Here is a 56,698-nt window from a genome sequence, read left to right as displayed (position 1 = left end):
CAGACCGATCAGCTCCAGCAGCGAAGTCCGGGTGCCGAACGCCAGGTTGACCGGGTCCGCGGAGACCACCCGGCGCAGCACCGCCTCGGCGATCACCTGGGTGACCGTGCCGACGTAGGTGAAGTCGCGGCTCTGCAGCCCGTCCCCGTGCACCGTCACCGGCCGGTCGTGCAGCGCCGCGTCCAGGAACGCCGGGACGACGGCCGCGTACGCGTGCCCGGCGGGCTGCAGCGGGCCGAACACGTTGAAGAAGCGCAGCGGCAGCACGCCCAGGCCGTAGCAGTGGTGGTACGCGCCGAGGTAGGCCTCGGTGGCGAGCTTGGAGACCGCGTACGGGCTCATCGGCACCGTCCGCATCGACTCCCGCTTGGGCAGCTCCCGGTTGGCGCCGTACACCGAGGAGGAGGACGCCGCCGCCACGTACAGGCCGCCCGCGCGGCGGGCCGCCTCCAGCACCTCCAGCGTGCCGGTGGCGTTGGCGTGGTGGCTGGCCAGCGGGGCCGCCACCGAGCGCGGCACCGAGGGCAGCGCCGCCAGGTGCACCACCGCGTCCGCGCCGGTGAAGGCCGCGTCCAGCAGCGCCGGGTCGAGGATCGTGCCCTCGAACAGCGTGACGTCCACCCCCGCCAGGTTGGCCTTGCTGCCGGTCGACAGGTCGTCCACCACCCGGACCTCGTCGACCTCCGGACGGGCCGTCAACTCCCGGGCCAGGTTCGCCCCGATGAAACCGGCTCCACCGGTGATCACCACACGCATCCGTACGCACCAACCCCTCCGCCGGGCCCGGGGACTCCCCCCACCGGGCCGATGCGCCCGACTCTAGCGGCGGCCACCGGCCCGGCGGGCCGAAAACCCGCTCAATCGGGGCCGAACCGTCCCATTGGACCCACCCCGCTCCACCACCCGCCGACCCCCGCGGCGGACCCGCGCATCGACCGATCGGCGGACCCGCGGCCGGAACGGCCGAAAAAGCGGAGGGCCGGACGGATTGGCCGAAAAAGAGCGGCTCGGCAAGGTACGGCTCGGCAGGGGACGGCCCGGCGGGGACGGCTCAGCGCTTCGAGCGGCGCCCGGTCTCCTCGGCCGCGTCCAGCACCGCCGCCAGGTCGCCGCCCGCCGTCGCGGTCGCCACCGCCGCCACCGCGCCCTCCACGAACGGCGCGTCCGCGAACCGGACCGGGAACGGCAGCCCGTGCTCGTCGGCCCGGGCCAGCAGCGCCAGCACCGTCCGCACCGCGCCGTCCAGGTCGCACAGCACCGCCACCCCGTGCCCCTGGTCGACCCGGCGGGCCGCCGCGGCCACCAGCAGCGCGCTGGCGCCCGGCCCGTCGGTCGGCGCGCCGCCGGTCGCCGCCACCGGCGCCGCGTCCGCGGTGTCGGTCTCCGCCAGCGCCAGCGCCCGGGCGGCGTCCGCCAGTTCCAGGCTGTGCGAGACCAGCACCACGCCGACCCGGCCGTGCCCGGTCGGCCGGGAGGGCCGCGGCACGGCCGGCGCGGGCACCGGCACCGTGCCGGTCGCCGCGCCCACCGGCGGCGCGGACGGCGCGGTGGTGATCGGGATGACGTCGGCCCGGCTGCCGTCCCGCTGGTCCATCGGCTGCTCCCCGGTCGGTGGCTGACCGCGCGTCGGCTGATCGCGCACCACCCATCCTCGCCCCGACCGGGGCCCGGAGCGGGCCAATAGCACAGGTGTCGGCGCGGCACGGCCGGAACGGCCCATCTCCACCGCCGACGGGGCGCGCCGCGGCGGATCCGCCGGCCGGACGCCCCGCGCTGGCTAGGCTGGCGCCCGAACACCGCAGCAGGACGCGCGGCGGCACGGCTGGGAGGGCACCGGGCATGACGGCACAGGGGCAGGCGCAGGCGCAGGAACAGCAGACGCACGACCCGGCACGGGAAGGCGCCGCGGACGACCGGCGCAAGATCGAGCTGGACGTGAGCGGCGCCGAGTGGCAGTCCGCGGGCGGCGACGGCACCGGCGTCCAGATCGCCTTCGTCGACGGGTACATCGCGATGCGCAACGGCTCGGAGCCGGACGGCCCGGCGCTGATCTTCACCCCGGCCGAGTGGCGGGCGTTCGTGCTGGGCGCCCGCGACGGCGAACTCCGCGGCTGAGGCGGCCCCGCAAAGCCCGCGGCAGGCCCGCGGCAGGCCCGCGGCAGGCCCGCGGCAGGCCCGCGGCAGGTTGTCGGCGAGCCCGTGGAGGGCTCCCGGAACCCGCCGGGTCGCGAGCTGTTCACCTGGCGGACACCCGGCGGAGCCCGCCCGAGCCGCGCCCGCGCAGGTGACGGGCGGGTGGGCACCCAGGTTACGAAAGAGTTCTGATGGGCCGAAACTTGTTGACTGGTCGACAAGGGTCGCCGAGAGTATGAGCAGGCAGACGCCGTGCCAACCGCCCCCACGCGGTATTGGCACGGCGCCCGCTGTGCTGCCCGTCACCGGCGCCGATGACGGGCCCTCCCACCCCGTGCCGCACAGGGGTGCGGCAGCCGTCGCAACGGGAGCGGCCCGTACGGGAAGAGCTACTCCCCGAGTGGGCCGAACCCGGATTCCGCACGCCCCCACGCGGCGGTGATCCGGGCAAGGTCCGCGAGCGCGACGGCAAGGGCCCCGCGAACCTGGCTTCTGTGTTATGTGGCTTTCGTGGTGCTGGTCCTGATGGTGCGTCGACCGCAGCGAGGACCGGGGACACTGTCGTCCGCAGGCTCTCGGAACCGTCTGAAGAACCATTGAATCAGCAAATGGTGCTTGGAGTTCACACGACCGCGTGCGCAGTGAGGGAATGCGCGCAAGGCACGCTGCGACAAGCCGCTCCCTGTGGATCTCGCCCCGGAGCGGCCGTCGTGCTGAACCGAACGTAGCCCGGACGGTTGCTCAGAGTCAACATTGGTCCCTGAGCGTAGATCTGGGCCTGATCGCGGACCCACTCACCGGGCGCGGTCCACCGGCCACGTACGATGGGCCCATGTCATTTCTCCGCCGACGCTCCGGCCAGCCCGCCGGCCCGGACTTCGACGTACTGGCGATGGACCCGGGCGACTGGCCCGGCCTGTTCGGGGCCATGATCATGACCGGCTCCGACGGTTCCTGCCAAGGCATTTTCCTGCGCTACGACCTGCTCGGCGGCCGCGGCCCGGCCATGCTGATCGGCAACCTGCCGCAGGGCTCGCCCGCCCGCGAGAGCGAGGACGGCGTCCCCTTCGAGGTCCGCCAGCTGCTGGCGGCGCTGGAGAACGACGAGCCGGTGGAGTTCGTCTCCGCCGAGGACTTCCCGGTCATGCTCGGCGACGACCTGCTGATCGTCCGCAAGGTCAAGGTCAGCGAGGAGCGGCTGTACTGCTCCCAGTTCGGCCGCAGCGACGACGTCCAGGTCACCATCGCCTCCTGGGACCGACCGATTTCGGACGATCTCTACCAGCTCCTCAAGCCGCTCCCCGCGGAGATGTTCCAGCAGGACCAGTAGGCGCGCGATGACCCGGCCGCCGCTGCCCCGCCTGACCCGCCGCCTGCACGTCGACCTCCGGCGCACCGCCGGCGCGGCGTGTCCGGCCTTCTGAGCACCCGAAGCCCAGGACGCCCGAACACGCCCACGCCGCCCGCCCGGAGGCCACCGCCATGACCCGCACCGCCGCGCAGCCGAACCTCCCCGGACCCGGAACCGCGCCCGGAACCCCCGCCCCCGGCCCGGCCGACGAGCCCGCGGCCGCCGAGCGCGCCGCCCTGGACCGGGCGCTCGCCCGGCTGCCCCGGGTGGTCGACCTGCTCGCCGCCCGCGCCGCCGAGCACGACCGCGACGGCACCTTCCCCTACCAGGGCGTCGAGACCGTCCACGAGGCCGGACTGCTCACCCTGACCGTCGGCCGCCGCTACGGCGGCCCCGGCGCCGGACTCGCCGACACCGTCCGGGTGCTGGCCCGGCTCGGCCGCGGCGACGCCTCGGTCGCGCTGCTCACCGCGCACACCCTGCTGCACCACGCCGAACAGGCCCGCGCCGCCCGCTGGCCCGCCGCGCTCTACCGGCGGCTGCTCACCGAGTCCCGCCGCGGCCCCGCCCTGGTCGGCACCCTGCCCGCTCCCGCCGGCGGCCCGCCCGCCGTCACCGCCCGCTGGCACGACGGCGCCTGGCTGCTCGACGGCCGCGCCGCGCACTGTCCCGGCGCCGAGGCCCTCGCCTGGCTCGCCGTCGAGGCCCGCACCACCGAGGCCCGGCCCCGCACCGGCCTGTTCCTGGTCCGCGCCGACAGCGCCGGACTGGAGATCGACCCGGCCGCCGACCAGCTCGGCCTGCGCGCCGCCGCCGGCCACGACGTGCTGCTCACCGCCGCCCGGGTCGGCGCCGACGCCGCCGTGCTGCCCCGCGTCCCCGGCACCCCGGACCGGGCCGAGCCGGACGGCCGCACCGCCGAGGCCTGGCGCCAACTCGCCCTCGCCGCCGTGCTGCTGGGCATCGCCCGGGCCGCCCTGGACTGGTCCGCCGGGCAGCTGCGCGGCACTACCGCGCACCGCCGCCCGCTCGGCGAGCTGGACGCCGCGCTCACCGGCGCCGAGGAGCTCGTCCACGGCCTGGCCGTCCGCACCGACGCCGACCCGGCCGCCGCCGACCGGGCGCCCGCCGTGCAACTGCTGGCTGCCCGCACCGCGAGCGACACCGTGCAGCGCGCCCTCGCCCTCACCGGCAGCGCCGGCCTGGACCGCCGCCACCCGCTGGAGCGCCACCTGCGCGACGCCCTGGCCCTGCGCACCCGGCTCCCCGCCGAGGACACCGTGCTGGACGCCCTCGGCGCGGCCCTGCTGGGCGGCTGACCCCCCGTCAGCCCGCCCGGCCGGACCGCGCCGTCGTACGCGTACCTACCCCCCGCGCCGTGCGCCCGCTCAGCGCGTCCCGACCGCCGCGCGGACCGCGCGCCGGGCCAGCGCCGCGTCGTCGTACAGCCGGCGGATCATGATCCGCTGCTCCTCGCCGGCACCCGGGACGTCGTGCAGCCGCAGCTCGCGCATCAGCACCAGCACCAGGTTCACCAGGAACGCGTCCCGGGCCAGCGTGCCGCCGGACTGGGCGAGTTGGCTGATCTGGCGGCGGGCCGCGGTGTCGCCCGACAGCACGCTCCAGAGCACCGCCAGGTCGTAGCCCGGCAGGTACCAGCCGGCCTGCTCCCAGTCCAGCAGGACCGGGCCGGACGGGGCCAGCAGGATGTTGCCGAGCAGCGCGTCGCCGTGGTTCAGCTGCCAGGACGTCGAGGACAGGCCGTGCAGCAGGCCGCGCAGGTCGCCCGCGTCCCGGTCGGTCAGCAGGCCCAGCGAGTGGAACCGGGCGATCTCGGTCTGGTAGTCCATCGGCTTGCCGAACACGTCCGTCGGCGGCCGCCACAGGTTCAGCGTGCGCACCGCGCCGAGCAGCGCGCGCACCTCGCCCGGCGTCGGCGCGTTCACCGGGTGCCGCTCGCGGGCCGCCGGCCGGCCCGGCACCCGCTCCAGCACCAGCACGCAGCGGTCGTGGTCGGCCGCCACCAGCCGGGGCAGCCGCACCGGCGGACGGTGCCGCACGAACGCCCGGTACACCGCCACCTCGTGGTGGAAGCGCTCCACCAGCTGCTCCGCCCGCTCGCTCCGCAGCGCCGCCGGGGCCAGGCACTTCGCCACCACCGGCGCCCGGCCGATGGTGCCGGCGATCAGGATGTGCCGGCTGCCCTCCCGCAGCACCTGGCGGGGGAGGAAGGCGGGACATATCCGCGCCACGTTGGCGAGCACCGCCCGGACCGCCGGGGTCTGCAGGGCCGCCGGGTCCACCCGGTCCACGAACGCCTCCGGGGCGCGGACGGTGCCGGGCCGCAGCCGGCCGCCCTGCTCCGGCATCGGACGGGTCACCAGGGTGGTGCGTCCGCGCGGGTCGCGCAGTTCCGCGGCGCGCGGGGCGGGACGGCCCGCGCCGGCGGTCGGCGGGCGCATACCGGGGCGCGACTGGCGCGCGGGCGCGCCGTCCACTCCGATCGGGGCCGACGGGCGGGTGCCTGAGCTGGCTGTGGAGTACATGAGCGGGTGAGGGTCCTTCCTGGCCGGCGGCAAAGCATCTGCGGGGCCCGGATTCGACTAGGGGGTTCGGGCCGCCGGGTGGAGTGCGGGCGCCGGGTAGGGAAGCCGACCCGCCGGAGGCGTCCGCACCCTGGGGAAGTGCGTCCGCTCCGCTGCCGCGCCCTGCCCGGCGCCCCCGCGCCACCCGTCCGCGCCACCCCCCGGACCGGTGGGCCCGGACGGGCTCCTGACGGGCCGTCGATCGAGGTCGGGGCCGGTCGGGGGCCGTCCCGGACCGAGGTCGGGGTGGCGCATACCTACCTGACACCCGACCGGCACTGGCACACCACATAGCGCGCCCTGGCGAACCCTGGCGAATGGTCGCTTGGCATGTGACAGAACGGCTAGGGTCGATCGCAGCCGAGGAACCTGGGGGCTTCAGGTGAGCAAGGGGCCGAACAGCAGGCTGGCCGACCACTTCGCCCTGACCGGATGGTCCAAGGGCGAGCTGGCCCGGCTGGTCAACCGGCGGGGTGCGGCACTGGGCGAGCAGCAGCTGTCCACCGACACCTCCCGGGTCCGGCGCTGGATCGAGCACGGCGAGATCCCGCGCGACCCGGTGCCGAGGGTGCTGGCGGCCGTGTTCACGGAGCGGCTCGGCCGTGTCGTCACCACCGAGGACCTCGGTCTCGAACGACACCGGCCCACCAGGTCCGGCAGCACGGCGGCACCGCCGAAGGACTCCTGGGAACCGGATCGGACGGCCGCGGTCCTGACCGAGTTCACGGGAATGGACCTCATGCTCAACAGACGCGGACTGGTCGGCGCCTCCGCCGCCCTCGCGGCCGGCGCGGTCATCGCCGACAACCTGCACGACTGGCTCACCGGCGGCGCGGTCGCCGCCGCGGCCGCCCGGCCCGCCCCCCGGACCCTCCCCCCGGCCGCCGCCCGCGGCGGCCCCCGCCCGCTGCTCGACGTCCACGAACCCGGCCCGGTCGGCAACGACGAGGTCACCGCGCTGGAGCACGCCGTCGACGTGTTCCGGGCCTGGGACGCCTCGCGCGGCGGCGGCCTGCAGCGCAAGGCCGTGGTCGGCCAGCTCAACGAGGTCGGCGGCCTGCTCACCCACGGACACCCGCCGCTGCTGGAGCGCCGGCTCTGGACGGTCGCCGCCAACCTCGCCGTGCTGGCCGGCTGGATGTCCCACGACGTCGGCCTGGAGTCCACCGCCCAGCGCTACTTCACCATCGCCGCGCAGTCCGCCCGGGAGGCCGGCGACCGCCCCCGGGCCGCCGAGGCGGTCTCCCGCGCCGCCCGGCAGATGCTCCACCTCGGCCGGGCCGACGACGCCCTCGAACTCATGCAGCTCGCCAACGCCGGGGCCGGCCCGGGCGACGGCGCCCAGCCCCGCACCCGCGCCATGCTGCGCACCGTCGAAGCCTGGGCGCTGGCCTCGCTCGGCCGCTCCGAGGCCACCCGCCGCGCCCTCGGCGAGGCCGAGGAGCTGTTCGTCCAGGACGCCGCCGAACCCGCCCCCAGCTGGATGCAGCTGTTCAACGAGGCCGAACTGCACGGCATGCAGGCGCTGGCCTACCGCACCCTGGCCGAGCACGACCCCGGCGCCGTCCCGCTCGCCCTCCGGCACGCCGAGCGCGCCGTCCTGCTGCGCCAGCGCACCGGCCGGGAGCGCTCCGCGCTGCTCGACCGGATCACCCTGGCCTCGATCCACTGGCTGTCCGGCGAGCCCGAGGCGGGCCGGGCCCAGACCGAACTCGCGCTCCGCTCGATCAACGACACCTCCTCCAAGCGCACCTGGGACCGGCTGCGCGAGGCACACCGCCTCTCCGCCCGCCACCGCGCGCTGCCCGCCGTCGCCGAACTCCGCGAACAGGTGCACGCCGTCCTGCCCGCCCCCCGGGCGCGCCGGTCGGCCTGACCCCCGCCCGCGCGCCGGTCGGCCCGGCCGTCCGCGCCGAACAGGACACTCGTCACATTCCGGGAAGGGACCCGCGCAGGGGTCGTAATCGGTCGATCCGGTACGTACGGACCGGTGTTCGACGTGGTCACGACCCCCAAATACGTTGCCCTGTGTGCAGATCGGCCCCCCAAGCGGTAACCTTCGGTGATTCCGGCGCCCGGGCGCCTGAGCTGTGCCAACCGACCCCGGCGACGGAAATCCCGTTGCCACGACGACCGCCGCAACGGATGCTGACCTCATGTTCGAGCCAGTGATAGCGCCCAGCGCCAGCCTCCTCGGCCTCCTGCAGCGAGGCCGCGGGGACGGGCAGCTGCATGCGTTGGCCGCAGACCGTGACGAGGCGATCGCCGCCGTCGAGAGCTGCGTGACCAACGACCCCCGCGCCGACTGGCAGGTCGAGAACCGCTCCCTGTACTACGCGCGGCTCTACATGGAGCTGGAGGCCCCCCTCACCGGCCTCGAACTCCACCTCCACGCGGCCGAGGACCTCACCGACACCGACGAGGCCCGCACCGGCCTCGCCCTCGCCGTCCTCGGCCACCTCGCCGGCTACGGCCGCCGCGACGCCCTCGACCTGCTGCGCGCCTACACCGCCGCCGGGACGAACTGGGCCTGGGCCCTCGACGAGCTCGCCCTGCGCGACACCGACGAGGCCCTGCTCGCCCTCGCACCGGACGTGCTGAGACGCTTCCCCGCAGGCCCGGAGGGCGACGCCGAGCTGCGCGCCGCCGTCCGCGCCGCCTACGAACCCCGGGTCTGGCGGCTGTGGGCCGCCCACCACCCGCGGATCGCCGCCGCCGGCGAGCAGTCCCCGTTCGACCTGTGGCAGCGCCAGCTCAACCGCCCCGGCGTCACCCCCGGCTGGTCCACCGCCGACGTGCTCGCCTGGGCCGACCAGGGCGAGGGCACCGACCCGCAGTCGCTGGCCCGCCGGGCCGCCGCCGCGGCCCGCTGCCTCACCGCCGTGGTCCGCCCGGAGGACGCGCCGCTGCTGCACGAGGCCGCCGCGCACGGCCCGGCCGGCGCCCGCTGCGCCGCGCTCCGCCACCTGGTCGAGCAGCGCGACGCGGCCGCCGCCGCGCACATCGAGGCCGCCGCGGGCGACGTCGACCACCGCGTGGTCGGCACCGCCCTGGAACTGCTCGGCCGGATGCGAGGTCCCGAGGCGCTCGCGCACGCCCGCCGCTGGGCCGACCCGGCGACCGGCGGCGCGGACAGCGCCCTCGCCCAGGCCGCCGTCCGCCTCCTCGCGGACGCCGGCGAGCCGTGCGACGCCCCGCTGGTGGTCGCCGCACTGCACCAGTGGATCTCGCTCAACGGCGTGACGGGCACCGCCCTCGGCAGCCTGGTCGACGGCGTCGGCCGGCTCCGCGCGCACAGTGGCGTACCCGCGCTGCGGCACGTCTACGGCGAGGCCGTCTCCTCCGAGCTGCGCGGCCGCGCCGCCCAGGCGCTCGCCGTCACCGACCCCTACTTCGGCGAGGGCCCCGCGGTCGAGTGCCTGTGGGACTGCGAGGAGTCCACCCGCGAGCTCGCCGCCACGCACGTCACCACCACCGGCGACGCCCGCGTGCTGGACCGGCTGCGCCGACTGGCCGCCGATCCGGCCGAGGAGGCCGAGGTGCACGCCGCCGTTCGCGGCCGGTTGACGGCCCGGGAGCGGTAGTGTTCCCCGCATGCCGCAGCGATCGCATGTCCTCCGTCAACTCCTGGTCCCCGTAGCCGCGCTGGGCCTGGCCCTGGGTGCGGCCGGCACCGCCGCCGCGCACGTCGAGGTGAACTCCTCCCGCGCGCAGGCGCTCGCGGTCGACGCCGAGGTCGGCTTCTCCGCCGAGGGCGAGTCCTCCACCGCCGGGATCACCGACGTCAAGGTCACCCTGCCCACCGGCCTGGTCCCCGGCGACATCACGCTGGTCAAGGCCCCCGACGGCTGGAAGCTCACCGCCACCGCGGACGGCTACACCGTCGCCGGGCCCGCGCTGGCGCCCGGCACGGCCGCCGAGTACACCGTGAAGGTCCGTCAGCTCCCGGCCGCCGCCACGGTGGTGTTCAAGACGCTGGTCGACTACTCCGACGGCCACACCGACCGGTGGATCGAACTCCCGCAGGGCGACAGCAAGCCCGAGCACCCGGCCCCGGTCCTCGCCCTCCGCCCCGCCGCGCCCGGCGCCACCCCGCTGCCCGCCACCGCGGTGCCCGCCCCCAAGCCGTCGGCCTCCGCCACGCCTTCTGCCGCGGTCTCCGCCGTGGCCTCCGCCCCCGAGAACCCGTCGGCGACGATCACGCTCCGGGTCGGCTCGTCGCCGAGCGCCGCCGCCGACGCGGACGGCAAGAAGGACGACGGCGGGAACACCACCGCGATCGTGCTCGGCAGCCTGGCCGGCGTCGCGGTGCTGGCCGCCCTGGTCGTGCTGGCGCTGCGTCGCAGGTCTGCGGGCGGCGGCCAGTAGCTGTCGCAGGCGGCTGCCAGGATGTCGCGCATGAGCATCGTCGGCAGCTACCTCCGCCTCTCCCCGGCGGAGTTCGCCCGGGCCCTCGAAGAGCCCGGGCGGGCACGGGAGTTCAAGCAGGAGCAGGCCGCGCTGGAACACCGGCGCGGCCCCTCCGAACTGCGCTTCCACGACACGGAGAAGGCCTGGGCCGGGCTGGCCCACCTGCTCGCCCGGCGCGGACTGCCCACCTGTGTGATCGACGGCGAGGACGAGCTCCCCGGCGACGAGGACTGGGGCTACGGCCCGCCCCGCCTGCTGGCCCCCGACCGACTGGCCGCCGCGCTGGGCGAGTTGGGCGAGCTGCCGTTCGACGCGCTGGCGGACGGCGTCACGCCCGCCGAACTGGCGGCCGCCGAGGTCTACCCCGCGCGGATGTGGGACGACCCGTTCGCCCTGGAGTACCTCGCCGCGCACTGGACGGACCTGCGGCGCTACCTGGACCGGGCCGCCCGCTACCGGCACGGCCTGCTGATCTGGTACTCCTGACGCCCGGCGCTCCTCCTGACGCCTGGTCAGGCCACGCAGAACTCGTTGCCCTCGGGGTCGCGCAGCACCCACCAGTGACCCACCGGACCCTGGTCGTGCTCCTCGACCCGGGTGGCGCCGAGGGCTTCCAGCCGCGCCACGGTCTCCTGGAGCCGCCCGTCGGAGTGGACGTCGATGTGCAGCCGGTTCTTGCCGGCCTTCGGCTCGGGGACGTCCTGGAACAGGATGCGGCGGCCCTTGCCGACGCCGCTCTGCTCGTCGTACGGGTCCTCGGGGTGGCGGACGGCCGAGTAGCCGCGGAACAGCTTGCGGCCGCCGCGCTCGACCACGGCGGCTCCGGGCAGCCGGCCCGCCGCGAGCAGCGTGTCGATCAGCGCGGTCGGGTCCTCGACCTCGTACTCGAGGGCCGCGGCCCAGAACTCGGCGAGGGCGGGGGCGTCGGCGCTGTCCACGACCAGTTTCCAGGTGAGAGTCATGCCGATGATCCAAGCAAAGATCGGATCGATCGTCAGGCGGATTCCGGCGGCCCGGCGTTCCGGCCCGGTCGGCCCGGTCGGCCCGGTCGGCCCGGTCGGCCCGGTCGGGTCGGTCGGGTCGGGAACGGCGGAGGGGCGGGCGCGCCGGGGTGTCCCGGTGCGCCCGCCCCTCCGGGGACTGCGGCGGCTCAGTGCACGGCGCCCGCGTCCGGGGCGAGGACGCCCGCGCCGACCAGGGCGATGATGGCGATGCCGAGCAGCACGCGGTAGATCACGAACGGCATGAAGCTGTGGTGCGAGATGTACTTCAGGAACCAGGCGATCGCCGCGTAGCCGACCACGAAGGCGATCACGGTGGCCAGGATCGTCGGCCCCCAGGCCGGGGCCGGGCCCTCGCCGATCTTCAGCAGTTCGAGGCCGCCGGAGGCCAGCACCGCCGGGATGGCCAGCAGGAAGGAGTACCGGGCGGCGGCCTCCCGGCTGTAGCCCAGGAACAGGCCGGCGCTGATGGTGCCGCCGGAGCGGGAGACGCCCGGGATCAGCGCGAGCGACTGGGCGGCGCCGTAGATCAGGGCGTGCGGGAAGGTCAGCGAGTCGATCTGGCGGGCGTTGCGGACCGCCCGCGAGCGGTCGGCGACGGCGAGGACCAGGCCGAACAGGATCAGCGTGGTGCCGATCAGCCGCAGGTCGCGCAGGTCGGTCTCGATGGTGTCCTGGAACAGCTTGCCGAGGATGCCGATCGGCAGGGTGCCGACGATCACGTACCAGCCGAGCTTGGCGTTCGGGTCGCTGCGCCACTCCTTGCGGAACAGCGCGAGCGTCCAGGCCTTGATGATCGCGCCGATGTCGCGCCGGAAGTAGATCAGCACGGCGGACTCGGTGCCCAGCTGGGTGACGGCGGTGAAGGCCGCGCCCGGGTCGTCCCAGCCGGCCAGCGCGGAGAAGACCCGCAGGTGGGCGCTGGAGGAGACCGGCAGGAACTCGGTCAGTCCCTGCACCAGGCCGAGCACGGCCCCGCTGAACCAGTTGATCACCGGACACCCGCCGCGGTGGTCACTCGGTCGATCGGCATGGGGTGTCCTGTTCGTTCGTGGGGTGGCCCGGCGAGGCGGGGAGGCTGTCCGGATGTGTGCCAGATGATAGAGGCTCCAGGTGTCTCTGATCCTACAAACGGTCAGTGCGGACCAATCGGGCGGATCGTGACAATCGTTCCGGCGGCCCCGGAGTGCAGTGCCAACCCCTTTGCGCGGCCCCGTTGTTCGCTGCCGTACCGTCTTCTCCGGGGGTGGGCGGGAGTGCGCCACCACGGGAACGGGGGCGGAAATGGTCTGGACAACTCGGCGGTCGACGGTGCTGCTCGGCCTGGCCGCGCTGCTGCTCACCGGCTGCACCTCGGGCGGCGGCCCGCACCCGGCGCTCGCCGTCGACGGCGCGGACGAACTCGCCGACCGGCCGGTCCACCTCCGGGTCACCGGCCTGCCGTCCGGCGGCCGGGTCACCCTCACCGCGGACGCCGCGGACCTCCGCGGGCGCGGCTGGCAGTCCACCGCGACCTTCCGGGCCGACGGCCACGGCACGGTGGACGTCGACCGGACGGCGCCGGAGAGCGGCGGCTCCTACCCCCAGGCCGACGGCATGGGCCTGTTCTGGTCGATGCTGCCCACCAACAGCGGCGGTGCCACCCTCTACGTCCCGCCCCGTCCGGCCAGCGCGGCCAGTTGGAACGGCACGGTGGGCCCGGCGGACGCTGCGGGTTCGGCGAGCCCCGCCGGTTCGACCGGTGCGGCGGGTACGGCGGGCCCGGACGGCTTCCCGGTGCGGATCACCGCGACCGTGGACGGCCGGATCGTCGCCGAGCGGACCGTCACCCGCCGGTGGACCGCCGACGGCGTCACCGCCACCCGGCTCACCCCGGGCGCCGACCGCCTGGCCGGCACCCTCTACCTGCCGTCCGCCGGGACGCCCGCCGGGCGGCCCGTCCTGCTGGTCGGCGGCTCCGAGGGCGGCGACAACCCGACCACGGCCGCCGTGCTCGCCTCGCACGGCCACCCCGCGCTCTCGCTCGGCTACTTCGGCCTCCCCGGCCTGCCCGCCACCCTGCGGGACATCCCGGTCGAGTACGCCGCCGACGCGGCCCGACTGCTCGCCGCCCGCACGGGCACCACGGCGACCGGCATCGACGTGATCGGCTACTCGCGCGGCAGCGAACTCGCCCTGCTGCTCGCCGAACAGCAACCCGACCTGGTCCGCCGGGTGGTGGTGTACTCCCCGTCCGACCGGGTCAACGGGGGTCTTCCGGACGGGGCGGCCTGGACCGAGCACGGCGCGCCCGTCCCGGCCGGGCCGATCGCACTGGACCGGATACCGGCCGCCGTCCTGGCCGTCGCGGGCGAGGCCGACACCCTCTGGCCGTCCCCCGCCTGGGCCCGGCGGATCGGCGAACCGGTGGCGAACGGGGCGCAGCGGCAGGCGCTGCTCTACCCCGGCGCGGGCCACGCGGTGGGCATCCTCCCCTACCTGCCGGCCGGCGCCACCGATCCGCACCCCGGCGGCGAGGTGCTGCACCTCGGCGGCATGCCCGCCGGCAACGAGGCGGCCCGCCTGGACGGCTGGCCGAAGGTGCTGGCCTTCCTGGACGCCTGACCGGCCGTCAGCCCTGTTGCCGGTCCCGTTGCCGGTCCTGTTGCCGGTCCCGATCGGTCCGGGGCCGGTCGACGCGGGGCCGGTCGGCGCGGGTCAGCTCGTACACCACGTCGCCGAGCTCGCTGCCCGGGATCGGGTCCGGCCAGTCCGCGAAGAAGGTCCGGACGTGGCGCAGGCCGATCCGCTCCAGCACCCGGCGCGAGGCCGTGTTGACCGTCATCGTGGTGGCCACCACCCGTTCGGCGCGCCGCCCGGCGTACCGCTCGGTGAACGCGGCGGCCAGCAGCGCGGCGGCCGCCTCGGTGGCGTAGCCCCGGCCCCAGGTGGAGGGCAGCAGCCGGTAGCCGAGCTCCAGGCCGCCGTTCGGGCCGTGCTCCAGCCCCACCGAGTCGGCCGGTCGCAGGGCGGCCCAGCCGAGGAAGCGGCTGTCAGCCTCCACCGCCCAGCGGCCGAGCCCCTCCGGCAGTTCCGCGTACTCGCGCAGCACGGCCGGCAGCACCTCGGCCGCGACCCGTTCGGCGGGGACCGGGCGGCCGTCGTCCAGGTACCGCATGACCCGCGGGTCGCCGCAGAGCGCGGTGACGGCGGGGAGGTCGGCCGGGGTGAAGCGGCGCAGGACGAGACGGGCGGTGCGCAGGCGTGGGGCGGGTTCGGGGTGCGGGGTGGGCATGGGGCGAGCAGAACATGGCGTCCGGGGGTGCGGCAAACGCTTTCCCGTTGGGTGGCGGAACAAGCACGGAGAGCATTGTGTTGGCCTGCCTAGTGCACTCTGCTGTACCTTTCGAATCGTTCCGGCCCACCTGGGGAGACGCGTCATGATCGCTCTGCTGCTGGCCCTCGGCAGTTCACTGGCCTACGGCTGCGCCGACTTCCTCGGCGGCCTGGGGTCCCGCCGCGCGCACGTGCTGCGCACCGTCCTGATCGCCGCGCCCGCCAGCCTGGCCGTCGAACTGCTGATGTGGCCGCTGCTCGGCGCGCGCTTCGAGGCGGGCGCGGTCGCCTGGGGCGCGGCCTCGGGCGTCGCCTCCGCCGGGGCCTTCGCGCTGCTGTACCGGACGCTGGCGATCGGCCCGATGAACGTGCTGTCGCCGGTGACGGCCCTGGTCTCGGCCGTGCTGCCGGTCTCCGTCGGCCTGCTGCAGGGCGAACACCTGGGCGCCGCCGCCCTGGTGGGCCTCCCGCTGGCCCTGGTCGCCGTGGTCCTGGTCAGCGCGGGCTCGGCCGACGGAACGGCCCGGGTGACCCGCCCCGCCCTGCTGCTCGCCTTCGGCGCGGGCGCCGCGATCGCCGTCCAACTGGTCTGCCTGCACCAGGCCCCGACCGGCAGCGGCATCGCCCCGCTGATCGTCGGCCGGGCCGTCACCTCCGTCCTCACCCTGGCCGCCGCCGCCCTCCGCCGCCGCCACCTCGGCCCGGAGCGCCCCGCCTACGCGCTGGCGCTGGCCGCCGGGGTGCTGGACTCCGCCGCCAGCGTCCTCTTCCTGCTGGCCGCCCGGGGCGGCGACCTCGCCGTGGTCGCCGTGATCACCGCCCTCTACCCGGCGGGCACCGTCCTGCTGGCCCGCGCCGTCCTGGCCGAACGCATCCACCGCGGCCAGCTCGCCGGCCTCGGCGCGGCGGCTGTCGCGGTGAGCCTGCTCGCCCTGGCCTGAGCTGCCTTGTGCCCGTCGCCCGCCGCCCGGCGCCGTGAGCCCGCCCTGGTTCGATCCCGATCCCGATCCCGATCCCGAGCCCGCCCAGCCCCGGCCCGAGCCCGATGCCCGTCCGTTCCCGTACCGCCGGAGTCGCCCGATGACCGCCCTCCACCTGCACCCCGCCGTCGCCGCGGCCTTCCCCGCCACCCGGATCGCCGCCGTCACCGCCCGTGGCGTGCGCGGCACCGAACCCTGGCCCGCCGTGGCCGCGGCGCTCGCCGAGCTGGAGTCCCTTGCCGCAGCCGGAAGTTGGCGGCCCGCCGACGAGCACGATCCCCGGATCGCGGCCTGGCACGCCGCCTACCGGGCCTTCGGCACCAACCCGCGCCGGGTCCGGCCCTCGGTCGACGCGCTCGGACGGCGGCTGGCCAGGCAGGGCGCGCTGCCCCGGATCAATCCGGCCGTCGACTGCTACAACGCGGTGTCCGTCCGGCACGCCCTGCCCGCCGGGGCGTTCGACCTGGCGGCGGTGGATGGCGACCTGGTGATCCGATGCGCCGACGGGACCGAGGAGTTCACCCCGCTCGGCGAGCCGGGCACCGTCGAACGCCCGAAGCCCGGCGAGGTGGTCTACACCGACGGCACCGGCGTCCTCACCCGCCACTGGAACCACCGCGACGCCCACCGCACCCGGGTCACCGAACACGCCACGGACATCGTCCTGGTCCTGGAGACCCTGCACCCCGACCCGTCCCAGCCTGCCACGGCCGCCGCCGAATTGGTGGAACTCCTCACCCCCCACTGCGCCACGGTGACCGTCCACCACCTGGACCCGGAGCACCCCCGGACGGACCTCTGACCCACCGTCGGCCCGACCGACCGCCCCCGGCCCGCCGGGCTTCGACCGCTTCCCGCACCGCCTCGGCGACGACCTCCCGGACCGGGCCGTTCCCGAGCACGTCCTTCAAGCTCCCCTCCAGTTCCACCCGGTCGAGCCAGAGCGACACCACCGCCGTCGGCCCGGCCGGCACCCGCCCCCGGAAGGCGGCATCCAGCCCGTCCCGGAGCCCGGTCAGCTGCGTACCGCCGTGCAGCGGCCGCTCGTTGGCGTACGACAGCACCCGCCCCTCGCCCGGGACGGACCAGGTGAGCGCCAGCTCCATCCGCCCCGCCGGCCGTTCGTCCGCGCGGGAGACCAGGAGGGTGTCGGCGGGATCGCCGCCGAGGTGGGCGACGTAGTCGCGCAGGCCGCCGGGGGAGTGGAAGCGCTCGGAGCGTCCGCCCTCGGTCAGGGTGAGGTCCGCCGCCCGGTGCAGGAAGGCGAGTTCGCGGAAGCGCTCGGCCAGGGCGTCGAAGGAGAGCGCGGCGTCCGGTTCGAAGAGCTCGGGGTCGGGCCGGAAGGTGAGGGTGGTCGAGATCCGGTCGGCGGGGCCGGTGACCGTCGGGGCGAGGGACCGTTCTCCCCGCACGTACTCCCGGCGGACCGTCACCCCGTTTCGTCGCTCCACCACCGTCAGCCGTGCGCTCAGGGCGTTCACCACGCCCAGCAGCGGAGTGGACCAGATGCTCTGCGGGGGGCCGGCCGGCCAGGGGGTCTGCCGGGCTCGGCCCAACTCTCTAGCCAGGTCGACCGGGTAGCCCCCGTCGTGCTCGACCCGGACGCTCCCGTCGGGGCGCAGGGCGACTTCGACCCGGCGGGCCCGCCCCTCCATCACCTCGTAGCGGGCCGGGTCGACGGCCTCGTGGACCAGGTTGTGCAGGCCGCGTTCGCCGGTCGTGCCGATGAACATGCCGGGCCGGCCGCGGATCGCGTCGATCCCCAGGAGGTCCCGGGGGCCGTACGGTTCGGGCATCGGTCGGCACCTCCGGTCAGTGGGCGCACGGCAACTCGACTGTGCACTTCGGGTGTTCGGCTGGACAGGACTCCAGGGCGGACCGCGCGGCGATCATCGAGGCGTCGTTCGCGGTCACCGGCCGGCTTCTTCCAGGTGCCGTCGGACGGCTTCGGCGACAGCGGACCGGACGGGTTCGTTGGCCAGGAAGTCCTGTCGGCAGCCGTCGAATTCGGCCCGGTCGAGTTTGACCGAGACGATCGCGGTCAGGCCCTCGTGCGGGGTGCAGGCACCGTCGAGCAGGCCCTCGACGTGGGTGCCGTGGCGGGTGGGGAAGGAGTTGACGAAGGAGCGGATGCGGCGGTCCGGCCCGTGGGTGCGGACGAACGCGACCTCCAGGGTGCCGCCCATCGCGGGGACGTCCTGCTCGAAGGCGTGGATGTTCTGGTCCTCGCCGTACAGGTGGACCAGGTAGTCGCGCAGGCCGCCGGGGGAGCGGAAGCGTTCGGAGTGTCCGCCCCCGGTCAGGGTGAGGTCCAATTCCCGGTTGAGGAAAGCAAGTTCACGCAGCCGCTCGGCCAGGGTGTCGAAGGAGAGCACGGCGCCCGGGAAGATCCCCGGGTCCGGCCGGAAGGTGAGCACCGCCCCGGTGGCCGGAGCGACCGGGGGCGCCGGGACGGAGCGGCCGAACTCGTAGGCCAGCGAGCGGAGTTCGCCGTCCTTCCGGTCCTGGACGGTGAGCCGGTCGGAGAGCGCATTGACGACGGCCAGTCCGAGGTCGAACCAGGAGACCACGCAGCGCCGGTCGTACGGCCACCAGCGCCCGGGGAGCCGCTCCAACTGGACGGCCAGCTCGGCGTCTTCGGGATCGGTCCAGCTGTCGCCGTCGTGCGCGACCCGGACGGCGCCGTCGGCCAGCAGCGTTACCTCCACGCTGCGGGCCCGGCCGGCCAGCACCTCGTTCACTGTCCGGTCAATCGCCGTCAGCACCAGGCCGTGCAGGCCGCGTTCCCCCGTGCTGCCGATGTACATCCCGGGCCGGCCGCGGACCGCGTCAAGCCCTTCCAACACCTTGATCTGCGAAGCGTCGTACGTGTGGTTCCCCTGGCTCACAGTTGTCCCCTCCGATGGAGTCCGGCAGTGCTGCCACCCTAGGGGAAATCCAAGAAAACACCAGGTCAGAGGCTATGCGGCGAGGTCGTGTACGGCCCGGCGCGAGGGGTCGCGGCGGGGGCCCGCCGCCCCACTCCGAGGGCGCCCCGGCGGGCGGGCGGGGTACCGCCGCAGGGCCGTCACGGGGCCTTCCCGGGCGCGCGCGGCGGCACGAATTCGAAGAATTTTCCAGGCCATGGCCGTGATTCCGTGAACGACCGGACAGGCCGGTGGGGACTTCTGGGCGCCCGTCGGGTTGAGATCGCCCACCGGGCGGCCGTGCGTTGCAACCGAGGTGATGTCCCGGTCGGGCGAAGTACACGACGAGCCTGGCGCCGTCGCCGCCGAAGGGCAGTTCCGCCGGGCTCCGGCCGTCGACATGGGGCCCCGTCAGCTGCAGCGGCTCTTCCGAGTACCACTGCTCGCCGACCCAGAACCAGCGCTCCAGGTGCGGGTGCGGGCCGGTCGGGTCCCGAAGCACGACCGCTCCTCGCAGGCCCGCAGGCGACGCAGCCAGGTGGACCTGGGCCAGTTCCGCCCAACTCACCCATGTCGGGCTGTGCGTATCCGGGTACGTTTCGAAGTCCGCCCGCACGGCCGCCGAGACGTCGACCGGCAGCCCGCGCCGCCCGGCGAGCGGCTCCCACCCGGATGCTTCCACGGCCGGATGACCAACTGCCTCGGGACCCTCCTCCCCGACTGGATCCGCCAGGCCGAGCAGGACGCTCCCGCGCCGATGCGCTCGTGCGCCGGCTTCCTCCGCCACGACCTCGCCGCCGGCCTCACCCTCGAATGGAGCTCCGGCAAGGTCGAAGGCAAGGTGAACCGGGGTAAAGCGCTCAAAAGGGCCATGTGCGGCCAGGCCTCGTTCCGACACCTTCGCATTCGGATCCTGACGCGGTTGTCACCAGGGCCCCGGCCGTGGTCGGCGTGGTCATCTATGGTCCGGGCCATGACCAACCCCGCAGCGTGGACCGACGACGAGATCATCGCCAAGGTCCGCGAGTTCGCCGAGGCCAACGAGCTTCCTCCGCCTGTTCCGGTCGAGGCCGCTGTCGGCCACCCCCTGCCGCGGCTGCTGGTGCATCGACCTCAGCACACCGCAGGGCGACATGTGGGGTATCGACCCGAACGGGCTCTGCGACCGCCACTTCCTGTTCCTGGAGAAGTACACCCTGGCGGAGTGGCTGACCGACTGGCTGGAAGGGAACGACACCTTCCCCGACACCCCGATGCGTGACTGCTCCCACTGCTGACCGGCAGTCGAGTACACCCTGCGAAGGTCACGGACCTCCGGTCAGAGCCGGTCTCCGGGGCGGAAACGGCGGGCGGAGGCGGTGCTGCGACCGTCCGGAAGGTCAGCTGAAGGCCTCGACGCGGACGCCCGCGGTGGCCAGCGCTCCCCGTACCCGCCAGGCGAGTTGGGCGGCTCCGGGGGTGTCGCCGTGCACGCACAGCGAGCGGGCGGCGACCGCGACCGGCTCGCCGCCGAGCGCGGTGACGGTGCCGTCGCGGGCGATCCCGACGGCCCGGGCGATCACCGCCTCGGGGTCGTGCACGACCGCCCCGGGGTCGCGGCGCGGGACGAGGGTGCCGGCCCAGGTGTAGGCGCGGTCGGCGAACGCCTCGGCGACGACGGGGAGTCCGACGCCCTCGGCGACGGTGAGCAGCCGGGAGCCGGGCAGGCCGAGCAGCGGCAGCGGGCCGTCACAGACCGCCCCGGCCCGCAGGACGCCCGAAACCACCGCCTCCGCCTGCTCGTTGTCGTGCACGACCCGGTTGTAGAGGGCGCCGTGCGGCTTCACGTAGGAGACCCGGGAGCCGGCCGCGCGGGCGAACACCTGGAGCGCGCCGATCTGGTAGGCGATCTCGTCGGCCAACTCCTCCGACGGGACGTCCATCGCGCGGCGGCCGAAGCCGGCCAGGTCGCGGTAGGACACCTGGGCGCCGATCCGCACCCCGCGCTCGGCGGCCAGCGCGCAGACCCGGCGCATCGTGGAGGGGTCGCCGGCGTGGAAGCCGCAGGCGACGTTGGCGCTGGTGACCACCGACAGCAGGGCGTCGTCGTCGGTGAGGCTCCAGCGTCCGAAGCCCTCGCCGAGGTCCGCATTGAGATCGATCACCGCTTCGGCCACTGTGCCTCGTCCGCCCTTTCGCGCGCGGAGCGCCCCGGCCGCCCGGACACCCGGATGCCGCTCCTGGGGGTGATGGTAGGGCCTGATCGTTTCGCCGTGGGCGGTGCCCGGGGGCCGGGCGACAGGTTTTACCCGGGCGGGGGAGCGGGGCGGTCGGAGCGGCGGCCCGGGACGACCGGACCGTCCGGTCGGGACGGCCGGAGCGGTGGGCGGCCGGTCGTCAGGCGCGCGGCCAGGGCCGGCCCTGGAGCCGTTCGATGTCCCGGTTGAAGCGCTCCAGGACGGCGGCGAAACCGGCCAGGTCGGCGGCCGTCCAGCCGTCGACCACCCGGGACAGGCCCGCGATCGACCAGTCGCGGTCGGCGTGCAGGCGGCGCAGGCCCTCCGCGGTGATCCGCAGCTTGCGGGCCACCCCGCCGTCCGGGTCGGGGATGCGGTCGACCAGCCCGGCGCGCAGCATCGCCGCAGTCTGCCGGTTGACGGTGGAGGTGTCCAGCCCGAACGCCTCGGCGAGCTGCCCGATGGTCAGCGGGCCCTCGGTCTCGATCCGGCTGAGCAGCGTGTAGGCGCTGCGCTCCAGGCTGTCGGGGCTGCCGGAGGTGCGGGCGGAGGCGAGGACCTGGTGGCGGCCGAGCAGCATGATCTCCCGCTCGATCAGGGCGAGTTCCCGGTCGCGCCGCATGCGTTCCGCCTCCTCCGTCCACCGCGTCGTTTTTCGGCAGCATATCGCGCCGGAGCATCATGTGTATGGTACACATTATGTGCATCATGCACATGGAGTCGGCGGCTCGGAGCCGCCCCGCGATGCGCGACCGGAGAAGACCGGAGAGACCGGATCGCTCCGGAGAGATCCGGAGCGACCGGAGCGACCGGAGCGATCCGGAGCGACCAGAAGAGATGAGAAGAACCCCCATGAGTCAGGCACGTACCGGTCCCGTCGTCGGAGTGCTCGCCGGCGCGGGCATCGTGGTCTCGCTGATGCAGACCCTGGTCGTCCCGCTGATCCCCGACCTGCCGAACCTGCTGCACACCAGCGCCGCCAACGCCTCCTGGGCGATCACCGCGACCCTGCTGGCCGGCGCGGTCGCCACCCCCGTGCTCGGCCGGCTCGGCGACATGTACGGCAAGCGCCGCGTCCTGCTGGTCAGCCTCGCCCTGCTGGTCGTCGGCTCGGTGGTCTGCGGCCTCGCCGACTCGCTCGCCCCGATGGTGGTCGGCCGCGCCCTGCAGGGCGTCGGCGCGGGCGTCATCCCGCTCGGCATCAGCATCATGCGCGACGAACTGCCCCCGCAGAAGCTCGGCTCCTCGATGGCGCTGATGAGCTCCTCGCTCGGCATCGGCGGCGCGTTCGGCCTCCCGCTGTCCGCCGTCATCGCCCAGCGCGCCAGCTGGCACGCCCTGTTCTGGATCTCCGCCGCGCTCGGCGTCCTGGTCGCCGTCGCCGTCCTGCTCCTGGTCCCGGAGTCCCCGGTGCGCTCCGGCGGCCGCTTCGACCTGGTCGGCGCGGTCGGTCTGACGATCGGACTGGTCGCCCTGCTGCTCGCCATCTCCAAGGGCAGCGACTGGGGTTGGGGTTCCGGCAGCACCCTCGGCATGCTCGCCGCCGCCGTCGTGGTGCTCCCGGTCTGGGGCTGGTGGGAGCTGCGCACCGGGCAGCCGCTGGTCGACCTGCGCACCAGCGTCCGCCGCCAGGTGCTGATGACCAACCTGGCCTCCGTGGTGATCGGCTTCGCCATGTACGCCATGAGCCTGGTCTCCCCGCAACTGCTCCAACTGCCCACCGCCACCGGCTACGGCCTGGGCCGGTCGATGGTCGAGGCGGGCCTGTGGATGGCCCCCGCCGGCCTGGTGATGATGCTGCTCTCCCCGATCTCCGCCAAGCTGTCCCGGGCCAAGGGCCCCAAGGTCTCGCTGCTGGTCGGCGCCGTGGTCATCACCGCCGGCCACCTCTCCGCCCTCGCCCTGATGGACCACCCCTGGGGCGTCCTGGTGTTCTCCTGCCTGATCAGCGGCGGCATCGCGTTCGCCTACGCGGCCATGCCCGCACTGATCATGGGCGCCGTCCCGGTCTCCGAGACCGCCGCCGCCAACGGCCTCAACACGCTGATGCGCTCCATCGGCACCTCCAGCTCCTCCGCCGTCATCGGCGTGGTGCTGGCCCACCTGACCACCGACTTCCACGGCCACGCGCTGCCGTCGGAAAGCGGTTTCCGCACCGCCTTCCTGATCGGCGCGGGCGCGGCGGTGGCCGCCGCCCTGATCACCCTCGCCATCCCGGGCGTCCGCCGGGCGGCGGGCGCCAGCGCGAACGCGAGTACGGGCACGGGCACGGGTACCGGTGGCGGGAACGTCGGCGGCCTCCGCAGCGTGCCGGGCGGCGCCCCGCAGGACGCGGCGCCGCAGGCCGCGACCGAGGGCACGGCCGCGAAATAGCCGCCTGCGCCCGGGGCGTCCGACCCAGGGGCGCCCACCCCGAACCGGCAGCCCCGAACCGGCAGCCCCGAACCGGCCGCCGCCGAAGCGTCCTGACGGGCCGTCCGCACCCCACCCGGTGCGGGCGGCCCGTCGCCCCGACGCACCGTCCCGACGTACCGCCCCGACGCGTGACCTCGGCGCGTCGCCCCGGTCCGTCGCCGGGGTCGCCGAAGTAGGGTGCGCGAATGGCGACCCATGAACGTGAGATCACCGAACCCGTCGACCTGTGCCGCCCGGACGGCACCCTCGCCCCCGACGCGGTCGGCTGGTCGCGGACCCCGCTGCACCGCGGCAACCTCCAGGGCTGGGGCCGCACCAAGCGGTGGGAGTACTGGTGCGTCAGCACGCCCTCGCACCTGGTCGCGCTCACTGTCTCCGACCTCGACTACCTCACCCTGAACGCGGTGTACTTCCTCTCCTGGGACGAGCACAGCGTGTTGGAGGACCACGAGCGCACCGCCATCGCCCCGGGCTTCCCGAACCGCCCCACCGTCCTCCCGGAGGGCATCGCCGGCTCCGGCGGCCCGCACGGCGCCGATCTCGCCGTCGGCCCGGAGCGGCCCGGCCGCCGCGACGTCCGGGTGACGATCGGTCAGGAGCCGGGCGGCACCCGGCTGCGGGCCCGCGCCCTCACCGCGGACCTGCGCCGCCTGGAGGTCGACCTGCTGGTCGCGCTGCCCGCCGGGCACGAGACGCTGAGCGTGGTCGTCCCCTGGGACGGAAAGCGCTTTCAGTACACCTCCAAGCACACCGCGCGCCCCGCCACCGGCACCGTCCGGCTGGGCGACCGCACGTACGCCTTCGACCACGACGCCTGGGGCACGCTCGACCACGGACGGGGCCGCTGGCCGCGCTCGCTCGGCTGGAACTGGGGGGCCGCGTCCGGCCGGACCGACGGCCGCACCGTCGGCCTGCAGTTCGGCGGGCAGTGGACGGTCGGCACCGGCGCCACCGAGAACGCCCTCTGCGTGGACGGCCGCCTCACCAAACTCGGCGCCGAACTCGACTGGCAGTACGACCCCGCCGCCCCGCTCGGCCCCTGGCGGATCACCACCCCGGACAACGACCAGGTCGACCTCACCTTCACCCCCTTCCACGACCGCCGCACCCGCACCGAGACCGGCCTGATCGCCAACCGCACCGACCAGTGCTTCGGCTACTACCGGGGCAGCGTCCGCACCGACGCGGGCGAACGGATCGCCGTGGACCGACTGTTGGGCTGGGCCGAGGACGTCCGGATGCGCTGGTGAACCGGGTGGCCCCGGACCGGAAGCCGCACCGCTCCCCGCACCCGAAGCCGCACCACTCCCCGCACCCGAAGCCGTGCTGCTCCTCGCATCGGACCCGCCTGCTCGTGCTCCGTCGGCCCCTGGCGGCCCGGTCCGGCCGGCATCCCCTTCCGTGAACGACCGTCCGTGCTCCGCCCACGGCCCCGGGCTCGACCCTGCCGCGCTGGTGGGGCGGCGGCTCACCGGGGTGGTCGCGTCCTGGTACGCGTACGAGGGGGAGCGGGCCCCGGAGCCCGTGGTGGTCTGGCTGCGCGACGACCGGGGCGGCTGCACCTTCGTCGGCACCGGCAGCGACTGGTGCCTGATCGTCGAGGACGGACAGCCGCACACCGACCTGGACCTGGGGGAGTGGGGCCGCCTCGACGTCCGCCCCGCCCCGACCGGGACCCCGCTCACCCCGTACCTCGGCCAACCCGTCCTCGCCGCCCGCGAGGAGCGCACCCCGGGCACCGGCCGCACCGCCCTCGAACTCGACTTCCCCACCGGGACGGTCCGCTGCGAGTCCTGGCAGGGCGACCTCCTCCTCACCACCCGCCGACCCCCGAGGTGACCCACCCGCCCCAGCCGCCCGACCCGGTCCCGCTCCGCCCCGAACGCCGGAAGGCCCGAACACCGGAGGGCCCGCACGCCGGAGGCCCGGAACACCGGAGGGCCCGCACGCCGGAGGGGCCCGGAACGCCGGAAGGCCCGGCCGACCGCGCCCCCGCAGTCCTCCGGGCCTTCCGGCGTGCCCGCCGCTCAGGGGCAGGGCATGACCCGGGCGAAGTCGTGGTGCGCGGCGAGGGCCTGCTCCCACTCCAGCCGGCGGATCTTCCGGTGCACGATCAGCAGCGGGACGACGCCGACGACGCCGAACGACATGTCGACGAATTGCCAGAACACGGGTATGCCGCGCAGCGGGCCGCAGATCAGGGCGAGCGGGATGACGCCGCCGCAGGCGATCATCGCCCAGCGGACCACCCAGATGTTGCGGACCGGGTCGCGCAGCGGGCCCCAGAAGGCGGCGGCGATCACCAGGTGGGCGAAGGCCAGCCAGTCGGTGCCGTAGGCGAGGAAGGGGTAGCTGCCGTAGCCCGCGGCGACGCCGGTGCGGACGTGGTGCACCCAGCGGTCGACGGCGGGGAGGGCGGAGTCCAGCCCGGTCGCGTCGACGATCCGGGCGAGCAGTTCGGTCTCGGTCTGCAGCGGGAACGCGGTCGCGCCGCTGAGTACCAGGCAGACGACGAACAGCCACAGCCAGCGCTTGATACTGCGCCGGACCGGCGCGAGCCCGGCGGACGGTGCGGGGCCGGGTTCGGAGACGGTGGAACCGGCCGGGGCGGTGGCGATGTCGGACATGGGGAGTCCCCTCCATGACGCGGGTGCCGGAGGCGGCACACGGTGTCGCGGAAAGGACTCTAGACCTGAATTTGAACGCGTTCAACACGCCCGGACAGCTCGCCCCAAAGGGGGTTTTTCGGACCTGTCCGCGGAAAGCCCTAATCTTGTCCCCCGTGACCGCCATCGCAGACCAGCCCACCCGGCCCGCCCCCGGCCCGGCCGCGGACGAGGGACTCGCCCGTCGGCTCAAGGCGCTGGCCTGCACCGCGCCGCTGCACGACCTGGACAGCCGCAAGGTCAACCTGGCCGGCGAGTACGCCTCGTACACCATGGCCGAGGTCGGCCTGGCCGCGATCGACCTGGTCACCCTGAACATGGACTTCGACACCGGCGCCGACCGCGACATAGTGCTGGGCCGGCTGCTGCCGCGGATCGCCGCCCAGAACCCGGGCCGCGCCGCCGCCGAGCACGAGCGGGTGGCCCGCTGGGTGCTGGAGTCGCTGATCAACGTCGGCAGTGTGGACCGCGGCTTCCGTGCCGTCTACGGCACCTTCGGCCCGGACGGCGAGTACGTCCGCCGCGACTACGACTTCAAGCTGATCGAGGAAGTCCCCGGCCAGGACGGCGGGGTGTACCTGCGCACCACCGACGAGGCCGTCAACGTGCTGGTCGGCGCGCTCGACACCGACGTGACGAGCGCCCAGATCGCCGCCGAGGTCAAGCTGGAGGTGCTGATCCGCCGCGGCCGCCTCGCCGACGCCCAACTCGCCGCCGAGCAGGCCCGCTACCGCACCGTCCAGTACGCCGAGACGCTCCGCCGCGCCCTGGAGGCGACCCGGCGCAACGTCCGCGCGGTCGACTGGATGGAGACCGTCCCCGACCTGATCGACGAGGCGCTCGACCACATCGCCGACCGGTACCGGCACGAGAACGCGATCCTCACCAACATCCGCAAGGCCCGGGACGAGAGCGTGGACGCCGAGCACAAGCGCCGCGCCGCCGAGCTGGTCGACATCGTCAAGGACTGCATCCGCCGCCACACCCAGCTCCAGACCCGGCTGCTCGAGGCGGGCCCGCTGTTCCGCGCCGAACAGGACCGGCAGGCGTTCTCCACCCCCGCCGCGCGGATCGGCATCGACCTCTACGGTCAACTCCTCGCCCCGGTCCTCACGCTCCCGCTGGCCGACGCGGTCCGCCCCACCGACGCGTTCTTCGCCCGCGGCACCGGCCTGCGCACCCCCGTCTCGGTCCGCCTCGCCGACCTGGTCGACCTGCTGTTCACCCCGCCCGTCGAACGCGAGCACCTCGGCGCCGAACTCCCCGAGCCCGACCTGGTCGCCACCCCCGACGACAGCCGCTTCTCCGAGGCCCAGCTGGAGACCGCGCTGGAACTGCTCGACCTGCCCGCCGACGCCCCCCGCCGGCTCTCCGGCCTGCTCGCCGACGCCCGCCGCCGGGCCCGCGACCTCGACGAGGAGGAGGACCGGGACGGTGAGGAACTCGCCTACCTGGTCACCCTGCTGGCCGTGCACGCGGCCAGCCCCCCGGTCGGCACCGCCTACCGGCAGGGCGAGGAACGCCTGCTGCTCGCCGTCGACGACGGCACCCGGCTGGACGACCCCGGCTTCGGCGGCGCCGACCTGATCGTCGGCAGCGCCCTGCTGGACGCCGTCGGCATGGCCGCCGACCGCAAGGACGCCGTGTGACCCGCCCCGCCGCCCGCAGCCCCCGTGAAACCGGCCCTGCCCGCACGACCCGACCCGCCCGCACCGAAGGAGCCCTCGGATGACCACCACCAGCGAGGCGTGGACACCGCCCGAGAGCGAACCGGCCGCCGCCGCCCCCGCGCCGATCAGCCCGGCGGACGTCGCCGAGGCCGCCCGGCTGGTCTCCTTCGGCCTGCAGGCCAAGCTGCTGCCCGCCCGGGACGCCGAGTACGGCGAACTGGTGCGCCGCTACCGGGAGGACCCGCCGTTCGGCCGGCTCGCCGACGCCGTGGCGACCGGCATGGGCCTGGTGGTGCTGGAGGTCTCGGCGCGGGCCGGCATGGCGGTGGCGGCCGCCGAGGACTCGGTGTTCGCGGTCCGGATGGGCGACTACTCGCGCCGGGCCGCCGCCGAGTCCACCGACCGCTTCCTGCACGGCCTGGCCCACCTCGCGGTCGCCGCGCTCGCCTTCCCGCGCCCCGAGGACCTCGCCGACGAGGGCTACCTCGGCCGGGTCACCGTCAACGGCGTGGACGCCTTCGTCCGGCAGGCGTGCCGCCGACTGGAGGAGCGCGCCGAGGCCGCGGGCGCCAACACCGACCCGGCCAGCGACGCCCCCGGCCTGGAGGCCGCCTGGCGGGTCTGGGCCCGCCGCTCCGCCACCGGCGCCACCAAGGACGCCCGCCGGCTGGCCGGCTCCACCACCGGCATCGTCTCCAAGGCGGTGTCCTTCCTGGTCGACTCCGGCTTCCTGCAGAAGACCTCCGACGACGCCGGCGGCACCTACCGCACCACTGCCCGCTACCAGTTGCAGGTCCGCGACCTGGCCGGCGGCGCCGCGATGGCCGAACTCCTCGACCTGGGCGTCGTCCCGGTCAGCGACGGCACCGCCACCCTGGCGCCGCCCGACGAGACCGACGACCTGGTCGCCGACGCCGGCCTGCCCTTCCACGCGCTCTGACCCCCCGACCCCTGATCCACCGATCCCTGACGCACCGTCAACTCCCTCTGCACTGACCGCTCCAGGAGAACCACCGCACATGTACGAGCTGAACCGGGTCCGCCTCTACTCGATCGGACCGGCGGGCGCGCGCTACGCCGACACGGTGCTCGACCTGCGCGGAGTCGGCGAGCCGGTGCCCGAGCCGCAGCCGCAGCAGATCGGCCTGTTCGGCGAGGAGCCCGAGGGTCCGCAGCGCCGCCCCGCGCCCGCCGGCGTGCTGTTCCTGGAGAACGGCGGCGGCAAGTCCGTGCTGCTCAAGCTGATCTTCTCGGTGATGCTGCCCGGCCACCGCAACACCCTCGGCGGCGCCTCCTCCGGCGTGCTGCGCAAGTTCCTGCTCGCCGACGACTGCGGCCACGTCGCCCTGGAGTGGCAGCACACCGTCACCGGCGAACTCGTCGTGGTCGGCAAGGTCAGCGAGTGGCGCGGTCGCCAAGTCTCCTCCGACCCGCGGAAGTTCGCCGAACTCTGGTACTCCTTCCGGCCCGGCCCCGGCCTCACCCTGGACGCCCTCCCGGTCGCCGAGCGGCCCAGCCTGGCCGGCGACGGCAGGGCCCGCGGCCGCCGCCGCACCATGAAGGGCTTCCGCGACGCGCTGACCGAGGCCGCCAAGGCCCAGCCGCACCTCGACGTCACCTTCGAGGAGATCCACGACCGCTGGATCGAACACCTCGGCGCCCTCGGCCTCGACCCCGAACTCTTCCGCTACCAGCGCGAGATGAACGCCGACGAGGGCGAGGCCGCCGGCCTGTTCGCGGTCCGCGACGACGCCGACTTCACCGACCTGCTGCTGCGCGCCGTCACCGACACCCGTGACACCGACGGCCTCGCCGACCTGGTGCACGGCTTCGCCGCCAAGCTCGGCCGGCGCGCCGAACTCACCGCCGAGCGCGACTTCACCGCCGGCTCGGTCGACCTGCTGCAGCGCATCGTCGACGCCACCGCCGCCCGGGAGACCGTCCGGGAGGGCCACCGGGCCGCCGAACGCCGCACCCGCAAGCTGGCGCTGTCGCTCGCCGCCCGCTCCGCCGCCGAGCGCGACCGCACCCACGACCTGGCCGTCGAGGTCGCCGCCGCCGCGAGCGCCGTCACCGCCGCCGAGACCGACCGCACCCGGCACGCGCTGATCGTCTCCGAACTGACCTACCGGCACGCCACCCTCGGCCTGGAGGCCGCGACCGCCGAGGCCGGCCGACTGCGCCGCGAACTCACCGACGCCCGCGCCCAGTTCACCGCCTGGCAGGCCGCCGAGGCGGTGCTCCGGCACCGGGCCGCCGCCGACCGGGCAGGCCGGGTCGCCGCCGCCATCCGGGAGGCCGAACTCGACGCCGCCCCGGCCCTCGCCGCCCGCGACCGGGCCGCCGCCGCCCTCGCCCGGGCCCTCGAATCCGCCGCCGCGAGCGCCGAGACCCGCGCCGACCAGGAGGAACTGCGGGCCGGCGAGCTCCAGGAGGACGGCGCCACCGCGCACGCCGAGGCCACCGCCGCCGCCACCGCCGCGCAGAAGGCCCGCTCCGAGGCCGAACACCTCCGCCAGCGCCTCGCCGAGGTCGAGCAGGAGACCGCCGCCGCCGTCGAGGCCGGCTGGATCGACGACTCCGGCGCCGAACCCGACCCGGCCCGGGCCGCCCTGCACGCCGCCGACGCCGAGGCCGCCGCCGCCGAGGACCTCGACCGGGCCCGCGCCGCCGCCGAGCAGAGCGCCGCCCGGGTCCGCGAGGCCGCCGCCGCCGAGGCCCGCGCCGAACTCGCCGCCGCCCGCGCCGCCGACGCCCGCACCGCCGCCGAGCGGGCGCTGGCCGCCGAACAGGCCACCGCCACCCGGCTCGCCGCCGAACCCCGGCTCGCCGAACTGCTCGGCCTGACGCCCTACCAGGACGGCGCCGAGGAGAGCGAAGGCTTCCTGGCGTCCCGTCAACTCGACGCCAGTGCCGAGGACCTGCGCGAACTCCTGGACCGCTCGGTGGCCACCGCCGAACGCACCCTGTTCGACCTGCGCACCGCCGCCGCCGACGACTCCCGCATCCTCGCCGCGCTCGGCGACGGCGGGCTGCTGCCGCCCGGCCCCGACGTCCTCGCCACCGTCGAGTACCTCGGCGAGCAGGGCATCCCCGCCCTCCCCGGCTGGCGCTACCTCGCCCAGTCCGTCGACCCCGCCGACCACGACGCCATCCTCGCCGCCCGCCCCGAACTCGTCGACGGCGTCGTCGTCACCGACCCGGCCTCGCTCGACCGGGCCCGCGAGGCGCTCGCCGCCGCCGCCCTGCTGCCGCGCTCCACCGTCGCCGTCGGCACCACCGCCGCGCTGATCGCCCCGATCGAGGGCGAACCGGCGTTCTTCCTGGTGCCGCCCAACCCGGCCATGCACAACGAGACCGCCGCCGACGACGAGCGCCGCGCCCTGCGCACCCGCGCCACCGACCGCGAGGAGCACATCCGCGAACTCGCCGCCCGCCTCGGCGGCGACCGCGCCCTCGCCGCCCGGCTCGCCTCCTGGCACGCCAGCTGCCCGCCCGGCACCCTCGCCGAACTCGCCGAAGCGGCCGCGGCCGCCGCCGACCGCGCCGAGGCCACCGCCGCCGAACTCGCCACCCTGCGCGCCGACCACGCCGACGCCGAGACCGAGCACCAGGCCGCCGCCGCCCGCCACGAGGAGTGCCGGGAGACCATCCAGCGCACCCGCCGCCGCGCCGACGCGCTGGCCGGCCTCGCCTTCCGGCTCCGCGAACGCGCCAACTGGACCCGCCGGCAGCGCGAACTCGCCGACGACGCCGCCGAGTGCGAACGCCGCCAGGCCGCCTGCACCGAACGCGCCCGCACCTGCGACGAGGACCGCCGCGCCGCCCAGCGCGCCGCCGACGACGCCCGCCGCACCGCCCGCACCCTGCGCGCCGAACGCGCCGAGATCGCCGCCGTCGACACCGCCGCCGCCAACGGCCCGGTCCCCGCCTCGCTGCCCGCCCTACGCGAGGCGTACCGGGCCGCCGCCCAGCTCTACGAGAAGGTCGGCGTCGGCGCCGACCTGCGCGCCGAACAGGCCCGCGCCGAGAGCGAGGAGACCGCCGCCGCCACCGAGCTCCAGCGCCTCAGCAACAAGGTCAAGGCCCGCGCCGAGGAACTGCTGACCAGCCCCGACGGCGCCGACGGCCCCGCCCGGCAGGCCGCCGCCGCCCGCGCCGAGGAACTCGTCGCCCTCATCGAGGCCCGCTCCGACGCCGCCTCCGAGGAGGTCGGCCGCCTGCGCGGCGACGCCGAACGCTCCGCCCCCGCCGACGGCGCGGCCCACACCGAACTCCCCGAGGACCTGCTCCCCGCCGACCCCGGACACGCCCAGGCGCTGCTGCGCACCGCCACCGCCCTGCTGGCCGAACGCCGCGAACGCGTCGACACCGCCCGCACCGAGCACGCCGACCTGCAGCGCACCCTGGACCAGGCCCAGGCCGCCGCCACCGACTTCGAGGAACTCGCCGGCCAGCTCCGCGAGACGCTGCGCGACAACGGCGAGGAGACCGACCCGACCGCCGACACCTACCTCGGCGGACTCGCCGCCGCCCGCGCCGCCGTCACCGACACCCGCCGCGCCATGCGCACCGCCGCCACCGAACTCACCGGCGCCGAACTCGCCGTCCGGGACGCCGCCGACGCCCTCGTCCGGCACGCCAACGCGGCCCGCTACGAGGCCGTCCGCACCCCCGCCCGGCAGCAGATCCGCGAACTGCCCGCCGCCGCGCTGCCCGACCACGCCGCCGCCTGGGCCGCCGCGTTCGCGCCCCGGCTGCGGGTCCTCACCGACGAACTCGCCCAGCTGGAACGCAACCGCGCCTCCATCGTCGACCGCCTGCGCGGCCTGGTCGAGACCTCCCTCACCACGCTGCGCGCCGCCCAGCGGCTGTCCCGGCTCCCCGAGGGCCTGGGCGAGTGGTCCGGCCAGGAGTTCCTGCGGATCCGCTTCGAGGACCCCGACCACGCCGTCCTGGTCGAACGGCTCGGCGAGGTCATCGACGAGGCCACCCGCTCCGCCGTCAAGAAGAACTCCGACCTGCGCCGCGACGGCATGTCCCTGCTGCTGCGCGGCGTCGCCGCCGCGATCGGCCCCAAGGGCGTCTCGGTCGAGATCCTCAAGCCGGACGCGGTGCTGCGCGCCGAACGCGTCTCGGTCGGCCAGATGTCGGACGTCTTCTCCGGCGGCCAGCTGCTCACCGCCGCCATCGCCCTCTACTGCACGATGGCCGCGCTGCGCGCCAACGACCGCGGCCAGTCCCAGCTGCGGCACGCCGGCACGCTCTTCCTCGACAACCCGATCGGCCGCGCCAACGCCACCTACCTGCTGGAGCTCCAGCGCGCCGTCGCCGACGCCCTCGGCGTCCAACTCATCTACACCACCGGCCTGTTCGACACCACCGCACTCGCCGAGTTCCCGCTCGTCATCCGCCTGCGCAACGACGCCGACCTCCGGGCCGGCCTCAAGTACATCTCGGTCGAGGAACACCTCCGCCCCGGCCTCCCCACCCCCCAGGACCCGGACGGCCCGACCATCCACGGCGAGATCACCGCGACCCGGGTGTTCCGCCGCCCGGAGGCCGTCGCCGGGCCCGCGGCCGAGCAGGAGTAGCCGGGAACGCCGACGGCCCCCGTCCCGGTGCGCCCGGGGCGGGGGCCGTCGGCGTTCCGGCGGTCCGTCAGCTCCTCGTCGACACGGTGACCGAGGCGACCTTCATCGGGTGGCCCGGCTCCGTCGTCGCAGTCGGCGAACTTCCGTACGCGGCAGGCAGGTTGCCGCCGACGGCGACGTTCAGGATCAGGAAGCTCCCGTGGTGCACGGCCCGGTCCCAGGCGGCCGGGTCGACCCGGTCGGCGGTGACCTCGAAGTACTCCCGGCCGTCGCGCAGCCAGCGGACCCGCTCGGGGCTGCTGGAGCGGTCGACCTCCACGGTGTAGGTGTGGAAGGCGCCCCAGCAGTCGGCGCAGGGCTGCTCGCCGGAGCCGAGCCCGTTCGGCTCCTGGCAGGGGCCGCCGGGGGTGGTCCCGCAGTGCAGGGTGCCGAACACGCCCCGGGCGCCGACCGATTCGAGCACGTCGAGCTCGCCGACGCCGGGCCAGCCGGTGTACCCGTCGCGGAGCTTGCCGCCGAGCGCCCAGAACGCGGGCCAGTACCCGGCGGCGGCCGGTCCGTGCACGTCGGGCAGCGCCAGCTTCGCCTCCACCCGCAGGACGCCGCCCGCGGGGGCGGCCAGGTCGGCGCGCCGGGACTCGATCCGGCCGGAGGACCAGCGGCCGGCCGCGTCCCTGGTGGGCACGATCTCCAGCGAACCCTGCCCGTCCAGGCGGACGTTGGCGGTCGAGTCGGTCATCGTCTCGATCTCGCCGGTGCCCCACTGGGCGGCCGGGCAGCCGGGGTAGCAGGTCCCCAGGTCGTACTGCCAGGTGGCGGCGTCGGGCCGGGACCCGGCCGGTCCGTCGAACTCGTCGTGCAGCAGCGTGGTCCAGCCGCCGGTGCCGAACGCGCCTGCTTCGGTGAGCAGTTGGTCCAGCCGGGCGGTGAGCACCACGGCCGCGGCATTGGTCAGGTGCGAGTCGTCCCGGTACAGCAGGACGTGTTCCAGGACGGCCGGGCAGGTCCGCCCGTCGCCGGGGCAGAGTACCGAGTTGACCTCGACCGAGCGGACGCCGGGGAACTTCCCGGCGGCGATCTCCTCGGCCAGCGGGTCGGCGTACAGCCCCTCGCCGCGCGGGAAGTCGCAGGCGGCGGTGGAGTCGGGGTGCCCGGAGACGCAGACCGGGACGTCCCGGCCGGGGATCGGGGTGTCCTGCAGGTAGACGATCGGGACGCCCAGCTCCCGCAGCGGGGCGAGGGTCCGCTCCCAGCCGCGGAGCAGCGCCGCCCGGTCGGCGGTGTACCGGTTGAGCGCGGAGACCAGGATCAGCTTCGGCTTCGGGCCGGCCGCGATCCGGGCCAGCGCGTTCGCCCGCCAGGTGTCGCACTCGTGGTAGGTGCGGCCCAACTGCGGGTTGACGACCTGGAGTTCGGGCAGCGGGCAGCCCTGCTTGACGAGTTCCTCGACGCTCATCCGGTGCTGGGCGGCGATGCCGAGGACGGCGGAGAACCACTGTCCGGCGTGCGAGTCGCCGAGCAGCACGATCCGGTCCTCGCCGGTGCCGAAGCGGCACGGCGGGCTGACGGTGTCGGCCGGGTCGACCTCGCAGGCGCCGTCCGGCGGGAAGTCCTGCCGGGCCTGCACGGGGTTGGGCACGGTCGGGGCGTTGGCGGCGGGCCTGGCGGCCAGCAGGCTGTGGCCGTCCCGGGCGCCGGGCGGCAGGCCGGCCGGGTCCGGGGGAGTGGCGGGGCCGAGGCTGCGGATGGTCCCGGCGCCGACCACCAGCGCCAGCAGCACCGGGAACACCACGGCGGTCAGGCCCAGCGACAGGCCGCGGCGCGGGATCTCGCCGAGCACCACGCTGCGGCGCAGCGGCTGCTCCAGCCAGTGCAGGGCGGCCAGCGCGGGCAGCGCGGCGGCCGCGGTCAGCGCGACCTTGACGCCCCAGTGCAGGGCGCCCCAGTGCGCCTCGGCGAGCACCAGGACCGGCCAGTGCCAGAGGTACAGGTTGTAGGAGAGCCGGCCGATCGCGCGCGGCGCGCCGAGCGACAGCGCCCGTCCCACCAGGTGCTGTTCACCGGCCAGCACGATCGCGGCGGTGCCCAGGGTGGGGACCAGGGCGGCGGTGCCGGGGTAGGGGGTGCGGCCGTCGTACAGCAGCACGCAGGCGAGCACCGCCGCCAGGCCGCCGAGTCCCAGCAACTCCCTTGCCCATCTCGGTAGGTGACGGACGGGCAGCAGGGCGATCACCGCGCCGGCGGCGAACTGCCAGGCCCGGGTGGGGGTGGAGAGGTAGGCGCCGGCGCTCCAGTGCAGGGAGAGCCAGAAGGAGGCGGCGCCGAGCAGCAGGGTCAGGCCGAGCAGGGTGCGCCGGCGCCAGGCCCAGCGGGCGGCGAGCGCCAGCAGCGGGGCCCAGAGCAGGTAGAACTGCTCCTCGACGGCCAGCGACCAGAAGTGCAGCAGGACGCTGGGGTCGCGGCCGGCCGCCAGGTAGTCGGTCTGTTCGGCGATGAAGCGCCAGTTGGCGACGGACAGCGCGGAGGCGAGCACGTCGCGCTCCAGGTCGGCCCGGCGCAGCGGCGCGGTGAGCAGTGCGCCGAGCACGGCGACGACGGCGAGCACCACGGCGGCGGAGGGCAGCAGCCGGCGGGCCCGGCGGGAGTAGAACTCGCCGAGCCGGACGCGCCCGGTGTTCGCGGTCTCGGTGCGCAGCAGGCCGGTGATCAGGTAGCCGGAGACGACGAAGAAGACGTCGACGCCGACGAAGCCGCCGGCGAAGCCGGGGACGGCCGCGTGGAAGGCGAGCACGGCGAGCACGGCGACGGCCCGCAGGCCCTCGATGTCGGGCCGGAACCTCGGCCGTTCGGCGGGTTGTTGTGGTGTCCGTTGCAGGACGACGGTGAGCGGGGCGGTACTGGTGGACACGGGTGCGGGACCTTTCAGCCCAGCCAGGGCAGCATCGGGGCCGCCCAGCCGGAGGCGAGCAGGGCGATCAGGGCGAGCGTGCTCGTGACGGCGAGGGCCTCGGGCCAGCGCCGGGGACGCATCGCCGGGCGGGCCCCGGAGTCGGGGGCGGCGGCCGATTCGGCGGCGCGCGGCCGGAGTTCGGCGTACAGGTCGCGGACCAGCGGGACGCCGAGGTGCAGCTGCACGGCCAGGTACAGGCCGAGGCCCCAGGTGGTGTGCCAGCCGTACAGGGCGGTGGCGACGCCGATGCCGAGGGCGGTGGCGGCGAGCGTGCCGGCCGTCCAGAGCATCGAGACCAGCAGGACCTTGCGGGCCATCCCGCCGGAGCGGCCGGGCTTGGCGACGCCGGTGGGCACCCAGGCGGCGCTGCGGCCGCGCAGGGTGTGCCAGTAGGCGGTGGCGGCGGCGAAGCTCATCAGCACGTTGGCGCGCAGGACTTCGGAGCGCCAGCGGGTGCGGCTGACCCGGGGCAGCAGGACGTGCCAGATCCACAGCAGCGACAGCATCGGCAGCACGTACCAGGCGCGCACCTCGCCCGGGTAGGCGAACAGCATGACCAGCGGCGGCAGCGGCGCGGTGAGCACGTTCACGGCGGCGGCCAGGTAGCCGACGATGCCCTCGTCGAAGCAGCGGCGCATCCGCCAGGTCATCGCCTTGCGGGTGGGCCGGTCGCCGATCAGGTGCAGGTTGCCCATCGTCCAGCGGTACTGCTGGTTGACGAAGCTGGTGGTGGAGTCCGGCGAGGTGCCCTTGGCGACCAGCACGGGCACGTACCGGGTGGTGAACCCCTGCTGGTGCAGGGCGAGTCCGGTGTACATGTCCTCGCTGTGGTCGAGCCGGGCGAAGCCGCCGGCGGCGTCGATCGCGGCGCGCCGGTAGACGGCGTTGGAGCCGCAGCAGATGGCCGCGTCGGAGGCGTCCCGGCTGGGCTGGACCCAGCGGAAGAACCACTCCTGGGCGGAGCCGGCGGCGCGCTGCACCCAGCCCATCTCGGCGTGCGTGTCGAAGCACTGCGGGCTCTGCACGATGCCGACCTTCGGGTCGCCGAAGTACGGCAGCAGGTGGCGCAGCAGGTCGGCGCGGGGCGCGAAGTCGGCGTCCAGGATGGCGATGTACTCGGCGCGGCTCAGGGTGAGCGCGTGGTTGAGGTTGCCGGCCTTCTTGAACTCGCCGCGGTTCGGGCGGACCACGTAGTGGTAGCCGAACTCGCTTGCCAGGGCGGCGACTTCGGGCCGGTCGGCGTCGTCGAGCACCCAGACGTCCAGGGTGCCGCGGTGCTCCATCAGGGCGACCGCGCGGTAGGCGTTCGCCAGGATGTCGAGCGGTTCGCCGCAGGTCGGCAGGTAGAGGTCGACGGACGGCGGTTCGGCGGGCTGCCAGGCGGCGGCGAGCAGTTCGTGCCCGGCCCGGGTGAAGCGGCGGCGGCGCAGCCCGTTCAGGCAGGTCAGCGCGAGGGCGACCAGGTTGACGCCGAGGACGGCGAGGAACGGCCAGAGGGCCGGGGTCTGCAGCGAGAAGCTGAACATCGTGACCGCGCTGAGCACGAAGGCGAGCGCGGAGAGCAGTGGGACCCAGCGGCGCTGGGGTCCGAAGTACCAGTAGAGCTCCTGATCGGACGGCGGTGACGGAAGGTGATTGGCAGTCATGTGGGCCCCCCACGGCCGGATACTGACACCTGTCGCCGGTAGATTACCCGATTGGTATAGACCAAATGACCACCCCGGATGAACGCCGGAACAACTCCGGTGAAGGGCGCGTGACCAGGCATGACCGTGTCAGACAAGATCGCTGCCGGGGCTGCCGTGACAGGTGACGCGCACCGTGACACGACAGTTGCGCCACCCCGCGGCGGACGGTCGCCACCCCCAATGGCGCCGGACTGCCGGCTTCCTGATGATCCGTCAGTTCGGCGGTGCTGAACGTCCTCGGGCCTCAGAGCGCGCGGAGCGCCGCCGCCAGGTCGGGGCCGTACGAGCCGTGGCAGCGCGCCGTGCCGGACTCGTCGAACTCGCCGACGTACCAACCGCCTTCGGCGAACACCAGGCACGCCCCGTCGAAGTCGACCACCGCCTCGGCGCGCAGTGGCCGCCGGTAGGGGCGGCGCGGCCCGGTGCTGACGGTGGCGGCCCCCGGCTTCGGCAGCAGGCGCGCGTTCGGGCGGCCCGACAGCTCGCGGACCTGCTCGATCGTCCAGCCCCCGGGGTCGGTCACCCGACGGGCGCGGCCGGAACGGCGGCCAGGACGGACTCCAGCAGCCCGGGGAAGCGTTCGGCCAGGTCGGCCGCGCGCAGCGTGTTCATCTTCGAGGTGCCGCGCCGGTGCTGCCGGATCAGTCCGGCCTCGCGCAGCACCCGGAAGTGGTGCGTCATCGTCGACTTGGTGATCGGCAGGTCGAAGGACAGGCAGTTCAGCTCCACGCCGCCCACCGCCGCCAGATCGGCGACGATCCGCAGTCGGATCGGATCGGCCAGCGCGTGCAGCACCCGGACGAGCTCCAGCTCGGCGGCGGCGGGCTCGGGCAGCAGCCCGGGGCAGTCCTGGTCGATGGCCATGGCCCCATGGTACGAGATCCCTCGTAGTTTGACAGTTCTCGTAGTACGGTGGATATCGTACGAAGCGAAAGCGCCCCAGAGCCCACCGGACAGCCAGAGTCCACCAGACAGGAAGGGCAGGAAGCCGTGAGCGCCCTGTTCGAGCCCCTCACCCTCCGCTCGCTGACCATCCCCAACCGGATCTGGCTCAGCCCGATGTGCATGTACTCGGCCGCCTCCGAGGGGCCCGAGACCGGCGTCGCCACCGACTTCCACCTCGCCCACCTCGGCTCCCGCGCGGCCGGCGGCGCCGGACTCGTCATGGTCGAAGCCACCGGCGTCACCCCCGAGGGCCGGATCTCCCCGTGGGACCTCGGCCTCTGGAACGAGCGCCAGCAGGAGGGCCTGGCCCGGGTCGCCGCGCTGATCGCCCGGCACGGCGCCGTCCCCGCGATCCAGCTCGCCCACGCCGGACGCAAGGCCGCCACCGACAAGCCCGGCCGCGGCGGCGCCCCGCTCACCGCCGAACAGGGCGCCTGGCGGCCCGTCGGCCCCTCCGCGCTCGCCTTCGACCCGGAGCACCAGGTCCCGGCCGAACTGACGGAGGCTCAGATCGCCGCCGTGGTCGAGGACTTCGCCGCCGCCGCCCGCCGCGCCCTGGCCGCCGGGTTCCAGGTGGTCGAGGTGCACGGCGCCCACGGCTACCTCGTCCACGAGTTCCTCTCCCCGGTCTCCAACCACCGCACCGACGGCTACGGCGGCGACTTCGCCGGCCGCAGCCGCCTCGCCCGGGAGGTCGCCACCGCCGTCCGCGCCGTCTGGCCCGCCGACCTGCCGGTCTTCTTCCGGGTCTCGGCCACCGACTGGCTCCCCGACGCGCCCAGTTGGACGGTCGAGGAGAGCGTCCTGCTCGCCAAGGAGCTCCAGGCCATCGGCGTCGACCTGGTCGACGTCTCCACCGGCGGCAACGTCCCGCACGCGAAGATCACCGGCGAGCCCGGCTACCAGGTGCCGTTCGCCGAGCGGATCCGCCGCGAGAGCGGCCTCCCGGTCAACGCCGTCGGCCTGATCACCGACGCCGCCCAGGCCGAGGCGATCGTCGCCGAGGGCCGCGCGGACGCCGTCATGCTCGGCCGCGAACTCCTCCGCGACCCCTACTGGCCCCTGCACGCCGCCCGCGAACTCGGCGTCCCGCGCAACTGGCCCGCCCAGTACGGCTTCGCCGTCGGCCCGCGCGGCTGACCGCACCAGCACGCCCACCGGGGGTCCGGCACGGAGCATCCCGTGCCGGACCCCCGGCCGCGTGCTGCGCCTGCCCGCCACCCGGCCGGACGGATCGACCATGAGCGCCCCGACGGAACCGGCGGAACCGGCGGACCGTCGACGAAGGGGCCCTCAGTGCGCCCGCTGCCGCCGCTCGCGCGAACCGTCCAGCGGCCCGGCCGAGTTGGGGGTGCGGCGGCGGGAGGCGGCGACCTGCCGGGAGACCGCCACGTCGATCAGGCACCAGGCGGTCAGGAAGACGCCGAGCGCCATCAACGCCAGTGCGGGGGTGAGCAGATCGGTGTGCGCCCAGGAGGCGAGCAGCGCGACCACGAACGTCACCACCGTGAACGCGAACGCCAGTCCGGCCCGGACCGCGGCGGCCCGCACCTCGTCCGGCAGCCGACCGCGTCGACGAAACCCCACCGCGCACCCCCAGTCGGTCCCTGCGCCCGTCCGTGCTCCCCAGACCTGCCCCGTGCGGCCCGGACCATGCGGCCGCCCCCGGCAATCCACCCCTGGCGGGCGTGTCGCGCGGAGCGGGGCCCGTCCCCGTCCAGGATCGTATGCGGGTGCGCAAGAGGGCCCGGCCCGGTAGGGGCAACGGCGGTGACGGCGGGTCAGTCCGGCAGGGTGGCGTCCAGTTCCTCCAGCGCGCCGACCACGATGGTCCGCATCGCCCGCTCGGCCGCCTCCGGGTCGCCCGCGCAGATCGCGTCGGCCACCTCGCGGTGCAGCCGCACCGCGTACTCGCGCGGCCGGTGCGGCATCAGCCGGTGCTCGGTGCGGCCGGTCAGGACGGCGCCGACGGTGTCCTTCAGGTGGGCGAACATCTCGTTGCCGGAGGCGCGCAGCACCGCGGCGTGGAAGGCGATGTCGTGATCGAGGAAGGCGTCCAGGTCGGCGGCCCGCGCGGTGACGGTCAACTCGACGGCCAGGGACGAGAGTTCGCGCCGGTCGTCGTCACTGGCGTGCCGGGCCGCCAGGGCCGCCGCGGCGGGCTCCACCGCGACCCGCAGCGACCCGAGCGAACGCAACTGCGCGGAGCGCCCCGCCCCGGCCAGCCGCCAGCGGATCACCAGCGGATCGAACACGTCCCAGTCGCGCTGCGGCCGCACGGTGATCCCGACCCGCCGGCGCGGCTCGACCAGCCGCATCGACTCCAGGATCCGCACCGCCTCCCGCACCACGGTCCGCGACACCCCGTGCTGCTCCTCCAACTCCTCCGCCCGCAGCACCGCCCCCTCGGGAAGCTCACCGGAGGCGATCGCCGGACCGAGAACGGCAAGCAGACGGCCGGGCAGACCCTGGATCTCCATCCACCCAGCTTATCGGCGCCCCCACCGGGCAGACGGCGGCCGTCCGCTCCCGCTCCCGCAAGCTGTCGGACATAAAAAGTATGACGTTTTGGTTTACCTGGCTTGAATAAGTCATACCTTTGAGTCAAGGTTGCCACGCAAGCAGGCGTCGTCGCAGACGCGGGCAAGGACAGGAGCACCACCCATGGCTCTCAGCGCCGAGAACCAGCAGCCGCCCGTCATCGTGGTGATGGGCGTCTCCGGAGTCGGGAAGACCACCGTCGCCCGACTGCTCGCCGACCGCCTCGGCCTTCCCTACGCCGAGGCCGACGACTTCCACCCCGCCGCCAACATCGCCAAGATGCGCTCCGGCGTCCCGCTGGACGACGAGGACCGGCTGCCCTGGCTGCGCGCCCTCGGCGCCTGGCTGGGCGAACGGTCCGCCGCCGGCACCGGGGGAGTGGTCACCTGCTCCGCGCTCAAGCGCCGCTACCGCGACGTACTGCGCGCGAACTGCCCCGACGCCTGGTTCCTGCACCTGAACGGCAGCCACGACCTGGTCGGCGACCGCCTCGCGCACCGCACCGGCCACTTCATGCCGCCGTCCCTGCTGAACTCCCAGTACGCCACCCTCGAACCGCTCCAGGCGGACGAGAACGGCACCGTGCTGGACGTCGACGCCTCCCCGGAGACCCTCGTCGAACGCGCCGCGGCCGCCCTGCCCCACTGACCGGCCCCGACCGGCCCGCCCGGCCCCGACCGGCAACCCCACACCCCTGCGTCACACCCGTCGCCGACCGCCCGACAGCCGGACGGTGACGGCCCGTCGATGGAGACCCCCGTGACCCCCACCCTGCTCGCGGCCGGCGCCCCGGCGCTGCCGCACACGTCCAGCAACGGGCAACTGCTGCTCGCGGTGCTGCTCAGCATCGGCGCGATCGTGCTGCTGATCACCCGCTTCAAGATGCACCCGTTCCTGGCCCTCACCCTCGGCTCCGGGCTGCTCGCCGCCGTCGCGGGCGCGCCCTTCGACAAGCTGCTGGCCAGCTTCTCCACCGGCTTCGGCTCCACCGTCGCCTCGGTCGGCCTGCTGATCGGCCTGGGCGCGATGCTCGGCAAGCTGCTCGCCGACTCCGGCGGCGCCAACATCATCGCCGACACCGTGCTGGCCCGGACCGGCCCGAAGGCGCTGCCCTGGGCGATGGCGCTGATCGCCGCCGTGCTCGGCCTGCCGCTGTTCTTCGAGGTCGGCGTGGTGCTGCTGATCCCGATCGTGCTGCTGGTGGCCCGGCGCGGCAACCTCCCGCTGATCCGGATCGGCATCCCCGCGCTGGCCGGCCTCTCCGTCCTGCACGGCCTGGTGCCCCCGCACCCGGGCCCGCTGGTCGCCGTCGACGCCCTGCACGCCGACCTCGGCGTCACCCTCGCGCTCGGCCTGCTGATCGCCGTCCCCACCCTGATCGTGGCCGGCCCGCTCTTCGCCCGCCTCGCCGAGCGCTGGGTCGGCCCGCTGGCGATCCCCGCCGCCCAGGGCGCCGAGAGCACCCCGGCCGGGACGCCCGACCCGGTGAAGCGCGAGCAGACCCGCACCCCGCGGTTCGGCGCCGTCATGGCGACCATCCTGCTGCCCGTCGTGCTGATGCTCGGCAAGGCCCTCGCCGACGTGGTCGTCGACGACCCGAAGTCCACCGTCCAGCGGTTCTTCGACTTCATCGGCTCGCCGCTGATCGCCCTGCTCGCCGCGACCCTGCTGGCCATGCTGACCCTCGGCCGGGCGGCCGGCTTCGACAAGGGGAAGATCTCCGCGACGGTCGGCTCCGCGCTCGGCCCGATCGCCGGCATCGTGTTCATCGTCGGCGCGGGCGGCGGCTTCAAGCAGACCCTGATCGACGTCGGCGTCGGCAACGCGGTCAGCGAGTGGTCCGGCAAGTGGCACGTCTCGGTGCTGCTGCTCGGCTGGCTGATCGCCGTGCTGATCCGCCTGGCCACCGGCTCCGCCACCGTCGCCACCATCACCGCGGCCGGCATCGTCGGCCCGCTCGCCGCCGGCATGTCCACCACCCACGCCGCCCTGCTGGTGCTCGCCATCGGCGCCGGGTCGCTGTTCCTGTCGCACGTCAACGACGCCGGGTTCTGGCTGGTCAAGGAGTACTTCGGGATGAGCGTCGGCCAGACCCTGAAGTCCTGGTCGGTGATGGAGACGATCATCTCGGTGGTGGCGATCGCCCTGATCATGCCGCTCAGCCTGATCATCTGACGAACCACCGCGCCCGCCGCACCCCCAAGACCGCGACGCCCTCCGGACCTCCCGCTTCTCCCGGAGGGCGTCGCCACGCCCGCCGACGGACGGGGCTCAGCGCCCCAGCAGCTCCGCCACCCGCTTGCGGACCTCCTCGGTGTCCAACCCGCGCACCGTCACCGTGGTGCGCCGGCGCAGCACGTCGTCCACCGTGTACGCCCACTCCTGTTCGGCCGCGTACACCACCTGCGCCCAGATGTCCGGCCCGTCGGGGTGCACCCGCTCGCCCAGCTCGGGGCGCTCCGCGACCAGCCTGGCGATCCCGAAGGAGAGCGTGCCGTAGTGGGTGGCCAGGTGCCGGGCCACCAGCGGGTCCATCCGGGACCCGGGGTCACGGTCCATCAGCAGCCGGTGCGCGACCGCGTTCGGCGCGCCGATGCCGGGCAGCGGCACCGTCGCCGGGATCGGCGAGACGTCCTCCGCCAGGCCCGCCCCGGACGCCTGCTTCAGCTTCTCCAGGACGACCCGGCCGATGTGCCGGTAGGTGGTCCACTTGCCGCCCGCGACCGACAGCATGCCACCGCGGCCCTCCGTCACCACCGTCTCCCGCTTCGCCGCGGCCGTCGTCCCCGGCCCGCCGGGCAGCACCCGCAGGCCCGCGAAGGCGTACGTGATGTCCTCCCGCCGCAGGTGGTCCGCCCGCACCGCGTGCCCGGCCTCGTCGAGGATCTGGTCGACGTCGGCCTCGGTGGCGCGGACGTCCAGCGGGTCGCCGGTGTACTCCTCGTCGGTGGTGCCGAGCAGGACGTGGTCCTCCCACGGGATGGCGAAGGACACCCGGTAGTGGTCGATCGGGATGGTCAGCGCGGCCCGCCACGGCGCCTGCCGCCGCAGCACCACGTGCGCGCCCTTCGACAGCCGGATCGACGGCTCCGCGCCCGGGTACTCCATCCGCCGCAGGTGGTCGACCCACGGGCCGGTGGCGTTCAGCACCAGCCGGGCGTCGATGCCGAACTCGACGCCGTCCAGCCGGTCCCTGACCTCCGCGCCGGAGACCCGGCCCCGGGTGAAGCGCAGCCCCGTCACCTCGGCGTGGTTGAGCACCACCGCGCCCGCGTCCACCGCCGCCCGCACCGTCATCACGGCCATCCGGGCATCGTTCATCTGATGATCACCGTAGACGGCGACCGAACGCAGCCCCTCCGTCCGCAGACCCGGCACCGCCCGCGCCGCCGCCGCCGGGGAGGCCACCCGGCCCAGGCCGTCCCGGAACGCCGACAGCGCCGAGTACAGGAACACGCCCGCGCCGAGCTTCGGCGCCGAGTGCGGCCCGTCCCGGTACACCGGCACGAAGAAGGTCAGCGGGTTGACCAGGTGCGGGGCGACGTCGGTGGCCAGCGCCCGGCGCTCCTTGTGGTTCTCGGCGACCAGCTTCACCGCACCCGTCTGGAGGTAGCGCAGGCCGCCGTGGACCAGCTTGGAGGAGGCGGAGGAGGTGGCGCCGGCGAAGTCGCCGGCGTCGACCATGGCGACCTTGAGACCGGCCTGGGCGGCGGTCCAGGCGGTGGCGGTGCCGAGGATGCCGCCGCCGATCACCAGCAGGTCGTAGCGGGCCCGGCCGAGCAGTTCACGGGTGGCGGCACGGGGGACGACGCGGCCGGCGTCGCGCTCGGCGCCCAGGGTCGGGATGGTTGCCATGGTGTGTGGTGGGCGGGCCCGTGGGGCGGGCCCGCGTCTCCTTCCGGTCGGGAAAGTGGTGGTTCCGGCGGCCGCTCAGACCTGCTGCTGGGCGTCCCGCTCGTCCTGCTCGATCCAACCCATGGTGCGCTCCACGGCCTTCAACCAGTTGCGGTGCTCGCGCTCGCGCGTCGCCGCGTCCATCCGGGGCGTCCACTCGGCGGCCCGGTGCCAGTTGGCGCGCAGGGTGTCGAGGTCGCTCCAGAAGCCGACCGCCAGGCCGGCCGCGTACGCGGCGCCGAGCGCCGTGGTCTCCGCCACGAACGGCCGCTCCACCGGCGCATCCAGCACGTCCGCGATGTTCTGCATCAGCAGGTTGTTGCTGGTCATCCCGCCGTCCACCTTCAACGCCGTCAGTGTGACCCCGGAGTCCTTGCGCATCGCGTCGACGACCTCGCGGGTCTGCCAGGCCGTCGCCTCCAGCACCGCCCGCGCCAGGTGCCCCTTGGTGACGTACCGGGTCAGCCCGGCGATCACCCCGCGCGCGTCGGACCGCCAGTACGGCGCGAACAGCCCGGAGAACGCGGGCACGAAGTACGCCCCGCCGTTGTCCTCCACCGTGCTCGCCAGCGTCTCGATCTCCGCCGCCGTCGAGATGATGCCGAGCTGGTCGCGCAGCCACTGCACCAGCGACCCCGTGACCGCGATCGACCCCTCCAGCGCGTACACCGGGGCCTGGTCGCCGATCCGGTAGCCGACGGTGGTCAGCAGGCCGTGGTACGAGTTGACGATCTTCTCGCCGGTGTTGAGCAGCAGGAAGGTGCCGGTGCCGTAGGTGGACTTGGCCTCGCCCTCGGCGAAGCAGGTCTGCCCGAACAGCGCGGCCTGCTGGTCGCCCAGCGCCGCCGCCACCGGCACCCCCGCCAGCTCGCCCACCGCCTCCCCGTACACCTCGGCCGAGGACCGGATCTCCGGCAGCACGTTCAGCGGGACGCCCATCGACTCGGCGATCTTCTCGTCCCACTGCAGGGTGTGCAGGTTCATCAGCATGGTGCGCGAGGCGTTGGTGACGTCGGTGACGTGCTTGCCGCCGTCGACACCGCCGGTGAGGTTCCAGATCACCCAGGTGTCCATGGTGCCGAACAGGATGTCGCCGGCCTCGGCGCGCTCGCGCAGGCCCTCGACGTTGTCCAGCAGCCAGCGGATCTTCGGCCCGGCGAAGTAGGAGGCCAGCGGGAGGCCGGTCTCGCGGCGGAACCGGTCCTGGCCCACGTTGCGGCCCAGCTCCCGGCAGAGCGCCTCGGTCCGGGTGTCCTGCCACACCAGCGCGTTGTGCACCGGCTCGCCGGTGTGCCGGTCCCACAGCACGGTGGTCTCGCGCTGGTTGGTGATGCCGATCGCCCGGATGTCGTCCCGGGTCAGGCCGGCCTTCTCCAGCGCGCCGCGCACCACGGACTGCACCCGGGTCCAGATCTCGGCGGCGTCGTGCTCGACCCAGCCGGGCTGCGGGAAGATCTGCGAGTGCTCCTGCTGGTCGACGGAGACGATCCGGCCGTCCGCGCCGAACACGATGCAGCGGCTGGAAGTGGTGCCCTGGTCGATCGCGGCGATGTAGCTGGCAGTCATTCGATTCCTCGGCTCACGGACTCGGACTCGGACACGGACGTCGGAGGGGGAGGGGCTGACCCTTCGTCAGTCCCCGTGCGCGCGGGTCCGGCAAACCACACGGACGGTCCGGCCCGGGCCGACCCTCCAGCCACCGTTTGACAATGTCGATCAATGTCCGGAAGCCAACCGCAGCCGAACCCCCGAGTCAAGGAGCCTCCACCCCACCGGCCACCCGCCCAGGAGCCGGTGCGCCCCGGACTCCCGCATCCTCCGGTCGACCATGCCGATCACCGTCCCCGCACTCGATCCCGCCCCGGGTCAGGCCGCGGGCTCCGCCACCCACCCCGCCAGCAGCACCAGACCGGTCGCCCGGTGCACCGCCAGGAACGCGAACGGCCGGTCCAGGACCAGCCCCGCCCGCCGGGCCCGGAACCGCCGCGGGGCGAGCACCGCCGCGCTCCGGGCCATCATCACCGCCGTCACCGCACCGCCCTCGAACCCCTCGGCACCGAAGTCCGCCAGCGCCGCCTGCCGTGCCTCCGACACCTGCAGCGGCCCGCTCCGGTCGATCCCGGGGAAGTGATCGCCGGGACCGGCCGCCGCCCGCAGCCCGAACAGGTCCCGGTGCGCCAACAGGTCGTGCGAGGAGCGGACCCGGAACGCGACCGTGGCCAACTCCCCGACGGGGTCCGGCGCCGCCGCGTCCACCGTCTCCAACCGCAGCCCCGGCCAACCGGGTGCGCCGTCCGCCAGCTCCGCCACCGGCACCCGCCGCACCTCCCCGGAGAGCAGCCCGAACCCGGCCGCCACCACCGCCCCGGGCGCGGCCCCCGCCGCACCCAGCACCAGGTGCACGTCCACCTCGCCGGCGCCCTCGACCCGGACCTCCGTCACCGGCCCCGCCGCGGACTCCGCCACCGAGATCCGCTCGAACAGCTCCCGACCGGCTGCTGTCAGCCGCCTCGACTCCCGTCCCGCCCAAGGCCCTTCGGAGATCCGGCCGGGCAACGCGCGGAACGGCCGGGCCCACCGGGTGCGCACCGTCACCGCCGAGGCCAGCACCAGCAACGCCCGGTCCAGCGAACCCAGCGGCATCCGCGGGATCAGCCCACCGCTCTCCCGCTCCGCCCAACGGTCCAGCGCCGCCCGGTCCTTGCCGGCATCCCCGGTCAACTCCCCCCACCGGCCCGGCCCCAGCCGCGCCACCCACCCCGGCTCGACCCGGCACCCCCGCGCCGTCCACAGTCCGAGCGCCGCCCCGCACCCCTCGATCCGCCGCACCCCGTCGAGCAACTCCCGGGCCACCGGCAGGGACTGCTCCATCGGCACCCCCAACGCCGCCGCCAACTCCGCCCGCGCCACCCCGCCCGCCCCCGAGGCCAACGCCGCCAACAACGGCCACACCCCGACCGCCGTCCACACCTCCCCGAAGCCGTACCCCAACTCCCGCCCCCAGCGCACCCCCAACCCATTGACCAGCCCGACCACGTCCTGCTCCACCGTGCTTGGCCGCGCCGCGTCCTGTTCGGCCGTGCCCTGCTCCGCCGTGCCCTGTTCCGTCACGTCCCGCTCCGTCACGTCCCGCTCCTCCCGGCCGGTGGACCGACGCCCCCGACCTCGCCGTCCCGCAGCCCACTATCCCGCTGATCCCCTTACCAGCCGGGCGAGTTCGGCCACCTCCGCCGGGCCGACCCGGCAGCAGCCGCCCACCAGCCGGGCCCCGGCGGCCACCCAGCCGCCCACCGCGCCCGGATCGAAGGTTGCCGTCCCCGCCCAGTCCCGCGCCCCGGCGTCCCAACCCTCCCCGCTGTTCGGGTACGCCACCACCGGTCGCCCCGTCACCTCCGCCGCCAGCGCGACCGCCGCCGACACCTCCTCCGGCGCACAGCAGTTGACCCCGACCGCCACCACCTCCGGAACCTCCGCCACCAGCGCGAACGCCTCCGCCAGCGGCTCACCGCCCCGGGTCCGCCCACCCGCCGCCCCGAACGAGAACCACACCGGCAGCCCCAACTCCCGTACACAGTCGGCCAGTACCGATGCCTCCAACAGGTCCGGCACCGTCTCCACCGCCAGCACGTCCGGCCCCGCCGCCGCCAGCGCCGCCAGGCGCGGACGGTGGAAGTCCGCCAACTCCGTTGCGGACAGCCCGTAGTGGCCCCGGTACTCGGACCCGTCCGCCAGCACTGCCCCGTACGGCCCGACCGAGGCCGCCACCCAGAGTGCCGGCCCGTCGCCGGACGCCGCCGACACCTCCTCGGCCGCCTGCCGCGCCAACTCCACGCTCAGCGCCAGCAACCGGTCCGCCTTGGCCGCGCCCACCCCGCGCGCCGCGAACCCCGACCGGCTCGCCTGGTAGCTCGCCGCCGTCGCCACCTGCGCCCCCGCCTCGAAGTACGCCCGGTGCGCCGCCACCAGCTGCCCCGGATCGTCCACCAGCAACCGCGCCGACCACAGCGCGTCCGTCAGGTCGCACCCCTGATCGGCCAGCCGGTTCGACAACCCCCCGTCCAGCACCAGCGTCCCCGCCGCCAACGCCGCCCCGAAACCCCCGTCGGCGCCGGACGCCCCGTCCATCTGCACAGCCATCCCTCCAGCCTGCACCCGCCCCGGGCCCACCGCGACCCCGGCCCGCCCCCGTTCCCGCCCGCTCCGGCTTCGCCCCCGCCGCCTCACCCGGTCGGACTACCATCCCCTCATGACGACCCAGCCGTCCGCCCGCCCCGCCGTCTTCGGCCCGCACAGCCACTGCCACTGGTGCGGCGCGCCCTACCCGGAAGGCACCGAGGCGTGGCCGCGGACCTGCTCCGGCTGCCAGGAGATCAGCTACCGCAACCCGCTCCCGGTCACCGTCGCCCTGCTGCCCGTGCACCACCCGGACGGGGACACCCGACTGACCGTCATCCGCCGCACCATCGAACCGGGTTACGGCCAGCTCGCCCTGCCCGGCGGCTACGTCGACTACGGCGAGAGCTGGCAGCAGGCGGTGGTCCGCGAGCTGCGCGAGGAGACCGGCATCCCGGCCGACCCGTCCGAGGTCCGCCTGGTCGCCACCGAATCCGACTCGCGCGGCGGCTTCATCTGCCTGTTCGGGCTGCTCCGGCCCCGCAACCTCGCCGACCTCCCGCCGTCCGTCCCCACCGAGGAGACCGAGGGCTGGCAGCTCGCCACCGTCGACACCCAGCTGGTCTTCCCGTTCCACACCCGGGTCGCCGGCTCCTGGTTCGCCGGCGAGTACGCCCACCTCTGAACCCCTCCGAACCCCGCTGAACCGCGCCGGGCCGATCGGAAACCGCTTTCCGACCGGCCCCGCAGCAGCCTTCCACCCCCATCGCTACCGCCCGAGCACCGCCATCGCCGCGTTGTGCCCCGGAATCCCGCTCACCCCGCCGCCCCGCACCGCGCCCGCCCCGCACAGCAGCACCCGCGGATGTGCGGTCCCGACGCCCCAGCGCCCCACCGGCGGCCCGCCGTCCGCCCCGTCCAGGAACGGGAACGCCAGGTCCCGGTGGAAGATGTTGCCGCCCGGCAGCCGCAGATCGGCCTCCAGGTCGAGCGGTCCGCGCACCTCCAGACAGGGCCGCCCCTCCGCATCCGTCGCCAGGCAGTCCGCCAGCGGCTCCGCCAGCACCCCGTCCAGGGCCGCCAGCACCCCCTCCAACGCGGCCTGCCGCACCCCCGCCGGATCGGCGGCGAACAGCCGGGCCGGCACCTGCAGCCCGAACAGCGTCAAGGTCTGCGCCCCGGCCGGCACTCCGGGCCCCAGGATCGACCGGTCGGCCAGCGAGTGGCAGTAGATCTCGGACGGTGCGGGGGAGGGCAACCGCCCTGCCGCAGCCGACCGGTAAGCGTTTTCCAGTTCCGTGTACGACTCCGCGACGTGGAACGTTCCCCCGAACGCGTCCCGCCCGTCCACCGCCCCGTCCCGCAACCGCGGCAGCCGGCGCAGCAGCATGTTCACCTTCAACTGCGCCCCCTCCGGCCCGGCCCAACCCGCCGCCCCGCCCCCGTCCGCCGGCGCCGACCCGCCCACCAACCGCTCCAGCTCCACCGGCGCCGCGTTGCACAGCACCCAGCGCGCCCCGACCCGCCGCTCCACCCCGTCCGCGTCCCGGAACCCCACCTCGGCCGGGCCACCCGCCCCACCGGGGTCCACCGCCGTCACCTCACACCCCGTCAGCAACTCGGCCCCGCCCGCCCGGGCCGCCTCCGCCAGCGCCCCGGACACCGCGCCCATCCCGCCCACCGGCACGTCCCAGTCACCCGTCCCGCCCCCCACCACGTGGTACAGGAAGCACCGGTTCTGCCGCAGCGAAGGATCGTGCGCGTGCGTGAACGTCCCGATCAGCGCGTCCGTCAGCACCACGCCCCGCACCACGTCGTCCGCGAACCTGCGCTCCAGCGCCTCGCCCAACGGCCGCTCGAACAACTCGCCCCAGGCCACCGGATCGTCCACCCGGGCCCGCAGCTCCGCCCGCGAGGGCAACGGCTCCGTCAACGACGGGAACACCCGCTCCGCCACCCGCCCGGTCATCCCGTAGAACTCCCGCCAGGCCGCGAACTCCCGCTCCCCACCCGTCAGTTCCCGGAACGACCCGGCCGTCCGCCCGGCGTCCCCGGCATCCACCAGCAGCCCGCCGACCCGCCCGTCCCGCTCCCACGGCGTGTACGAGGAGATCCGCCGGCGCCGCAGCTCCACCCGCACCCCCAACTCCGTCAGGATCCGCCGCGGCAGCAGGCTCACCAGGTACGAGTACCGCGACAGCCGCGCGTCCACCCCGGCGAACGCCCGCTCCGACACCGCCGCCCCGCCCAGGTGCCCCAACCGCTCCAGCACCAGCACCCGCAGCCCGGCCCGCCCCAGGTACCCGGCCGCCACCAGCCCGTTGTGCCCGCCGCCCACGATCACCACGTCATAAGCCACCGTCATCCCGCCGGTCTACCACCTCCCACCCGCCCCCACCAGCACCCCGACCGCCCGACCCTGGACCAGCGGAAGATCACGTGGCATGGTCAGCAGCGTCAGCACCCCACGGACGGCCCGCCACAAGCCCACCCGTCCCCACCCCGGCCTGGAGACCACCACGTGAGCACCCCTCCGACCCCCCAGGACCAGCAGCACCCGCACCCCGAGCCGCTCTGGCGCCCGCACCCCGACCGCGCCGCCGCCAGCCGCCTGGTCGCCTTCCAGCGCTGGGCCGCCGAGCACCACGGCGCCCCCGCCGCCCCGCTCGCCCCCGTCGACACCGACGCCGAGGCCGCCACCCGCTACGCGGACCTCCACCGCTGGTCCACCGAGGACGTCAACCGCTTCTGGACGGCCGTCACCGAGTACTTCGACATCCGCTTCCACACCCCGCCCACCGCTGTCCTCGCCGAACCCGCCACCATGCCCGGCGCCCGCTGGTTCCCCGGCGCCACCCTCAACTACGCCGAACACGCCCTGCGCGCCGCCGAGGACCCGGCCAACGCCGACCGCCCCGCCGTCCTCCACCTCGACGAGCGCACCACCGAGCCCGTCGCCACCAGCTGGTCCGAACTCCGCCGCCAGGTCGGCTCGCTGGCCGCCGCCCTCCGCGCCAACGGCGTCCGCCCCGGCGACCGGGTCAGCGCCTACCTGCCCAACATCCCGCAGGCCGCCGTCGCCCTCCTCGCCACCGCCGCCGTCGGCGCCACCTGGACCAGCTGCGCCCCCGACTTCGGCGCCCGCAGCGTCCTCGACCGCCTCCAGCAGATCGAACCCACCGTCCTGTTCGCCGTCGACGGCTACCACTACGGCGGCAAGGACCACGACCGCACCGAGGTGGTCGCCGAACTCCGCCGCGAACTCCCCACCCTCACCACCGTCGTCCACGTCCCCCTGCTGGACACCCCCGCCCCCGAGGGCACCCTCTGCTACGACGACCTGGTCGCCGACGACACCGACCCCGTCTTCGAACCCGTCCCCTTCGACCACCCGCTCTGGGTCCTCTACTCCTCCGGCACCACCGGCCTCCCCAAGGCCATCGTGCAGAGCCAGGGCGGCATCCTGGTCGAACACCTCAAGCAGGCCGCCCTCCACCTCGACCTCGGCCCCGACGACCGCTTCCTCTGGTACACCTCCACCGGCTGGATGATGTGGAACTTCCTGCTGGCCGGCCTGCTCACCGGAACCACGATCGTCACCTACGACGGCAGCCCCGGACATCCCGACACCGGCGCCCTCTGGTCCGTCGCCGCCCGCACCCGCGCCACCGTCCTCGGCACCTCCGCCGCCTACGTCATCGCCAGCCGCAAGGCCGACCTCCACCCCGGCCGCGACCTCGACCTCTCCGCCGTCCGCTGCCTCGGCACCACCGGCTCCCCGCTCCCGCCCGACGGCTTCCAGTGGATCTACGACGAGGTCAAGTCCGACCTCTGGCTCGCCTCCGTCAGCGGCGGCACCGACGTCTGCTCCTGCTTCGTCGGCGGCGTCCCCACCCTCCCCGTCCACCTCGGCGAGATCCAGGCCCCCTGCCTCGGCGCCGCCGTCGAGTCCTGGGACCCCGACGGCCACCCGCACACCGACACCGTCGGCGAACTCGTCGTCACCAAGCCCCTGCCGTCCATGCCCACCGGCTTCTGGAACGACCCCGACGGCCGCCGCTACCACGACAGCTACTTCGACACCTACCCCGGCACCTGGCGCCACGGCGACTGGATCACCGCCACCTCCCGCGGCACCGTCGTCATCCACGGCCGCTCCGACTCCACCCTCAACCGCCAGGGCGTCCGGATGGGCTCCGCCGACATCTACGAGGTCGTCGAACGACTCCCCGAGATCGCCGAGTCCCTGGTCATCGGCCTCGAAGAACCCGACGGCGGCTACTGGATGCCGCTGTTCGTCGTCCTCGCCCCCGGCGCCGAACTCGACGACGCCCTCACCGCCCGCATCCGCACCTCGCTGCGCACCGAACTCTCCCCGCGCCACGTCCCCGACGAGGTCATCACCGTCCAGGGCCTCCCGCACACCCTCACCGGCAAGCGCCTCGAAGTGCCCGTCAAGCGCCTGCTCGCCGGCACCCCGCTCACCGAGGCCGTCAACCCCGGCTCCGTCGACAACCTCGACCACCTGCGGTTCTTCGAACGGCTCGCCACCACCCGCAAGCAGGCCTAGCCGGAGAAAGCCCCGAGGGGCCGCTGCCAACCCCCACGGTGGCAGCGGCCCCTCGGGAGACCAGACCCCCTACCGGCCGGACAGCACCTCCCGCGCCGCCTCCCGCGCCCCCTCGGCGGTGTCCGCCCCCCGCGCCGCCTCCGCCGCCCGCTGGCACTGCGCCAACGTGGCCTGCGCCAACGCCGCCCGCACGTACGGGATCGACGCCGCACCCATCGACAGACTGGTCACGCCCAACCCCGTCAGCACGCACGCCAGCAACGGGTCCGCCGCGGCCTCGCCGCACACCCCGCAACTCTTCCCGACCGCCTTCGCCGCCTGCGCCGACGCCGCGATCAGATCCAGCAGCGCCGGCTGCCACGGGTCCTGCAACCGCGCCAACGACCCCACCTGCCGGTCCGCCGCGAACGCGTACTGCGCCAGGTCGTTCGTCCCCAACGACAGGAACTCCACCTCCCGCAGGATCGCCCCCGCCCGCAGCGCCGCCGACGGGATCTCCACCATCGCCCCGTACTTCGCGTCCAGCCCCACCTCCCGGCAGGCCCCCGCGAACGCCCGCGCGTCCACCCCGTCCGCGACCATCGGCGCCATCACCTCCAGCCGCACCGTCAGCCCCTCCGCCGCCCGCGCCAACGCCCGCAACTGCGTCCGCAACACCTCCGGGTGCTCCAGCAGCGTCCGCAGCCCGCGCACCCCCAGCGCCGGATTCGGCTCGTCCCCGGGCGTCAGGAAGTCCAACGGCTTGTCCGCCCCCGCGTCCAGCACCCGCACCACCACCCGGCCCCCCGGGAACGCCTCCAGCACCTTCCGGTACGCCGCGACCTGCTTCTCCTCGCTCGGCGCCTGTGCCGAGTCGTCCAGGAACAGGAACTCGGTCCGGAACAGCCCGACGCCCTCCGCCCCGTTCTCCAACGCCGCCGGCAGGTCCGCCGGACCGCCCACGTTCGCCAGCAACGGCACCATGAACCCGTCCGAGGTCCGCCCCGGCCCGGACGCCGCCGCCAACGCCGCCTTCCGCTCCGCCGCCCCCCGGCGCAACTCCTCCTGCCGCTCCGCCCCCGGCTCCACCAGCACCTCGCCGGAGGACCCGTCGACCGCGACCACCACCCCCTCCGCCAACTCCGTCGCCCCCGCCAGCGCCACCACCGCCGGCACCCCCATCGCCCGCGCCAGGATCGCGCTGTGCGAGGTCGGCCCGCCCTCCTCGGTCACGAACCCCAGCACCAGCGACGGGTCCAGCAGCGCCGTGTCCGCCGGCGCCAGGTCCCGCGCCAGCAGCACGTACGGCTCGTCCGAGTCCGGCACCCCCGGCATCGGCACGCCCAACAGCCGCGCCACGATCCGGTTCCGCACGTCGTCCAGGTCCGCCACCCGCCCCGCCAGGTACTCGCCCGCCGCGGCCAACAGCTCCCGGTACGCCGCGAACGCGTCGTACACCCCGCGCTCCGCCGTCGACCCCGCGTCGATCCGCCGGTTCACGTCCGCCAGCAGCTCCGGGTCCTGCGCCATCAGCGCCTGGGCCTCCAGCACCGCCTGCGCCTCACCACCGGCCAGGTTCCCGCGCGCCACCAGGTCCGCCGCCACCGCCTCCACCGCGGCCCGCGCCCGGGCCTGCTCCCGAGGAGCCTCCTCGGCCGGGACCTGCGCCACCGGCGGCTCCAGCACCGCCGTCCCCATGTGACGCACCTGCCCGATGGCGACCCCGTGGCTGACCCCCACGCCGCGCAGCGTCCGCTCCATCATTCGAACCCCTTCGCCTCGCCGTCCGCCGCCGTCAGTTCCAGATGAACAACTCGCCACCGGCCGTGACCTCACCGGACTCCGCGACCCCGCTCAACTGCTCCGCCGACGCCTCGAGCGCCACGATGGGCGAGATCGGCGACTTCCCCGCAGCCTCCACCGCCGCCGGATTCCACTTGATCACCGGCTGCCCCCGCCGCACCCGGTCCCCCTTGGTCACCAGCAGCTCGAACCCCTCCCCATTGAGCTGCACGGTGTCGATCCCCAGGTGCGTCAGCACCCCGTGCCCGTTCTCGTCCATCACCACGAACGCGTGCGGATGCATCGACACCACCTGCCCGTCCACCGGCGCCACCGCCTCGATCGGCTCCCGCAACGGATCGATCGCCGTCCCCGGCCCGACCATGGCCCCCGCGAACACCGGGTCCGGAACATTGGCGAGCCCGACGGCGCGGCCGGCGAGCGGCGACGTGACAGTGGTCATGGTGGAGCCTCCCAGGTACGGAGTACATCGCGGGTGGCCGCGGGGCAGCGGCTCATCGATCAGCGAGAACCAAATTACGTCAACTTCGGACATCTCATGACATAGCGACCGCGCGCCACTCCACCGAAGATCGCCACCCGCACCCACCCCGCCGCATACGAACCGACCTTCCCGCGCCCTCTCTACCGAACCCGCCGCCCTCAAGTGGTCTAGTCCTCTCGGCCGACGCGCCGCACTCTACGGCATCCGAGTGAGCCCGCACCCGCCCCGCCGACACCCCCTTCGAGCGGCCGTTCGGGTGACTCCATCCCGCCTCGATTAGGTGCTGCGGCGCGGAGCCGCTATGGTTGCTCAGGTCGCCGCGCAACGGCGGTTAACAGAGCAAGTCAGACAGGTAAAGCGGCGGTCAACGCAGCGAAAACAGTCTGATAGGCTCGAAACACGAAAGAACGAAGCGCCCGGAGGGTCCGCAGGAATGCGGTCCGAAGGAAGCGTCCGTTCCTTGAGAACTCAACAGCGTGCCAAAAGTCA

Annotated in this window: 47 protein-coding genes (1 of these 47 cut by a window edge); 23 read left to right on the top strand and 24 right to left on the bottom strand. The window is 74.7% G+C overall.

What is annotated here, in order from left to right; genetic code table 11:
• Both ACIOHG_RS34055 and ACIOHG_RS34050 read right to left on the bottom strand, forming a co-directional pair.
• Nucleotides 1-756, bottom strand: the 5' portion of a protein-coding gene (locus tag ACIOHG_RS34055) for an NAD-dependent epimerase/dehydratase family protein (protein WP_400956462.1). The gene continues 174 nt to the left of window position 1, outside the view; 756 of the gene's 930 nt are visible here — the first part of the coding sequence; its start codon is at nt 754-756; its stop codon lies beyond the left edge, outside the window.
• 295 nt (nt 757-1,051) lie between these two features.
• Complete coding sequence (locus tag ACIOHG_RS34050; protein ID WP_400956459.1) at nt 1,052-1,594, bottom strand: PTS fructose transporter subunit IIA; 543 nt, start codon at nt 1,592-1,594, stop codon at nt 1,052-1,054.
• Nucleotides 1,595-1,839: 245 nt separating this feature from the next.
• Between ACIOHG_RS34050 and ACIOHG_RS34045 the strand changes: the two genes are divergently transcribed.
• The 4 genes from ACIOHG_RS34045 to ACIOHG_RS34030 all read left to right on the top strand — a co-directional run bounded on the left by ACIOHG_RS34045 (nt 1,840) and on the right by ACIOHG_RS34030 (nt 4,803).
• Nucleotides 1,840-2,115 carry a DUF397 domain-containing protein gene (locus ACIOHG_RS34045; protein WP_400956457.1) on the top strand — a complete coding sequence of 92 codons (276 nt, stop codon included), beginning with the start codon at nt 1,840-1,842 and terminating at the stop codon, nt 2,113-2,115.
• An 850-nt stretch (nt 2,116-2,965) separates the two neighbouring features.
• Complete coding sequence (locus ACIOHG_RS34040) at nt 2,966-3,463, top strand: hypothetical protein (protein ID WP_400956454.1); 498 nt, start codon at nt 2,966-2,968, stop codon at nt 3,461-3,463.
• A gap of 7 nt (nt 3,464-3,470) precedes the next feature.
• A complete protein-coding gene (locus ACIOHG_RS34035) occupies nt 3,471-3,557 on the top strand; it encodes a putative leader peptide (protein WP_400956530.1) in 87 nt (28 codons plus the stop codon).
• A 58-nt stretch (nt 3,558-3,615) separates the two neighbouring features.
• Complete coding sequence (locus ACIOHG_RS34030; RefSeq protein ID WP_400956451.1) at nt 3,616-4,803, top strand: acyl-CoA dehydrogenase family protein; 1,188 nt, start codon at nt 3,616-3,618, stop codon at nt 4,801-4,803.
• Nucleotides 4,804-4,872: 69 nt separating this feature from the next.
• Here the strand turns inward: ACIOHG_RS34030 and ACIOHG_RS34025 are convergent, their stop codons facing one another.
• Nucleotides 4,873-6,030 (bottom strand): aminoglycoside phosphotransferase family protein, encoded by a 1,158-nt coding sequence (locus ACIOHG_RS34025; protein ID WP_400956448.1) that lies wholly within the window; start codon nt 6,028-6,030, stop codon nt 4,873-4,875.
• Between the two features lie 421 nt (nt 6,031-6,451).
• Here ACIOHG_RS34025 and ACIOHG_RS34020 point away from each other — a divergent pair, with 421 nt between their 5' ends.
• From ACIOHG_RS34020 to ACIOHG_RS34005, 4 genes are all read left to right on the top strand, one after another.
• Complete coding sequence (locus ACIOHG_RS34020) at nt 6,452-7,945, top strand: hypothetical protein (RefSeq protein WP_400956446.1); 1,494 nt, start codon at nt 6,452-6,454, stop codon at nt 7,943-7,945.
• A gap of 280 nt (nt 7,946-8,225) precedes the next feature.
• The gene (locus tag ACIOHG_RS34015; protein WP_400956443.1) at nt 8,226-9,653 is read left to right on the top strand and encodes a HEAT repeat domain-containing protein; all 1,428 of its coding nucleotides are present in this window, start codon (nt 8,226-8,228) and stop codon (nt 9,651-9,653) included.
• A 10-nt stretch (nt 9,654-9,663) separates the two neighbouring features.
• The gene (locus ACIOHG_RS34010) at nt 9,664-10,437 is read left to right on the top strand and encodes a DUF1775 domain-containing protein (RefSeq protein WP_400956441.1); all 774 of its coding nucleotides are present in this window, start codon (nt 9,664-9,666) and stop codon (nt 10,435-10,437) included.
• A 30-nt stretch (nt 10,438-10,467) separates the two neighbouring features.
• A complete protein-coding gene (locus ACIOHG_RS34005) occupies nt 10,468-10,965 on the top strand; it encodes a YfbM family protein (protein ID WP_400956438.1) in 498 nt (165 codons plus the stop codon).
• 26 nt (nt 10,966-10,991) lie between these two features.
• Here the strand turns inward: ACIOHG_RS34005 and ACIOHG_RS34000 are convergent, their stop codons facing one another.
• The gene (locus ACIOHG_RS34000; RefSeq protein ID WP_400956436.1) at nt 10,992-11,441 is read right to left on the bottom strand and encodes a VOC family protein; all 450 of its coding nucleotides are present in this window, start codon (nt 11,439-11,441) and stop codon (nt 10,992-10,994) included.
• Nucleotides 11,442-11,629: 188 nt separating this feature from the next.
• Nucleotides 11,630-12,472 carry an undecaprenyl-diphosphate phosphatase gene (locus ACIOHG_RS33995; RefSeq protein WP_400956527.1) on the bottom strand — a complete coding sequence of 281 codons (843 nt, stop codon included), beginning with the start codon at nt 12,470-12,472 and terminating at the stop codon, nt 11,630-11,632.
• A gap of 292 nt (nt 12,473-12,764) precedes the next feature.
• Between ACIOHG_RS33995 and ACIOHG_RS33990 the strand changes: the two genes are divergently transcribed.
• Nucleotides 12,765-14,084 carry an acyl-CoA thioesterase/bile acid-CoA:amino acid N-acyltransferase family protein gene (locus tag ACIOHG_RS33990; RefSeq protein WP_400956434.1) on the top strand — a complete coding sequence of 440 codons (1,320 nt, stop codon included), beginning with the start codon at nt 12,765-12,767 and terminating at the stop codon, nt 14,082-14,084.
• Nucleotides 14,085-14,091: 7 nt separating this feature from the next.
• On the opposite strand, the gene ACIOHG_RS33985 is transcribed toward ACIOHG_RS33990, so the two are convergent.
• Nucleotides 14,092-14,754, bottom strand: a complete 663-nt coding sequence (locus tag ACIOHG_RS33985) for a GNAT family N-acetyltransferase (protein WP_400956431.1) — start codon at nt 14,752-14,754, stop codon at nt 14,092-14,094.
• A 145-nt stretch (nt 14,755-14,899) separates the two neighbouring features.
• Between ACIOHG_RS33985 and ACIOHG_RS33980 the strand changes: the two genes are divergently transcribed.
• Both ACIOHG_RS33980 and ACIOHG_RS33975 read left to right on the top strand, forming a co-directional pair.
• Nucleotides 14,900-15,736: an EamA family transporter gene (locus ACIOHG_RS33980; RefSeq protein ID WP_400956428.1), complete on the top strand. Its 837-nt coding sequence runs from the start codon at nt 14,900-14,902 to the stop codon at nt 15,734-15,736.
• Nucleotides 15,737-15,875: 139 nt separating this feature from the next.
• Complete coding sequence (locus ACIOHG_RS33975; RefSeq protein ID WP_400956426.1) at nt 15,876-16,577, top strand: B3/4 domain-containing protein; 702 nt, start codon at nt 15,876-15,878, stop codon at nt 16,575-16,577.
• Here ACIOHG_RS33975 and ACIOHG_RS33970 read toward each other — a convergent pair.
• Both ACIOHG_RS33970 and ACIOHG_RS33965 read right to left on the bottom strand, forming a co-directional pair.
• A complete protein-coding gene (locus ACIOHG_RS33970; RefSeq protein WP_400956423.1) occupies nt 16,510-17,571 on the bottom strand; it encodes a DNA gyrase subunit B in 1,062 nt (353 codons plus the stop codon). The two genes, ACIOHG_RS33975 and ACIOHG_RS33970, sit on opposite strands and share 68 nt — an antisense overlap.
• A gap of 114 nt (nt 17,572-17,685) precedes the next feature.
• The gene (locus tag ACIOHG_RS33965) at nt 17,686-18,663 is read right to left on the bottom strand and encodes a DNA gyrase subunit B (RefSeq protein ID WP_400956420.1); all 978 of its coding nucleotides are present in this window, start codon (nt 18,661-18,663) and stop codon (nt 17,686-17,688) included.
• Between the two features lie 1,151 nt (nt 18,664-19,814).
• Between ACIOHG_RS33965 and ACIOHG_RS33960 the strand changes: the two genes are divergently transcribed.
• A complete protein-coding gene (locus ACIOHG_RS33960) occupies nt 19,815-19,958 on the top strand; it encodes a hypothetical protein (protein WP_400956417.1) in 144 nt (47 codons plus the stop codon).
• 102 nt (nt 19,959-20,060) lie between these two features.
• On the opposite strand, the gene ACIOHG_RS33955 is transcribed toward ACIOHG_RS33960, so the two are convergent.
• Nucleotides 20,061-20,825: a LamB/YcsF family protein gene (locus ACIOHG_RS33955; RefSeq protein ID WP_400956415.1), complete on the bottom strand. Its 765-nt coding sequence runs from the start codon at nt 20,823-20,825 to the stop codon at nt 20,061-20,063.
• Between the two features lie 232 nt (nt 20,826-21,057).
• Complete coding sequence (locus ACIOHG_RS33950) at nt 21,058-21,519, bottom strand: MarR family winged helix-turn-helix transcriptional regulator (RefSeq protein WP_400956412.1); 462 nt, start codon at nt 21,517-21,519, stop codon at nt 21,058-21,060.
• Nucleotides 21,520-21,749: 230 nt separating this feature from the next.
• Between ACIOHG_RS33950 and ACIOHG_RS33945 the strand changes: the two genes are divergently transcribed.
• The 3 genes from ACIOHG_RS33945 to ACIOHG_RS33935 all read left to right on the top strand — a co-directional run bounded on the left by ACIOHG_RS33945 (nt 21,750) and on the right by ACIOHG_RS33935 (nt 25,151).
• A complete protein-coding gene (locus ACIOHG_RS33945) occupies nt 21,750-23,270 on the top strand; it encodes an MFS transporter (protein WP_400956409.1) in 1,521 nt (506 codons plus the stop codon).
• 227 nt (nt 23,271-23,497) lie between these two features.
• Complete coding sequence (locus tag ACIOHG_RS33940; RefSeq protein WP_400956407.1) at nt 23,498-24,562, top strand: DUF2804 domain-containing protein; 1,065 nt, start codon at nt 23,498-23,500, stop codon at nt 24,560-24,562.
• Nucleotides 24,563-24,713: 151 nt separating this feature from the next.
• Complete coding sequence (locus ACIOHG_RS33935) at nt 24,714-25,151, top strand: hypothetical protein (RefSeq protein ID WP_400956405.1); 438 nt, start codon at nt 24,714-24,716, stop codon at nt 25,149-25,151.
• Between the two features lie 188 nt (nt 25,152-25,339).
• On the opposite strand, the gene ACIOHG_RS33930 is transcribed toward ACIOHG_RS33935, so the two are convergent.
• Complete coding sequence (locus ACIOHG_RS33930) at nt 25,340-25,939, bottom strand: hypothetical protein (RefSeq protein ID WP_400956403.1); 600 nt, start codon at nt 25,937-25,939, stop codon at nt 25,340-25,342.
• Between the two features lie 155 nt (nt 25,940-26,094).
• Between ACIOHG_RS33930 and ACIOHG_RS33925 the strand changes: the two genes are divergently transcribed.
• The 3 genes from ACIOHG_RS33925 (at nt 26,095) to ACIOHG_RS33915 (ending at nt 33,242) form a co-directional block, all read left to right on the top strand.
• Complete coding sequence (locus tag ACIOHG_RS33925; RefSeq protein WP_400956400.1) at nt 26,095-27,627, top strand: hypothetical protein; 1,533 nt, start codon at nt 26,095-26,097, stop codon at nt 27,625-27,627.
• Between the two features lie 79 nt (nt 27,628-27,706).
• Nucleotides 27,707-28,588: a hypothetical protein gene (locus ACIOHG_RS33920; RefSeq protein ID WP_400956398.1), complete on the top strand. Its 882-nt coding sequence runs from the start codon at nt 27,707-27,709 to the stop codon at nt 28,586-28,588.
• A 79-nt stretch (nt 28,589-28,667) separates the two neighbouring features.
• Entirely contained in the window at nt 28,668-33,242 is a 4,575-nt protein-coding gene (locus ACIOHG_RS33915) for a hypothetical protein (protein WP_400956396.1), read from the top strand.
• A gap of 67 nt (nt 33,243-33,309) precedes the next feature.
• On the opposite strand, the gene ACIOHG_RS33910 is transcribed toward ACIOHG_RS33915, so the two are convergent.
• The 4 genes from ACIOHG_RS33910 to ACIOHG_RS33895 form a co-directional block, all read right to left on the bottom strand.
• Nucleotides 33,310-36,150 (bottom strand): acyltransferase family protein, encoded by a 2,841-nt coding sequence (locus ACIOHG_RS33910; RefSeq protein ID WP_400956394.1) that lies wholly within the window; start codon nt 36,148-36,150, stop codon nt 33,310-33,312.
• Nucleotides 36,151-36,164: 14 nt separating this feature from the next.
• The gene (locus ACIOHG_RS33905) at nt 36,165-37,838 is read right to left on the bottom strand and encodes a glycosyltransferase family 2 protein (RefSeq protein WP_400956392.1); all 1,674 of its coding nucleotides are present in this window, start codon (nt 37,836-37,838) and stop codon (nt 36,165-36,167) included.
• A 286-nt stretch (nt 37,839-38,124) separates the two neighbouring features.
• The gene (locus tag ACIOHG_RS33900) at nt 38,125-38,403 is read right to left on the bottom strand and encodes a hypothetical protein (protein ID WP_400956390.1); all 279 of its coding nucleotides are present in this window, start codon (nt 38,401-38,403) and stop codon (nt 38,125-38,127) included.
• Nucleotides 38,400-38,744, bottom strand: a complete 345-nt coding sequence (locus tag ACIOHG_RS33895; protein WP_400956388.1) for an ArsR/SmtB family transcription factor — start codon at nt 38,742-38,744, stop codon at nt 38,400-38,402. Before ACIOHG_RS33895 ends, ACIOHG_RS33900 begins: the two co-directional genes overlap by 4 nt.
• Before the next feature lie 126 nt (nt 38,745-38,870).
• Here ACIOHG_RS33895 and ACIOHG_RS33890 point away from each other — a divergent pair, with 126 nt between their 5' ends.
• The gene (locus ACIOHG_RS33890) at nt 38,871-39,965 is read left to right on the top strand and encodes an NADH:flavin oxidoreductase/NADH oxidase (RefSeq protein WP_400956386.1); all 1,095 of its coding nucleotides are present in this window, start codon (nt 38,871-38,873) and stop codon (nt 39,963-39,965) included.
• A gap of 153 nt (nt 39,966-40,118) precedes the next feature.
• On the opposite strand, the gene ACIOHG_RS33885 is transcribed toward ACIOHG_RS33890, so the two are convergent.
• Entirely contained in the window at nt 40,119-40,412 is a 294-nt protein-coding gene (locus tag ACIOHG_RS33885) for a hypothetical protein (RefSeq protein WP_400956384.1), read from the bottom strand.
• A 194-nt stretch (nt 40,413-40,606) separates the two neighbouring features.
• On the bottom strand, nt 40,607-41,305 hold the full coding sequence (locus tag ACIOHG_RS33880; RefSeq protein ID WP_400956381.1) for a FadR/GntR family transcriptional regulator: 699 nt from the start codon (nt 41,303-41,305) through the stop codon (nt 40,607-40,609).
• Nucleotides 41,306-41,489: 184 nt separating this feature from the next.
• On the opposite strand from ACIOHG_RS33880, the gene ACIOHG_RS33875 reads away from it, so the two are divergent.
• Together ACIOHG_RS33875 and ACIOHG_RS33870 are read left to right on the top strand one after the other, a co-directional pair.
• Nucleotides 41,490-42,014 carry a gluconokinase gene (locus ACIOHG_RS33875; protein ID WP_400956379.1) on the top strand — a complete coding sequence of 175 codons (525 nt, stop codon included), beginning with the start codon at nt 41,490-41,492 and terminating at the stop codon, nt 42,012-42,014.
• Nucleotides 42,015-42,113: 99 nt separating this feature from the next.
• The gene (locus tag ACIOHG_RS33870; RefSeq protein ID WP_400956376.1) at nt 42,114-43,541 is read left to right on the top strand and encodes a gluconate:H+ symporter; all 1,428 of its coding nucleotides are present in this window, start codon (nt 42,114-42,116) and stop codon (nt 43,539-43,541) included.
• 96 nt (nt 43,542-43,637) lie between these two features.
• On the opposite strand, the gene ACIOHG_RS33865 is transcribed toward ACIOHG_RS33870, so the two are convergent.
• The 4 genes from ACIOHG_RS33865 to mmuM form a co-directional block, all read right to left on the bottom strand.
• Nucleotides 43,638-45,221, bottom strand: a complete 1,584-nt coding sequence (locus ACIOHG_RS33865; RefSeq protein WP_400956373.1) for a glycerol-3-phosphate dehydrogenase/oxidase — start codon at nt 45,219-45,221, stop codon at nt 43,638-43,640.
• Nucleotides 45,222-45,296: 75 nt separating this feature from the next.
• Complete coding sequence (gene glpK / locus ACIOHG_RS33860; RefSeq protein WP_400956370.1) at nt 45,297-46,826, bottom strand: glycerol kinase GlpK; 1,530 nt, start codon at nt 46,824-46,826, stop codon at nt 45,297-45,299.
• A gap of 300 nt (nt 46,827-47,126) precedes the next feature.
• Nucleotides 47,127-48,386: a hypothetical protein gene (locus tag ACIOHG_RS33855; RefSeq protein ID WP_400956367.1), complete on the bottom strand. Its 1,260-nt coding sequence runs from the start codon at nt 48,384-48,386 to the stop codon at nt 47,127-47,129.
• A gap of 57 nt (nt 48,387-48,443) precedes the next feature.
• On the bottom strand, nt 48,444-49,385 hold the full coding sequence (gene mmuM, locus ACIOHG_RS33850) for a homocysteine S-methyltransferase (protein ID WP_400956523.1): 942 nt from the start codon (nt 49,383-49,385) through the stop codon (nt 48,444-48,446).
• 121 nt (nt 49,386-49,506) lie between these two features.
• Between mmuM and ACIOHG_RS33845 the strand changes: the two genes are divergently transcribed.
• The gene (locus ACIOHG_RS33845; RefSeq protein WP_400956364.1) at nt 49,507-50,058 is read left to right on the top strand and encodes an NUDIX domain-containing protein; all 552 of its coding nucleotides are present in this window, start codon (nt 49,507-49,509) and stop codon (nt 50,056-50,058) included.
• 84 nt (nt 50,059-50,142) lie between these two features.
• Here ACIOHG_RS33845 and ACIOHG_RS33840 read toward each other — a convergent pair whose 3' ends face one another.
• Nucleotides 50,143-51,738, bottom strand: coding sequence for a phytoene desaturase family protein (locus ACIOHG_RS33840; protein ID WP_400956361.1), 1,596 nt, complete (start codon nt 51,736-51,738; stop codon nt 50,143-50,145).
• A gap of 156 nt (nt 51,739-51,894) precedes the next feature.
• On the opposite strand from ACIOHG_RS33840, the gene ACIOHG_RS33835 reads away from it, so the two are divergent.
• A complete protein-coding gene (locus ACIOHG_RS33835) occupies nt 51,895-53,943 on the top strand; it encodes an acetoacetate--CoA ligase (protein WP_400956358.1) in 2,049 nt (682 codons plus the stop codon).
• Nucleotides 53,944-54,012: 69 nt separating this feature from the next.
• Here the strand turns inward: ACIOHG_RS33835 and ptsP are convergent, their stop codons facing one another.
• Both ptsP and ACIOHG_RS33825 read right to left on the bottom strand, forming a co-directional pair.
• Nucleotides 54,013-55,683 carry a phosphoenolpyruvate--protein phosphotransferase gene (ptsP, locus tag ACIOHG_RS33830; RefSeq protein WP_400956520.1) on the bottom strand — a complete coding sequence of 557 codons (1,671 nt, stop codon included), beginning with the start codon at nt 55,681-55,683 and terminating at the stop codon, nt 54,013-54,015.
• A 34-nt stretch (nt 55,684-55,717) separates the two neighbouring features.
• Nucleotides 55,718-56,167: a PTS glucose transporter subunit IIA gene (locus tag ACIOHG_RS33825; protein ID WP_400956356.1), complete on the bottom strand. Its 450-nt coding sequence runs from the start codon at nt 56,165-56,167 to the stop codon at nt 55,718-55,720.
• Nucleotides 56,168-56,698: the final 531 nt, after the last annotated feature.

The organism is Kitasatospora sp. NPDC088134, assembly GCF_044741705.1.
Classification (GTDB): domain Bacteria; phylum Actinomycetota; class Actinomycetes; order Streptomycetales; family Streptomycetaceae; genus Kitasatospora.
Note: the sequence above shows the minus strand (reverse complement) of the source record. Positions and strands in the feature narration are given on the sequence as shown.

Coding starts and splice junctions, on each gene's coding strand:
- ACIOHG_RS34050 (WP_400956459.1), bottom strand. CDS start 1,594: ATGGACCAGCGGGACGGCAGCCGGGCCGACGTCATCCCGATCACCACC.
- ACIOHG_RS34045 (WP_400956457.1), top strand. CDS start 1,840: ATGACGGCACAGGGGCAGGCGCAGGCGCAGGAACAGCAGACGCACGAC.
- ACIOHG_RS34040 (WP_400956454.1), top strand. CDS start 2,966: ATGTCATTTCTCCGCCGACGCTCCGGCCAGCCCGCCGGCCCGGACTTC.
- ACIOHG_RS34035 (WP_400956530.1), top strand. CDS start 3,471: ATGACCCGGCCGCCGCTGCCCCGCCTGACCCGCCGCCTGCACGTCGAC.
- ACIOHG_RS34030 (WP_400956451.1), top strand. CDS start 3,616: ATGACCCGCACCGCCGCGCAGCCGAACCTCCCCGGACCCGGAACCGCG.
- ACIOHG_RS34025 (WP_400956448.1), bottom strand. CDS start 6,030: ATGTACTCCACAGCCAGCTCAGGCACCCGCCCGTCGGCCCCGATCGGA.
- ACIOHG_RS34015 (WP_400956443.1), top strand. CDS start 8,226: ATGTTCGAGCCAGTGATAGCGCCCAGCGCCAGCCTCCTCGGCCTCCTG.
- ACIOHG_RS34010 (WP_400956441.1), top strand. CDS start 9,664: ATGCCGCAGCGATCGCATGTCCTCCGTCAACTCCTGGTCCCCGTAGCC.
- ACIOHG_RS34005 (WP_400956438.1), top strand. CDS start 10,468: ATGAGCATCGTCGGCAGCTACCTCCGCCTCTCCCCGGCGGAGTTCGCC.
- ACIOHG_RS34000 (WP_400956436.1), bottom strand. CDS start 11,441: ATGACTCTCACCTGGAAACTGGTCGTGGACAGCGCCGACGCCCCCGCC.
- ACIOHG_RS33990 (WP_400956434.1), top strand. CDS start 12,765: ATGGTCTGGACAACTCGGCGGTCGACGGTGCTGCTCGGCCTGGCCGCG.
- ACIOHG_RS33985 (WP_400956431.1), bottom strand. CDS start 14,754: ATGCCCACCCCGCACCCCGAACCCGCCCCACGCCTGCGCACCGCCCGT.
- ACIOHG_RS33980 (WP_400956428.1), top strand. CDS start 14,900: ATGATCGCTCTGCTGCTGGCCCTCGGCAGTTCACTGGCCTACGGCTGC.
- ACIOHG_RS33975 (WP_400956426.1), top strand. CDS start 15,876: ATGACCGCCCTCCACCTGCACCCCGCCGTCGCCGCGGCCTTCCCCGCC.
- ACIOHG_RS33970 (WP_400956423.1), bottom strand. CDS start 17,571: ATGCCCGAACCGTACGGCCCCCGGGACCTCCTGGGGATCGACGCGATC.
- ACIOHG_RS33960 (WP_400956417.1), top strand. CDS start 19,815: ATGTGGGGTATCGACCCGAACGGGCTCTGCGACCGCCACTTCCTGTTC.
- ACIOHG_RS33950 (WP_400956412.1), bottom strand. CDS start 21,519: ATGCGGCGCGACCGGGAACTCGCCCTGATCGAGCGGGAGATCATGCTG.
- ACIOHG_RS33945 (WP_400956409.1), top strand. CDS start 21,750: ATGAGTCAGGCACGTACCGGTCCCGTCGTCGGAGTGCTCGCCGGCGCG.
- ACIOHG_RS33940 (WP_400956407.1), top strand. CDS start 23,498: ATGGCGACCCATGAACGTGAGATCACCGAACCCGTCGACCTGTGCCGC.
- ACIOHG_RS33930 (WP_400956403.1), bottom strand. CDS start 25,939: ATGTCCGACATCGCCACCGCCCCGGCCGGTTCCACCGTCTCCGAACCC.
- ACIOHG_RS33920 (WP_400956398.1), top strand. CDS start 27,707: ATGACCACCACCAGCGAGGCGTGGACACCGCCCGAGAGCGAACCGGCC.
- ACIOHG_RS33915 (WP_400956396.1), top strand. CDS start 28,668: ATGTACGAGCTGAACCGGGTCCGCCTCTACTCGATCGGACCGGCGGGC.
- ACIOHG_RS33905 (WP_400956392.1), bottom strand. CDS start 37,838: ATGACTGCCAATCACCTTCCGTCACCGCCGTCCGATCAGGAGCTCTAC.
- ACIOHG_RS33895 (WP_400956388.1), bottom strand. CDS start 38,744: ATGGCCATCGACCAGGACTGCCCCGGGCTGCTGCCCGAGCCCGCCGCC.
- ACIOHG_RS33880 (WP_400956381.1), bottom strand. CDS start 41,305: ATGGAGATCCAGGGTCTGCCCGGCCGTCTGCTTGCCGTTCTCGGTCCG.
- ACIOHG_RS33875 (WP_400956379.1), top strand. CDS start 41,490: ATGGCTCTCAGCGCCGAGAACCAGCAGCCGCCCGTCATCGTGGTGATG.
- ACIOHG_RS33870 (WP_400956376.1), top strand. CDS start 42,114: ATGGAGACCCCCGTGACCCCCACCCTGCTCGCGGCCGGCGCCCCGGCG.
- ACIOHG_RS33865 (WP_400956373.1), bottom strand. CDS start 45,221: ATGGCAACCATCCCGACCCTGGGCGCCGAGCGCGACGCCGGCCGCGTC.
- glpK (WP_400956370.1), bottom strand. CDS start 46,826: ATGACTGCCAGCTACATCGCCGCGATCGACCAGGGCACCACTTCCAGC.
- mmuM (WP_400956523.1), bottom strand. CDS start 49,385: ATGGACGGGGCGTCCGGCGCCGACGGGGGTTTCGGGGCGGCGTTGGCG.
- ACIOHG_RS33845 (WP_400956364.1), top strand. CDS start 49,507: ATGACGACCCAGCCGTCCGCCCGCCCCGCCGTCTTCGGCCCGCACAGC.
- ACIOHG_RS33840 (WP_400956361.1), bottom strand. CDS start 51,738: ATGACGGTGGCTTATGACGTGGTGATCGTGGGCGGCGGGCACAACGGG.
- ptsP (WP_400956520.1), bottom strand. CDS start 55,683: ATGGAGCGGACGCTGCGCGGCGTGGGGGTCAGCCACGGGGTCGCCATC.
- ACIOHG_RS33825 (WP_400956356.1), bottom strand. CDS start 56,167: ATGACCACTGTCACGTCGCCGCTCGCCGGCCGCGCCGTCGGGCTCGCC.